Origin of the sequence: Streptosporangium sp. NPDC048047, assembly GCF_040653115.1 — a bacterium.
Lineage (GTDB): Bacteria > Actinomycetota > Actinomycetes > Streptosporangiales > Streptosporangiaceae > Streptosporangium.
In genome coordinates this window covers 1-57,671 of the sequence record NZ_JBEZNH010000048.1, presented here as the reverse complement: position 1 = coordinate 57,671, position 57,671 = coordinate 1, and the positions used below count along the sequence as shown (strand labels likewise).

Annotated in this window: 28 protein-coding genes, 1 tRNA gene and 1 pseudogene (1 of these 30 running past the window's edge); 19 read left to right on the top strand and 11 right to left on the bottom strand. The window is 73.3% G+C overall.

Features of this window, described 5'->3' with window-relative positions:
- Nucleotides 1-2,350: the 3' portion of a glutamate synthase large subunit gene (gltB, locus tag AB0D67_RS30270; RefSeq protein WP_362943512.1), read on the top strand. 2,156 nt of this gene lie to the left of the window's left edge; the window shows 2,350 of its 4,506 coding nt (coding positions 2,157-4,506); its start codon lies beyond the left edge, outside the window; its stop codon occupies nt 2,348-2,350.
- A 12-nt stretch (nt 2,351-2,362) separates the two neighbouring features.
- Nucleotides 2,363-3,841: a glutamate synthase subunit beta gene (locus tag AB0D67_RS30265; protein WP_362943509.1), complete on the top strand. Its 1,479-nt coding sequence runs from the start codon at nt 2,363-2,365 to the stop codon at nt 3,839-3,841.
- A 156-nt stretch (nt 3,842-3,997) separates the two neighbouring features.
- Here the strand turns inward: AB0D67_RS30265 and AB0D67_RS30260 are convergent, their stop codons facing one another.
- Complete coding sequence (locus tag AB0D67_RS30260) at nt 3,998-4,645, bottom strand: class I SAM-dependent methyltransferase (RefSeq protein WP_362943506.1); 648 nt, start codon at nt 4,643-4,645, stop codon at nt 3,998-4,000.
- A 300-nt stretch (nt 4,646-4,945) separates the two neighbouring features.
- Between AB0D67_RS30260 and tnpA the strand changes: the two genes are divergently transcribed.
- From tnpA to AB0D67_RS30205, 11 genes are all read left to right on the top strand, one after another.
- Nucleotides 4,946-5,368 (top strand): IS200/IS605 family transposase, encoded by a 423-nt coding sequence (tnpA, locus tag AB0D67_RS30255; RefSeq protein WP_362943503.1) that lies wholly within the window; start codon nt 4,946-4,948, stop codon nt 5,366-5,368.
- The gene (locus tag AB0D67_RS30250; protein WP_362943500.1) at nt 5,361-6,554 is read left to right on the top strand and encodes a transposase; all 1,194 of its coding nucleotides are present in this window, start codon (nt 5,361-5,363) and stop codon (nt 6,552-6,554) included. Before tnpA ends, AB0D67_RS30250 begins: the two co-directional genes overlap by 8 nt.
- A gap of 132 nt (nt 6,555-6,686) precedes the next feature.
- Nucleotides 6,687-8,462, top strand: a complete 1,776-nt coding sequence (locus AB0D67_RS30245) for a S8 family serine peptidase (RefSeq protein WP_362943497.1) — start codon at nt 6,687-6,689, stop codon at nt 8,460-8,462.
- A 253-nt stretch (nt 8,463-8,715) separates the two neighbouring features.
- Nucleotides 8,716-10,146, top strand: coding sequence for a pyruvate kinase (gene pyk, locus AB0D67_RS30240; protein WP_362943494.1), 1,431 nt, complete (start codon nt 8,716-8,718; stop codon nt 10,144-10,146).
- 94 nt (nt 10,147-10,240) lie between these two features.
- Nucleotides 10,241-10,702: a hemerythrin domain-containing protein gene (locus tag AB0D67_RS30235; RefSeq protein WP_362943491.1), complete on the top strand. Its 462-nt coding sequence runs from the start codon at nt 10,241-10,243 to the stop codon at nt 10,700-10,702.
- A gap of 166 nt (nt 10,703-10,868) precedes the next feature.
- Nucleotides 10,869-11,423 carry a phosphopantetheine-binding protein gene (locus AB0D67_RS30230; RefSeq protein WP_362943488.1) on the top strand — a complete coding sequence of 185 codons (555 nt, stop codon included), beginning with the start codon at nt 10,869-10,871 and terminating at the stop codon, nt 11,421-11,423.
- The gene (locus AB0D67_RS30225) at nt 11,420-16,162 is read left to right on the top strand and encodes an amino acid adenylation domain-containing protein (RefSeq protein WP_362943485.1); all 4,743 of its coding nucleotides are present in this window, start codon (nt 11,420-11,422) and stop codon (nt 16,160-16,162) included. Before AB0D67_RS30230 ends, AB0D67_RS30225 begins: the two co-directional genes overlap by 4 nt.
- Nucleotides 16,159-17,046, top strand: a complete 888-nt coding sequence (locus tag AB0D67_RS30220; RefSeq protein ID WP_362943482.1) for an alpha/beta fold hydrolase — start codon at nt 16,159-16,161, stop codon at nt 17,044-17,046. The genes AB0D67_RS30225 and AB0D67_RS30220 overlap by 4 nt, the downstream gene beginning before the upstream one ends.
- On the top strand, nt 17,025-18,062 hold the full coding sequence (locus tag AB0D67_RS30215) for an LLM class F420-dependent oxidoreductase (RefSeq protein ID WP_362943479.1): 1,038 nt from the start codon (nt 17,025-17,027) through the stop codon (nt 18,060-18,062). Before AB0D67_RS30220 ends, AB0D67_RS30215 begins: the two co-directional genes overlap by 22 nt.
- 118 nt (nt 18,063-18,180) lie before the next feature.
- Complete coding sequence (locus AB0D67_RS30210; RefSeq protein ID WP_362943476.1) at nt 18,181-19,602, top strand: FAD-dependent oxidoreductase; 1,422 nt, start codon at nt 18,181-18,183, stop codon at nt 19,600-19,602.
- Between the two features lie 172 nt (nt 19,603-19,774).
- Entirely contained in the window at nt 19,775-20,356 is a 582-nt protein-coding gene (locus AB0D67_RS30205; protein WP_362943473.1) for a hypothetical protein, read from the top strand.
- A gap of 150 nt (nt 20,357-20,506) precedes the next feature.
- Here AB0D67_RS30205 and AB0D67_RS30200 read toward each other — a convergent pair whose 3' ends face one another.
- The 10 genes and pseudogenes from AB0D67_RS30200 to AB0D67_RS30155 all read right to left on the bottom strand — a co-directional run bounded on the left by AB0D67_RS30200 (nt 20,507) and on the right by AB0D67_RS30155 (nt 51,250).
- Entirely contained in the window at nt 20,507-21,934 is a 1,428-nt protein-coding gene (locus tag AB0D67_RS30200) for an MFS transporter (RefSeq protein ID WP_362943470.1), read from the bottom strand.
- Nucleotides 21,915-25,940, bottom strand: coding sequence for an AMP-binding protein (locus AB0D67_RS30195; RefSeq protein WP_362943467.1), 4,026 nt, complete (start codon nt 25,938-25,940; stop codon nt 21,915-21,917). The genes AB0D67_RS30200 and AB0D67_RS30195 overlap by 20 nt, the downstream gene beginning before the upstream one ends.
- A complete protein-coding gene (locus AB0D67_RS30190) occupies nt 25,937-32,971 on the bottom strand; it encodes an amino acid adenylation domain-containing protein (protein WP_362943464.1) in 7,035 nt (2,344 codons plus the stop codon). The genes AB0D67_RS30195 and AB0D67_RS30190 overlap by 4 nt, the downstream gene beginning before the upstream one ends.
- A complete protein-coding gene (locus AB0D67_RS30185; protein ID WP_362943460.1) occupies nt 32,964-36,251 on the bottom strand; it encodes an amino acid adenylation domain-containing protein in 3,288 nt (1,095 codons plus the stop codon). The genes AB0D67_RS30190 and AB0D67_RS30185 overlap by 8 nt, the downstream gene beginning before the upstream one ends.
- 179 nt (nt 36,252-36,430) lie before the next feature.
- A pseudogene (locus AB0D67_RS30180) lies at nt 36,431-36,628 on the bottom strand (MbtH family NRPS accessory protein); the annotation flags it as partial.
- Between the two features lie 11 nt (nt 36,629-36,639).
- A complete protein-coding gene (locus AB0D67_RS30175; protein ID WP_362943544.1) occupies nt 36,640-42,312 on the bottom strand; it encodes an SDR family NAD(P)-dependent oxidoreductase in 5,673 nt (1,890 codons plus the stop codon).
- A gap of 232 nt (nt 42,313-42,544) precedes the next feature.
- Nucleotides 42,545-48,004: an amino acid adenylation domain-containing protein gene (locus tag AB0D67_RS30170; protein ID WP_362943457.1), complete on the bottom strand. Its 5,460-nt coding sequence runs from the start codon at nt 48,002-48,004 to the stop codon at nt 42,545-42,547.
- Between the two features lie 519 nt (nt 48,005-48,523).
- Nucleotides 48,524-49,663 (bottom strand): hypothetical protein, encoded by a 1,140-nt coding sequence (locus AB0D67_RS30165; RefSeq protein WP_362943454.1) that lies wholly within the window; start codon nt 49,661-49,663, stop codon nt 48,524-48,526.
- Between the two features lie 680 nt (nt 49,664-50,343).
- On the bottom strand, nt 50,344-51,114 hold the full coding sequence (locus tag AB0D67_RS30160) for a helix-turn-helix domain-containing protein (RefSeq protein WP_362943451.1): 771 nt from the start codon (nt 51,112-51,114) through the stop codon (nt 50,344-50,346).
- A 63-nt stretch (nt 51,115-51,177) separates the two neighbouring features.
- A tRNA-Leu gene (locus AB0D67_RS30155) sits at nt 51,178-51,250 on the bottom strand.
- A 127-nt stretch (nt 51,251-51,377) separates the two neighbouring features.
- On the opposite strand from AB0D67_RS30155, the gene AB0D67_RS30150 reads away from it, so the two are divergent.
- The 6 genes from AB0D67_RS30150 (at nt 51,378) to AB0D67_RS30125 (ending at nt 57,554) form a co-directional block, all read left to right on the top strand.
- Nucleotides 51,378-51,971 carry a response regulator gene (locus tag AB0D67_RS30150; protein WP_362943541.1) on the top strand — a complete coding sequence of 198 codons (594 nt, stop codon included), beginning with the start codon at nt 51,378-51,380 and terminating at the stop codon, nt 51,969-51,971.
- Between the two features lie 497 nt (nt 51,972-52,468).
- Nucleotides 52,469-53,638 carry a branched-chain amino acid ABC transporter substrate-binding protein gene (locus tag AB0D67_RS30145; RefSeq protein WP_362943448.1) on the top strand — a complete coding sequence of 390 codons (1,170 nt, stop codon included), beginning with the start codon at nt 52,469-52,471 and terminating at the stop codon, nt 53,636-53,638.
- 161 nt (nt 53,639-53,799) lie between these two features.
- Nucleotides 53,800-54,768: a branched-chain amino acid ABC transporter permease gene (locus tag AB0D67_RS30140; RefSeq protein ID WP_362943445.1), complete on the top strand. Its 969-nt coding sequence runs from the start codon at nt 53,800-53,802 to the stop codon at nt 54,766-54,768.
- Complete coding sequence (locus tag AB0D67_RS30135; protein ID WP_362943442.1) at nt 54,765-55,913, top strand: branched-chain amino acid ABC transporter permease; 1,149 nt, start codon at nt 54,765-54,767, stop codon at nt 55,911-55,913. Before AB0D67_RS30140 ends, AB0D67_RS30135 begins: the two co-directional genes overlap by 4 nt.
- 80 nt (nt 55,914-55,993) lie before the next feature.
- Nucleotides 55,994-56,734, top strand: coding sequence for an ABC transporter ATP-binding protein (locus tag AB0D67_RS30130; protein ID WP_362943538.1), 741 nt, complete (start codon nt 55,994-55,996; stop codon nt 56,732-56,734).
- Complete coding sequence (locus AB0D67_RS30125; RefSeq protein ID WP_362943439.1) at nt 56,724-57,554, top strand: ABC transporter ATP-binding protein; 831 nt, start codon at nt 56,724-56,726, stop codon at nt 57,552-57,554. Before AB0D67_RS30130 ends, AB0D67_RS30125 begins: the two co-directional genes overlap by 11 nt.
- Nucleotides 57,555-57,671 lie beyond the last annotated feature (117 nt).

Here is a 57,671-nt window from a genome sequence, read left to right as displayed (position 1 = left end):
CCTGAAGGTCATGTCCAAGATGGGCGTGTCCACCGTCGCCTCCTACACCGGCGCGCAGATCTTCGAGGCCCTCGGCCTCGGCGCCGAGGTCATCGACGCCTGCTTCGCCGGGACCACCTCCCGCCTGGGCGGCGTCGGCTTCGACGTCCTCGCCGAGGAGGTCGCGCGCCGCCACCGCCGCGCCCACCCGCGCGTGGACAACGCCCACCGCCGCCTCGAGGTCGGCGGGGAGTACCAGTGGCGCCGCGAGGGCGAGCCGCACCTGTTCAACCCCGAGACCGTCTTCAAGCTGCAGCACGCCACCCGCTCGCGCCGCTACGAGATCTTCAAGGAGTACACCTCCCTGGTGGACTCCCAGGCCGAGAGGCTCATGACGCTGCGCGGCCTGTTCCGGCTCCGCGAGGGCGTCCGCGAGCCGATCCCGATCGACGAGGTCGAGCCGGCCTCCGAGATCGTCAAGAGGTTCTCCACCGGCGCCATGTCCTACGGCTCCATCTCGATGGAGGCCCACGAGACCCTCGCCATCGCGATGAACCGCCTGGGCGGCAAGTCCAACACCGGCGAGGGCGGCGAGGACCCCGAGCGGCTGCGCGACCCCGAGCGCCGCTCGGCGATCAAGCAGGTCGCCTCCGGCCGGTTCGGCGTGACGTCGGAGTACCTCGTCAACGCCGACGACATCCAGATCAAGATGGCCCAGGGCGCCAAGCCCGGCGAGGGCGGCCAGCTCCCCGGCCACAAGGTCTACCCGTGGATCGCCAAGACCCGGCACTCCACCCCCGGCGTCGGCCTCATCTCGCCGCCGCCGCACCACGACATCTACTCCATCGAGGACCTCGCCCAGCTCATCCACGACCTGAAGAACGCCAACCCCGCGGCGCGCGTGCACGTCAAGCTCGTCGCAGAGGTCGGCGTCGGCACGGTCGCGGCGGGCGTGTCCAAGGCCCACGCCGACGTCGTGCTGATCTCCGGACACGACGGCGGCACCGGCGCCTCCCCGCTGACCTCGCTCAAGCACGCCGGCGCCCCCTGGGAGCTCGGCCTGGCCGAGACCCAGCAGACACTGCTGCTCAACGGCCTGCGCGACCGCATCGTCGTCCAGGTCGACGGCCAGCTCAAGACCGGCCGCGACGTGGTCATCGCCGCGCTGCTCGGCGCCGAGGAGTACGGCTTCGCCACCGCCCCGCTGGTCGTCTCCGGCTGCGTGATGATGCGCGTCTGCCACCTCGACACCTGCCCGGTCGGCGTCGCCACCCAGAACCCCGAGCTGCGCAAGCGCTTCTCGGGCCGGCCCGAGTTCGTGGTCAACTTCTTCGAGTTCATCGCCGAGGAGATCCGCGAGTACCTCGCCGCCCTGGGCTTCCGCAGCCTGGAGGAGGCCATCGGCCACGCCGAGCTGCTGGACACCGCCTCCGCCGAGAACCACTGGAAGGCCGCGGGCCTGGACCTGTCGCCGATCCTGCACCTGCCCGAGCTGCCCGCCGGAACCGCGGTGCGCCGCGTCCGCGAGCAGGACCACGGGCTCGCCGCGGCCCTGGACAACACCCTGATCCAGCTCGCCGAGGGCGCTCTGAACGACGGCCGCCCCGTCACGCTGGAACTGCCCATCCGCAACGTCAACCGTACGGTCGGCACCATGCTCGGCCACGAGGTGACGAAGCGGTACGGCGGCGGCGGCCTGCCCGACGACACCATCGACATCCGCTTCACCGGCTCGGCGGGCAACTCCTTCGGGGCCTTCCTGCCCCGCGGCGTCACGCTGCGCCTCACCGGCGACACCAACGACTACGCCGGCAAGGGCCTGTCCGGCGGCCGCGTCACGCTGCGGCCGCACGAGGAGGCCCCGCTGGAGGGCCACATCATCGCCGGCAACGTCGCCCTGTACGGCGCGACCTCCGGCGAGATGTTCGTCCGCGGCGTGGCCGGCGAACGGTTCTGCGTCCGCAACTCCGGCGCCACCGCGGTCGTCGAGGGCGTCGGCGACCACGGCTGCGAGTACATGACCGGCGGCCGGGTCGTCGTCCTCGGGCCCACCGGCCGCAACTTCGCGGCCGGCATGTCCGGCGGCGTCGCCTACCTGCTCGACCTCGACGCCGCCCGCGTCAACCGGGAGATGGTGGAGATCGAGACCCTCGGCGACGCCGACGCCGGGGAGCTGCGCGGGCTCCTGGAGCGGCACCTGGCCGAGACCGGCTCCACGGTCGCCAGGGCCCTGCTCGCCGACTGGGACCCCGGCCGGTTCAGCAAGATCATGCCGACGGACTACAAGCGGGTCCTGACGGCCGCGGAGAACGCGCGGCTCGAAGGACGAGACATCGACGAGGCCGTCATGGCGGCCGCCGTACAGGGATAGGGGGCGTAACCGATGGCCGACCCGAAGGGTTTCCTCACGCACGGGCGCGAGCTGCCGGCCCGCCGCCCGGTGGACGTGCGCATCCGCGACTGGAAGGAGGTCTACCAGGACTTCCCGCGGCCCGCGCTGACCAGGCAGGCCTCACGCTGCATGGACTGCGGCATCCCGTTCTGCCACAACGGCTGCCCGCTGGGCAACCTCATCCCCGAGTGGAACGACCTGGTCTACCGCGACGACTGGCGGGAGGCCGCCGAACGGCTGCACGCGACCAACAACTTCCCCGAGTTCACCGGCCGCCTGTGCCCCGCCCCGTGCGAGGCCGCTTGCGTGCTCGGCATCAACTCCGACCCCGTCGCCATCAAGCGGGTCGAGGTCGAGATCATCGACCGCGCCTTCGCCGAGGGCTGGGTCGCCCCCGCGCCGCCGGCCGTCCGGACCGGCAGGAAGGTCGCGGTCGTCGGCTCCGGCCCCGCCGGCCTGGCCGCCGCCCAGCAGCTCACCCGGGCAGGGCACGACGTCGTGGTCTTCGAGCGCGCCGACCGGATCGGCGGCCTGCTGCGCTACGGCATCCCCGAGTTCAAGATGGAGAAGCGCCACATCGAACGCCGCCTGGAGCAGATGCGGGCCGAGGGCACCGAGTTCCGCACCGGCGTGAACGTCGGTGTGGACGTCACCGCGGCGCAGCTGCGCGAGGAGTTCGACGCCGTCGTCCTGGCCGGCGGCGCCACCCAGTGGCGCGACCTGCCGGTCGCCGGCCGCGAACTGGGCGGCGTCCACCAGGCGATGGAGTATCTCCCCGGGGCCAACCGGGTCCAGGAGGGCGACCAGGCGGCCCCCGCGATCGACGCGGCCGGCAAGCACGTCGTCGTGATCGGCGGCGGCGACACCGGCGCCGACTGCATCGGCACCGCGATCCGCCAGGGCGCCGCGTCGGTCACCCAGCTGGAGATCATGCCCAGGCCCCCGGCGGACCGCCCCGGCAGCCAGCCGTGGCCCACCTTCCCCATCCTGTTCAAGATGGAGAGCGCCCACGAGGAACTCGCCGAGGGCGGCGGCGACCGCGTCTACGCCGCCTCCACCACCGAGTTCGTCGGCGACGCGGACGGCAACATCAGGGCGCTGCGCCTGGTCGACGTCGAGGGCCCGGCGAACGGCTTCGCGCCGATCCCCGGCACCGAGCGGGAGATCCCGGCCCAGCTCGTCACGCTGGCCATGGGCTTCCTCGGCCCGGAGAAGGGGTCCCTGCTGTCCGACCTGGCCGAGGACGGCGGCGAGGGCTTCTTCGACGCCCGCGGCAACGTCGCCCGCGACGCCTCCTACATGTCCGGGGTGGACGGCGTGTTCGTCGCCGGCGACATGGGCCGCGGCCAGTCGCTGATCGTGTGGGCGATCGCGGAGGGCCGCTCGGCCGCCTCCGCCGTCGACCGCTACCTCGTCGGCGACACGGCCCTGCCCAGGGCGATCCCGCCGACCGCCCGCCCGCTGGTCTGACGTCCCGCGCGGCGCCGGGGACCCCGGCGCCGCGCGGAGCCGTGCCCGGCCCGGGTCGCCCTCGGCCCGGGCCGCGCTCAGCGTCGCCGGGGTCGGTCCGAGCCGTGCCGGGCCCGAGCCGGGTTCAGCGCGAGCCGTGTCCGGCCCGGGTCGCGCTCAGCGTCGCCGGGCGAGCGTCACACCGTCGCGCATCGGCAGCATCACCGACTCGACGCGGTCGTCGGCCACCACGATGTCGTTCATCCGGCGCATCACGACGTCCGCCTCCTCCTGGAAGGAGTCGTCCAGCACCCGGCCGGAGCGCAGCACGTTGTCCAGCACGATCAGGCCGCCCGGACGCAGCCGGGTCACCAGCTCCTCGTAGTAGGAGGGGTAGCTCACCTTGTCGGCGTCGATGAACGCGAAGTCGATCTCCGGGTCGGCCGGCAGCGCCCTGAGCGTCTCCAGAGCCGGGGCGATCCGCAGGTCGATCCGGTCCGCCACGCCCGCCCGCTCCCAGTAGCGCCGGGCCACCGAGGTCCACTCCTCGCTGACGTCGCAGGCCAGCAGCCGCCCGTCCGCGGGCAGCCCGCGGGCGATGCAGATCGACGAGTACCCGGTGAACACCCCGACCTCCACGGCCCGCCGCGCCCCGGTCAGCCGGACCAGCATGGTCAGGAACGCGCCCTCGTCCTGCGTGATCTGCATGCTCGTGAAGTCGGAGAACGCCTTCCGCGTCTCGTCCGCCAGATCCCGCAGCACGTCGTCGGCCGGGCTGGAGTGGGCCAGCACGTAGTCGTTGACGGCGGGGTTCACGATGTCCATGTCGCCTCCTGGGTCAGGTCCTTCCGGGACCCTACCTCCGCCCCTCGGGACGGACCCGCCCGGATCCGGGTCCCCCGGCCCGCCGCGCCGTACGGCGCCGCCCCGCGTCCCGGAGCCCCGCCGTACCGGCGAAGACCCGTCGCCATCAGATCCTCCCGAGGGGACCGTCGCCTTTAGGCGACGGGGGAATCGGGAGCGGGAGGGCCGCCAAGGCCCGAGCGTGCAATGACCCGTCAGATTCAGGCATGAGAGGTCTCCGTCCCTCGCACATTAGATGCGTGACGCTGCTATAAGGATCGTGTGACTCGTCAAGCGCGCACCTCCCCGGGTGCGGCCCACGACCTCGGATACCACGTGGTGTGGTGCCCGAAGTACCGCCGTCCCGTTCTGGGCGGCCGGGTGAAGGCCCGCCTGGAGGAGTTGATCCGCGCCAAGGCCGATGAGCACGGCTGGGAGGTCGTGGTGCTTGAGGTGATGCCCGACCACGTGCACCTGTTCGTCAAGCCCCACCCGAAGAACTCGCCGTCGTACGTGGCCAACCAGTTCAAGGGCTACACCTCCCACCACCTGCGCGCCGAATTCGCGCACCTGCGTTCCCAGCTCCCCACGCTGTGGTCACGGTCCTACTTCGTGGCCACGGCCGGCATGGTGTCCGCCGACACGGTGCAGCGGTACATCGAGACGCAGTACGAGCGGCCCGCCAAGGGTGGTGGCGGTGCGTAGGTCCTACAAGTTCCTCATGCGCCCGACGCGCCACCAGGTGATCGCCCTGACCGCATGCCTGGACGACCACCGGAACCTGTACAACGCGGCGCTTGAGGAGCGGCGCGAAGCGTACAGGCGGGCGAAGACCGGCATCCGCTACGGCGACCAGTCCGCCCAGCTCAAAGAGATCCGCGCCGACGACCCCGATCAGGCGCGCTGGTCGTTTTCCTCCCAGCAGGCCACGCTCCGGCGTCTGGACAAGGCGTTCCGCGCGTTCTTCGACCGGGTCAAGAAAGGCGCGGCCCCTGGGTACCCGCGTTTCAAGGGCCGGGGCTGGTTCGACACCGTGGAGTGGCCCAAAGACGGCGACGGCTGCCGGTGGGACTCCCGACCCGAACACCCCGCTGCCGCATTCGTCCGCTTGCAGGGTGTCGGGCATGTCCGCGTGCACCAGCACCGCCTGGTGCGGGGCCGGGTGAAGACGATCAGCGTCAAGCGGGAAGGCCACCGCTGGTACGTGGTCCTGTCCTGCGACGATGTCTCGGCTGAGACCTTGCCCGCCACCGCAGCGGTCGCCGGAATCGACATGGGCGTAGCGTCGTTCCTGACCACCTCGGACGGCGCGCAGGTCGGTAACCCGCGCCACCTGGCCGCTTCCGCTGACCGGCTCGCCGTCGCCCAACGCAACCTCGCACGTAAGAAGCGCGGCTCGAAACGGAGGCGCAAGGCCGTCGCCCGCGTGGCCGTGCTGCACGCCAAGGTCCGCCGTCAACGGCTGGACGGCGCGCACAAGGCCGCGCTTGCGCTGGTGCGCGACTACGACGTGATCGTGCACGAAGCGCTCAGCGTCACCGCCATGACCAAACGGGCAGCGCCCAAGCCGGACGGCGAAGGCGGCTACCTGCCCAACCGCGCGGCGGCCAAAGCCGGACTGAACAAGAGCATCCTGGACGCGGGTTGGGGGGTGTTCCTGACGATCCTGTCGCACAAGGCTGAAAGCGCCGGTCGAGAGCTGATCGCGGTGAACCCCGCCAACACCTCCCGCACCTGTGCCCGTTGCGGGCACTGCGCTGCGGAGAACCGTGTCACCCAAGCCGAGTTCCGATGTACGGCGTGCCGTCACGAGGCGCACGCCGACGTCAACGCGGCGATCAACATCTTGAGGGCAGGGCTTGCCCTTCGCGACGCCGCACAAGCGGCCTAGCGAGAAGCCGTCTCCTTCAGGGGGCGGAGGAGTCACACCGAAAAGAGCCGCCGGAACGACGCCCGCGTTGCCTGAGTGGTCGAATACCGGGAAGGATGGCCCCTTGGTCCGGACAGCCGTGGAGGGGATCGGATGAGTCGCTGGAGCAAACACCTGGTGGTCGTGACGGCGGTGGCCGCCCTGACGGGCACCCTCACGGTGGGGGCACAGGCCGGCGGCGCGTCGGCCGGGACCGGCCCGCTCCGCGACTACCTCGTCTTCTACCCCGGCGGCGGGCACGACCGGGCGGTCGCCGCGATCGGCGCGGCCGGCGGCACCGCGACCGCCACCGAGCCCAGGCTCGGCTACGTCGTCGCCCGGGGCCCCGGCGACCGCTTCGTCGAGCGCCTGGCCGCCGGCGGCGCCGTCACGGGCGTCTCCTCCGACCGCGCCATCGGCTTCGCGTCGTCCGCCCCGGCCCTCCCGGCCGGCCGCTCCGCCCCCGCGGCCGCCGGCCCCCGCGCCCCCCGGCTCCCGGGCGCCGGTCACGCCGCGGCCCCGCCGCCCTCCCTCGCCGCCCCGGCCGCCCCCCGCGCGGGCCGGGCCGCCTCCCGTACGGGGCAGGCCGCCTCACGCGCCGGCCGGGCCGCCCCGGCCGCCGAGCCGCTGGCCTCCCGGCAGTGGGACATGAAGATGATCGGCGCCACCGCCACCGGCTCGTACGCCACCGCCCCGGGCGACAGGAAGGTGCTCGTCGGCGTCATCGACACCGGCATCGACGGCAGGCACCCCGACATCGCCCCCAACTTCGACCGCGCGCTCAGCCGCAACTTCGTCACCGACCGGCCCAAGGACTCCAAGGGCGAGACCCTCGACGGCCCCTGCGAGTTCAGCGGCTGCAAGGACCCCGTCGACTGGGACGACGACGGCCACGGCACCCACGTCGCCAGCACGATCGCCTCGCCCGTCAACGGCCTCGGCGTCGCCGGCGTCGCCCCGGGGGTCACCGTCGTCAACCTGCGCGCCGGCCAGGACTCCGGCCTGTTCTTCCTCAAGCCCAGCCTCGACGCCCTCACCTACGCCGCCGACGCCGGGATCGACGTGGTCAACATGAGCTACTACATCGACCCCTGGCTGTTCAACTGCCGGGCCAACCCCGCCGACTCCAGGGCCGAGCAGCTCGAACAGCGCGGCGTCATCACCGGCATGCAGCGCGCCCTCGACTACGCCCGCAAGCGCGGCGTCACCCTCATCAGCGCCCTCGGCAACGAGTCCACCGACCTCGGCAGGCCCAGGACCGACACCGAGAGCCCCGACTATCCGGCCGAGGCCGAGCGCACCCGCCGGATCGACAACTCCTGCCTGAACGTCCCGGCCGAGTCCAAGGGCGTCATCTCCGTCGCGGCACTCGGCCCCAGCAAGCGCAAGGCCTACTACTCCGACTACGGCGTCGAGCAGACCGACCTCTCCGCGCCCGGCGGCGACGAGCTCGACGGCCGCGGCATCGACCAGACCAGGACCATCCTGGCCGCCGCCCCCGAACACGCCCTCCGAGCCCAGGGCCTGATCTCCCGCGACGGCAAGCCCGCCTCGTCCTCCGTCGTCCGCGACTGCCACGGCGGCACCTGCGCCTACTACCAGTACCTCGCCGGCACCTCCATGGCCGCCCCGCACGCCACGGGCGTCGCCGCCATCCTGATCAGCCGTTTCGGCAAGCCGGGGAAGGGCGGCCTCACCATGCCGCCCGCCGACGTCCAGCGCCTGCTGTACGCCACCGCCTCCAAGCGGCCCTGCCCCTCGCCGCGCCGCTTCGTCTACCGGACCGGGGGCTCCGGCGACGCCCAGACGTGCGAGGGCGGCAAGGACCGCAATGGCTTCTACGGCAGGGGAATCGTCGACGCCGCCAGGGCCGCCACCGTCAGGCCCTGACGCCGTCCGCGCGGCGCGGCCCGCCGTACGGCCGGCCGCCCCGCCGTACGGCGGGGCGCGGAGTTTCGCCGCCGCGGCGCGACGGCGGTTCACCCGCGGGTGACCCCTGGGTGACCCGCGGGTGACCTGCGGGGACGGGGAGGCCGGTTCGCCATCGCCGCCCCCGGCCGGTAGCGTTGAGGTCACCGAGTTTTTCATGCCTGCTCCGGGCAATGTAACGACCAGGTGGTCTGTACCAATTAGGCTGGGAACCGTGACTCGTCGCGCGAAAATCGTCTGCACCCTCGGCCCCGCCACATCCTCACCCGAACGCCTGCGCGAGCTCATCGCCGCCGGCATGGACGTGGCCCGTTTCAACCTCAGCCACGGCAGCCACGAGCTGCACAAAGAGGTCTACGACAGGGTGAGGGAGGCCGCCGCCGAGCTCGGCCGCGGCGTAGGCGTGCTGGCCGACCTCCAGGGCCCCAAGATCCGGGTCGGCAAGTTCGAGGAGGGCCCGATCCGCCTCGGCTTCGGAGACGTCTTCACCATCACCACCGAAGAGGTCCCCGGCGATCGGGACCAGGTCTCCACCACCTACCTCGGCCTGCCCAACGACGTCCGTCCCGGCGACAGCATCCTCGTCGACGACGGCCGGGTCCACCTCGAGGTCACCCGCGTCGACGGCCCCCGCGTCACCACCCGCGTGGTCACCGGCGGCATGATCTCCGACAACAAGGGCCTCAACCTCCCCGGCGTCAACGTCAGCGCCCCCGCGCTCACCGACAAGGACGAGACCGACCTGCGCTGGGCGCTGCGCACCGGCTTCGACATGATCGCGCTGTCCTTCGTCCGGCGTCCCTCCGACGCCGACGTGGTGCGCAACATCATGGAGCAGGAGGCCGTCCGCCTGCCGCTGCTCGCCAAGATCGAGAAGCCGCAGGCCGTCCAGCGGCTCCCCGAGATCGTCGAGGCGTTCGACGGCATCATGGTCGCCCGCGGCGACCTCGGCGTCGAGCTGCCCCTCGAAGAGGTGCCGATCGTCCAGCAGCGTGCCATCGAGCTGTGCCGCGAGAAGGCCCGCCCGGTCATCGTCGCCACCCAGATGCTCGACTCCATGATCAGCTCTCCGCGGCCAACCCGCGCCGAGGCGTCCGACGTCGCCTACGCCGTCATGGACGGCACCGACGCGGTCATGCTCTCCGGTGAGACCTCGGTCGGCCAGTTCCCGGTCCAGGCCGTCGAGACCATGAGCCGCATCGCCTGCGCGGCCGAGAAGCGCGCCCTCAAGGCCACCCACAGCCTCGAACGCCTTCCCGAGACCACCGGTGGCGCCATCGCCCGCGCCGCCGCCGAGGTCGGCGCCATCGTCGGCGCCAAGGCCCTGGTCGCCTTCACCATGTCCGGCGAGACCGCCCGCCGCCTGGCCCGCTACCGCTCGCCGATCCCGCTGCTGGCCTTCACCTCCTCCCCGCACGTCCGCAACCAGCTCGCGCTGACCTGGGGCGTCGAGACGTTCGAGGTGCCGTTCGTCCACCACACCGACGACATGGTCCGCCAGGTCGAGGCCGCCTTGCTGGCCCACGCCCGGCTGGAGAAGGGCGACAAGGTCGTCATCGTCGCCGGATCGCCTCCCGGCTCGCCCGGCTCCACCAACGCCCTGCGCGTCCACACCATCGGATCCGCGGTCTCGAACCTCCCCTGACCGGCCCGAAGACCCGCCGCGCGAAGAAATCCTCCGCGCGGCGGGTGTAGACCCCCTTCTCCCGGGTAGTCAGCCCCCTCCGAAGGAGGGGATCATGGCACGAGACGTCATCAGCATGATCATCGCGGATCACCGCGACATCAGAGCGGTCCTCGGCCGGCTCCGCCGGGAACCGGCGGCCCGCCCCGCCCTGCTCGTCGAGCTCGCCGCCAGGCTCGTCGCCCACGACCGGGGCGAGGAGGAGATCGTCTACCCCGAGATCACCAGGGTGGATCCCCGGGAGGCCGAACACGCCCTCCACGCCACCGCCGAGCACCAGCGTGCCGAGCAGATGATCCTCTCCCTGCTGGACATCGCCCCCGGCGCCGCGGAGTTCGAGTCGCGGCTGGACGACCTCACCGGCGTGGTCACGCGTCACTTCGCCGCCGAGGAGGAGGGGATCCTCCCCGCCCTGGCCGCGGCGCTTCCCCGGAACCGCCTGGAGGAGCTCGGCCACGCCTTCGCCAGGCTCACCGCCGAGGAGATCCGTATCGGCCTCTCCGCGGGAAACCGCTGATCCGGGAACCGGACATGGCCCCGGATGACGTCGGTCCGGTGTCCCGGTCGCGTCCCCGGATGACAAATGCCGAAAAATACGGTCTTGTAGTGTCCTGAATCCTTCAAGAGGATCGGCACAGAGCGCCCGCGCGGCGGTGCGCCCGACGCCGAACGAAGGGTTGCGGATGATCCAGGGCAGTCGGCCGGTGGACCCGGAAGACCAGCATGACGGCGGCGCGAGGAGCGTCGCGGACGTCCGGGGACGCCCGGGACGTCCCGTTCCGATCGCCGACCGGGTCACCGAGATGATCGAGAGCCGGCTCGGCAGGCCGCTCGACCCCGACGAGAACTTCTTCGAGGCCGGGCTCAACTCGATGGCCCTGGTCGAGCTGCACGCGGACATCACCGGCACATTCGACATCGACATTCCGGTCACCGCGATGTTCACCCGGCCCAACGCGAAGGCGCTCGGCCGCCTCGTCGAAAGCGCCCGCGCCGGCGCCCCGGCTCCGGGCAGCCCGGCTCCGGGCACCTCGGCCGGTGGCGTCCCCGCGTCCGGCTCCCCGGCTCCCGGCTCTTCCGCTCCTGGTTCTCCGACGTCCGGCTCCCCGGCGGGCGGGGCTCCGGTGGGCGGGGCTCCGGCACAGGCCGGGGACGACTCCTCGCTGCCCCGCCCGTCCGGCGGCGGCCGAAGGGACGTCCGGGCCCGCATCCGCCGGGGGCCGGGAGCGTCCCGGTGACGGGAAGCCGATCGGTCGCGGTGATCGGCACGGGGCCGCGCGGCCCGCTCTCCGCGGCGTCCGCCGAGGCCGCGCTGGGCGACGCCGGGCACGACCCGTCACGGCCCCCCGGCGTCCTCGCCCTGCACGAGAGCGTGGAGGACGCGTGCCGGGCCCTGCTGTCCGGCGTGTGCGACATCGCGGTCACCCGGGCGGGCGCCGTCCTGGCCGGGCAGGGTCCGGCGGACCGCGCGGTCGCGCTGCGGAGGCTGGGAGAGGCGCTTCTCGACGGCGACCCCGTGCACGCCGTACTCGACACGGACCCCGCGACCGGCCGGCCGGCCGTGGGGGAGGGCCTTCCGCCGGTTCACCCTCCGTCCGGCGCCGGACCCCGCGTGGTCGTCTGGTCCGGGCGCACCGTGGAAGAGGCCGACGCCGTACGGCGAAGCCTGGCCGAATTCTTCGCGGCGCTCCCCGGGGAGCGGTTCGCCGACGCCGTCGCCACGCTCCAGCGGGGCCGCACGCCGCATCCGTTCCGGGGCGCGGTCGTCTGCTCGACCGCGGCCGAGGCCGCGCACGCCCTCGCCACCGCCGCCACGGCCTCCGATCCCGCCCGGGACGGCGCCGGAGTGCGGTTCGTCTTCCCGCCGGGCGGGACCGGGCGGCTGGGCGCGGCCCTGTACGGGGTGGAACGGCTGTTCACCGAGTCCATGGACGTCTGCCTGGAGGAGTTCGAACGGCACGGGATCGACCTCTGCGACGAATGGCTCGCCGGGAAGCGGGACGACGCCCCCGTCACCTTCGCGGTGACCTGCTCGCTGGCGGCCACCCTGACCGGCTGGGGCGTCACGCCCGCCGCCTGCTCGGGAGACGGCGCCGGGGAGGGTGCAGGGGAGGGCGCGGGGGAGATCGCGGCGGCCGCCGTCGCCGGGAGACTGGGATTCGGCGAGGCGGTCGCCCTGGTGGCCTCCGGGGGTACCGTCGCCCCCGAACCCGCGAGGGCGGCCGGAACGCCGGAGACCGGCGAGGCGGGCGGCGGTGGGGTCGCCGTCGCCGGCTCCGTGAGGACGGCCGGAACGTCCGGAACCGGCGGGACCGGCGCGCCCGAGCCCGCCGGGGCGGGGGAGACGTTCACCCTGGTCCTCGGCCCGGCCGCGTCCTCACCGGGCGGGCCGGCGATCGACTGCGGGGACGACCGGCACGGCCTGATGACGGCGCTCGCCCGGCTGTGGACGCTCGGCTGCCGGGTCGACTGGGAGGCGCTCGACCCCGACCATCCCCTTCAGCGGATGTCCGTCCCGGGCGGGTTCGATCCCGCTCCGGCGGAGCCGGCCGCCGGAGAACCGCTCCGGCGGACCGGCCTGCCCGAAGGTCCGGCGGGACGGGCGGGCGGACCCGGAGAACGGGCGGGGCGGACCGGTGAGGGCGAAGGCCCGGCGGGACGGGCGGGCGGACCCGGAGAACCGGCGAAGAAGCCGGGCGGGCTCGCGGGGCTGCCGGAGCCCGCCGAGCCGCCGCGCCCGCCGGGGCCTGTGCCGTACTCGTTCTGGGTGCTGGAGCAGCTGGCGGGCGGGAGCGGCGTCTCCAACCTGGCGGTGGCGTTCCGGACCCGCGAGCCGCTGCGCCGCTTCCCGCTGCAGAACGCCGTCAACCGTCTCCTCCGACGGCACCCCGCCCTGCGCCTGCGGTTCCCCGAGGTGGACGGGGCCCCGGTCCGGCACCTCACCGCGCCGCAGGACGCGCGGATCACGCTGGCGAGCGCGGCGACGACGGAGGAGACGATGGTCGCCGACCTGCAGGCGTTCCTGGACGAACCCTTCGACCTCGCCGGGGACCTGCTGTTCCGGGCGGGCCACTTCACGCTGCCGGAGGGCGGCGGAAGCGTGGTCTGCCTGGTCGCCCACCACATCGTGGTCGACGCGACGTCGATGCAGTTCCTCGTCGAGGAGCTGGGCGCCTTCTACGACGCCCAGACGGGCCAGGCGCCGCTGCCCGCCAGGCTCGCCGGCCCCGCCCCGATGCTGGAGCCGGGCCGGGCGTCGCGGGAGTCGATCGGCTACTGGCTCGACCGGCTGGAGGGCGCAGACCCGGCCGCCATGCCGCTGCCCGGCAGCCGTCCCTCTCCCGAGCGGCCCACGTTCGCCGGGCACACCTGCTCCTGGGAGGTGGACGCGGCGACCCGGCGGGCGCTGGACACGCTGCGGACCCGGCTGCGCACCACCGACAACATGGTGCTGACGAGCGCCTTCCTGCTCGCCCTGCGCTGCCACGGGGCCGGCCCCGACATGGTGGTCGGCGTGCCGGTCAGCACCAGGACCGCCGCGACCCGCGACCACGTCGGCTACGGCGTCAGCACGATGCCCCTGCGGGTGCGCACCGACCCGCAGGAGGGCTTCGCGACCCTGGTCAGGAGGGTGGAGGACGCCTTCTTCGAGGGGGTGGAGCACGCGGACGCCTCCGTCGAGGCCGTCCTCGTCGAGCGCGGGCACGGCACCGGCGACTGGCGGGTGCCGCTCTTCCGGCACATGTTCAACTACCGGCCGTGGACCGACGAGCGGGTGAGCATCCAGGGCTCCGTGCCCGAGTACGTCGAGGACCTCTTCGACCGCAGCCGCCTGGACCTGCAGTGCATCGCCGTACACGAGCCGGACCGGCTCACCGTCCGGGTGTGGCACAGCACGGAGGTCCACGACGAGACCGAGATCACCGCCTTCGTCGCGCGGATGACCTCGCTGCTGCGGCAGGCCGCCGAGGACCCCGAGCTGCCGCAGCGCGCCCTGGAGGCGTTCTCCCCCGGGGACCGGACGCTGCTGGATCGCCTCAACGACACCGGCCGCCGGTGGAGCGGCCCGCCCACGCTGCCGGAGCGGATCGCCGCCCACCGGGGGGACGCCGTCGCCGTCGTCGACGGCGACCGGGAGGTCCGCTACGGGGAGCTGCTGGACGCGGCCGGAGCCGTCAGGGACGCGCTCCTCTCACGCGGGATCGGGCCCGGTGACATCGTGGCGCTCGGCCTCGGACGCTCGGTGGAGCTGGTGGCGGCCGTGCTCGGCGTGTGGGCGGCCGGGGCCGCCTACCTGCCCCTGGATCCGGGCCATCCGGAGCTGCGCCTGGCCTACCAGGTCCGGGACGCGGGGGCCCGCCTGGTCGTCGCCCCCGCCGCGGTCCCCTGGGCGGGGGAGGTCCCCGTCCTGACCGTCCCGTACGGCCCCGTGTCCGGTCCGGAGGCCGTGTCCGGTCCGATGCCCCCGCCCGCCTCCGAACCCGGTCCCGGCTCGGCGCCGGGTTCCGGGACGGGCCCCGGCGCCGAAGCCGCCGATCGCGTGTCCGCGCCGGACGCCGCGCCCGTGTCCGCGCCGACGGCCGGGGACGCGCTCGCGTACGTGATCTACACCTCCGGGTCCACCGGGCGTCCCAAGGGCGTGGCCGTGACCCACGGCAACCTGGCCAACCTCGTCCTGGACTTCGCCGGACGGCTGGGACCGGACGCCGCGGCCCGGGTGCTGTGGTCCACCACCCCCTCCTTCGACATCTCGGCCCTGGAACTGCTGCTGCCGCTGGTCGGCGGCGGCACCCTGGTCATCGCCTCCGACGCCGACCGGCTCCGGCCGCGCGGGTTCCTGGACCTCGTCGCGGCGCGGGACGTGCGCGTCGTGCAGGCCACGCCGACGGCGTGGCGGCTCGCCGTACCGGAGGCGGGCGGCGAGCTGGCCGGGCGGACCGTGCTGTGCGGCGGGGAGCCCCTGCCGGCGGCGCTCGCCAGGGACCTGCTGGCGCTGGGCTGCCGCCTGTTCAACGTCTACGGACCCACCGAGACGACCATCTGGTCCACCGCGGCGGAGATCGCCGAGGCTCCGCGCGATCCGGTGCCGATCGGCGCGCCGCTCGCCAACACCCGGGTCTTCGTCCGGGACGCCGACGGGCGCGAGGCCCCTCCCGGGGTCCCCGGGGAGCTGTGCGTGGCGGGCGACGGGGTCGCCGCGGGATACGTCGACCGGCCCGAGCTGACCGCGGAGCGGTTCGGCGCGCATCCCCGGCACGGCCGCTTCTACCGCACCGGCGACCTGGCCAGGCTCCGGCACGACGGAACCCTCGAACTGCTCGGCCGCGACGACCGGCAGGTCAAGCTGCGCGGGCACCGGATCGAGCTGGGTGAGGTCGAGGCGGTCCTGCACGACCACGAGACGGTCGGGGCCGCAGCCGTGGTCGTCCGCGGCGACACGATGACGGCGTTCGTGCGGCCCGCGCGCGAGCCGGCCGACCGGGCGGTCTGGCGCGAGGAGCTGTGGCGCCACGTCAGGACCCGCCTGCCGGACTACGCGGTCCCCTCGGGGTTCGTGCTCGTCGACCGTTTCCCGGAGACCGGCAACGGCAAGATCGACTACCGGAGCCTCACCGTGCCAGAGGAGGAGCACCCGGCGGCGCCCGCCGCCGTTGCGGGCTCGCCGCTGGTGGAGGGGGTCCTGCGGCTCTGGAGGGAGGCGCTCGGGCGGCCCGGACTCGGTGAGCACGACAACTTCTTCCTCAGCGGGGGACACTCGGTGCTCGCCGTACGGCTGATCGCCCCGCTGGAGGAGCTCGTGGGGCACCCGATCGGGGTGCGCGCGATCTTCGACCATCCCACCCCGGCCGGGCTGGCCGCGTTCGCCGGGACGCTCACCGGGCGGGCCGGGACGCATACCGAACAGGCCGGGACGCTCACCGGGCGGGCCGGGACGCCCGTCCGGGGGACCGAGGAAGAGGAAGGAGCGGGCCGTTGACCGCGCCATGGTTCGTACCGGCCGGGGAACGGCCCGAGGGCCGCGTCCGGCTGTACGCCTTCCCCAACGCCGGGGGAGGCCCGGCGTCGCTCACCGGGCTCGCCGCCGCCTTCCCGCCCGAGGTCGAGGTGTGGGCGGTGAACCTGCCGGGCAGGCAGGCCAGGCTGGCCGAGCCGCCCCGCGACGACCTCGACGGTCTCGTCGACGACCTGGCCCGCGACCTGCTGGCGACCGCGCGCCCGCCGTACGCGCTGTTCGGCTACTGCAGCGGCGCGCTGCTGGCGTACCTGGTCTGCCGTCGCCTGACCGAGCTGTCCGCGTCGGCCGGACCGCCGCCGGATCCCGGACCGCCGCCGGATCCCGGACGGGCGGCCCCCGGATCGCCGCCGGACCCCGGATGGCCGGGCTCCGGCTCGCGGGCGGCGCTCGTCCCGGTACAGGCCGCGGAGCGCCCGCCCCTGCCCGAACGGCTCCTGGTGGGCTCCTTCGCGGCGCCGGACGTCGCGCTCCTGCTGCGCAGGCTGCCGTCCCTGCCGTCGTGGCTGTTCTGGGAGCAGCTGATCGAACTCGGCGGGGTCCCGGCCGAGGTCGCCGAACGCGAGGTGCTCAGGCCCATCCTCGAACCCGCGCTCCGCGCCGACTTCGGCATGCTCGCCGGCTACCGGCACGTCCCCGCGCCGCCGCTGCCCGTCCCCGTGACCGTCCTGTACGGCGCGCGCGACCGCTCGGTCTCCCGGGGCGGGCTGCTCGGCTGGCGCAGGCAGAGCGTCCATCGGCCGTCGCTGCGCGAGCTCGACGCCTCCCACTGGCTGGCCGAGGAGGCCCCCGACCGGCTGGCCGCCGCCATCATCGAGGAGATCGGATGCGTCTGGGCTACAGCATGAGCTACTGGGGCGGGGCCGGACTCGGTCCCGCCGACCACCTCGCCCTCGTCCGCGAGGCCGAGCGGCTGGGATACGACTCGGTGTGGGCCGCCGAGACCTACGGCACCGACCCGGCGAGTCTGATGGCCTGGATCGCGGGCCGTACCGAGCGGATCGGTCTGGGCACCGGCGTGTTGCAGATGTCGGGACGCAAGCCGGTGGTCGCGGCGATGACGGCCGCCACGATCGACCAGGTGTCCGGCGGCCGGGCCCGGCTGGGCGTGGGCGTCTCCGGCCCCCAGGTCGTGGAGGGCTGGCACGGCGAGCCCTTCGACCGGCCGGTGGAGCGGGCACGCGACTACCTGTCGGTGCTGCGGCTCGCCCTGTCCGGGCGGCCGGTGAGCCACTCGGGGCCGACGATGACGCTGCCGCTGCCCGGCGGCCAGGGCAAAGAGCTCTCGCTCGCGGTGTCGCCCGTGCAGGAGCGGCTGCCCGTCTACCTCGCCGCCATGGGCCCCAAGGTGACGGCCCTCGCCGGTGAGCTGGCCGACGGCTGGCTGGCCATCCACTTCCCTCCCGGCCACCTCGCCGAGCGCATGGCCGAGCTGCGCCGGGGCGCCGAGCGGGCGGGCCGGAGCCTGGACGGCTTCGACGTGGTCCCGATGGTCCTGGCCATGGTCGACGAGGACGAGGAGCTGGCCTACGACATGATGCGTCCCATGCTCGCCCTCTACCTGGGGGGCATGGGCTCGCGCCGCACCAACTTCTACAGCCGCCTGGCCCGCACCCTGGGGTTCGGCAAGGAGGCCGAGGCGGTGCAGGAGGCGTTCCTGTCCGGGCGGCAGGGCGAGGCGATGTCGTTGCTGCCCGACGCGCTGGTCGACGCGATGACGATGTGCGGGCCGCCCGGCAAGCTGCGCGAGCGGGTGGCCGCCTATCGCGAGGCGGGGGCGACCGGCCTGGTCGTCGGCCTGGTCACCCCCACCCTGCGGCTCCGCCTGGAGCAGCTGGAGCTGGTGGCGGGGCTGGTCGGCTGACCGGCCGGCCGACCGGCTGACGGCGCGCGGCGCGGCCGGTTCGCCGCGCGGGAATCCGGGGGACCTCTTCCGACGAAGAAGGAGTGAGAGAAGAGGCCGCGATCCCCGGAGGACCGTCATGAGCGAACCCGCCCGCCCGTCCGACACCGGCCCGGCCTCCGACACCGGTCCGGCCCCCGGCACCGGCCCGGCCCCCGACCCCGTCTCCGGAACCGGCCCCGTCTCCGGAACCGGCGCTGCTTCCGGGACCGGCTACGCCTCCGGGGCCGGTATCGGCGACGCCCCGGACGCCGAGGCCGACTGCGTGGTGGCCGGGGGCGGTCCCGGGGGGATGATGCTGGCCTACCTGCTGGCGCGGGGCGGTGCGCGGGTCACCCTGCTGGAGTCCCACGGCGACTTCAACCGCCGCTTCCGGGGCGACACCCTGGCGCCCGGGGTGCTCGACTACCTCCACACGCTGGGGCTGGCGGAGGAGATGCTGGCGGAGCTGCCGCACGCCACCGCCGACACCTTCCGCTGGCACGTCGGCGACCGCGTCTACACCCTCGTCGACTACCGGCGTGCCAGCGACCGCCACCCCTACTACGCGCTCATCCCCCAGGCGAGGTTCCTGCCGTACCTCGCCGGCCGGGCCGCCGCCTATCCGGGGTTCCGGCTGCTCATGCGAGCCCGTGTCTCCGAACTGCTGCGTGACGAGGCGGGCCGGGTCACCGGCGTACGGCACACCGGGCCCGGCGGCCCCCGCGAGGTGCGGGCCCGCCTGGTCGTCGCCGCGGACGGCCGCAACTCCAAGCTCCGGACGCTCGGCGGATTCACCGCCCGCGAGCTGGGCGCGAGCCTCGACATCCTCTGGTTCGCCGTGCCGCGGCTTCCTGGCGACCCGGCCCTGTCGGGTCTCCAGCTGTTCAGCGTTCCGGGTGCGACGCTGGCCGTGCTCGACCAGGACACCCAGTGGCAGCTCGGCTACAACATCCCGGCGGGAAGCTTCGGCGCGATGCGGGAACGGGGCACCGCACCGATCGTCGAGGCCTTCACCGGACAGCTTCCCTGGCTGCGTGAGCGCCTCGCCGCGTTGACCGACGTCAACCAGCTGTCCCTCCTCCCGGTCCGCATCACCGACGTCGACAGCTGGTACCGGCCGGGGATCCTGCTCATCGGCGACGCCGCGCACGTGATCTCCCCGGTCGGCGGCAACGGCATCAACTTCGCGATCGCCGACGCCGCGGAGGCCGCCAACCGTCTCCTGCCCGTCCTCCTCGACCCCTCCTCGTCCCCCGAACTCCTGGACGCCGCCTGCCGCCGGGTCGAGGAGGTGCGCCGGCCGCCGGTCGACCGGGAGCAGCGCATGCAGGTCAGGATCGAACGCGGCGCCCGGGCACGCCTGGAGTCGCGATCGGCGGGCCTGCCGCTGTTCTTCCGCCTGATCGACAGGTTCCCCGCCCTGGCCGTCCGCAGCGGGCGCCGGAGCGTCGCCGCCATCGGCATGCCGTCCCCCGGCCCGGAGATCCTCAGGGAACCGGTCACCGGCAGGACCCCGTGACGCGCCGGAACGCCTCACCGGCAAGCTCACCTCCCGTGCCGATCTGGCCGACGTGGCTCTGAGGGGTGCCGACGGTTCCACGGCCCTTCACCCGGGCTCGTGCCGTGACCGCGGTGGAAAGGAGGGACGAACTTCTGTCCCGTCCGCCGCATCCAATCCATACGTGAACACGATGACCAAGACACTCACCGCCGCCGCCCTGGCCGTGGCCTCCGCCACGACGTTGTCCGCCGCGTCCTCCGCCCACGCGGCCACCGGAAGCGGGGCCGCCTGCCCCGCCCCGAGCAGGGCGGAGATCAGGCGCTCCAACGACACCAGGATCGACGAGCCCCCGAGGGGCGCCACCGCCATCAAAGGCGTACGCGTCGGCCACATCCCCAAGGGCTTCACCTACGGCGGGGTGGTGACCGGCAGGCACGACGGCGTCACCGAGTACGGCTACCAGTGGGGGGACGACCGGGCGAACGCCGACCCCGCACAGCGGAGCCTGTGGGTGCGCGTGCTGTGCTGGCCGGACGCCGAGAGGCTCACGAACCTGAGGCGCCTCCCCGTGACCTACGGAACCTTCACCGGAGACGTGAGGACCGCGACGATCGGCGGCCGCCGGGTGCTGACGAAGGAGGGCGACGGCGCGCTCGGCGCCGGACGGTACGTCGGCTGGGTCGAGCGGAAGGGGGTCGTCGTCACCGTGATGGCCAGCACGCCGCTCGTCGCCGAACTCGGCAGGATCGTCGCCGGTGTCCGCCTGCCCTGACCGCCGGACACCGTTTCCAGACGATCAAGGTCTGGCCGCCCGTCACGGCGGGAGCCCGGAGGGCCACGAGGCCGGACTCCATCTCCGAGGCCCGGTCATGCGGCCGAGGCTTCCTCACCTCGACCGCATGATCCGAACCCCTGGCGGCTCCTACCGCTGCGGCCCGGCGGGGATCTCCTTCGTCCGGGGGATGGGGGAGAAGACCAGCAGCAGGATCGGCAGGATGGCGCCGGCGACGACCGCGACGAGGATGGCGAAGCGCAGGCCGACGGCGTCACCCAGCAGGCCGGCGCCCAGCGCCCCGAGCGGCGCGGGGATCAGGCCGAGGGAGTAGATCGTGCCGATCACCCTGGCCTGCAGGCGCGGCGGAGTGATCGACTGCACCAACGTCATGTTGCTGACGAAGAAGACCTGGTTGCAGGCCCAGACGACGAACTGGGACGCGCCGAGCATCACCGCGGCCGTCCAGACGGAGCCGGAGGCGAACGGCACCAGCAGCAGCGAGCAGTTGCCGATCACCGTGCTCCACAGCAGGGTCGGGCCGATGCCCAGGCGGCGCATCGTCCGCACCGACAACGTCGCGCCGAGGATCGCGCCCACCCCGCCGGTCGCCATGACGGCTCCCACCCACTCCGGCGGCAGGTCGGGGCCGCCCCTGAGCAGGAACAGGATGTAGATCGACTGCATCGCGCCCATGACGAAGAACGAGTACAGGCCGCTGGCGATCGCCAGCGGGCGGATCATCGGCTGCGTCATCACCCAGCGGAACCCCGCCCAGATGGCCCGGTGCACACTGCCGGCCGTCTCGTCGTCCGGCTCGGGCCGCGCCTCGGGACGGCGGATCAGCAGCACCGCCACCGCGGAGAACAGGTAGGAGAACACGTCGATCAGGATCAGCATCGGCGCGGCCATGACCTTCAGCAGCGCCGACGCCGCGCCCGGACCGGCGGTCTGCGCCAGCGACTCGCTGAGCTGAAGCTTGCCGTTGCCCTCCGCCAGGTGCGACAGCGGCACCAGCGAGGGGAAGTAGGAGCGGTAGGCGACCTGGAAGAGCACCGACAGCAGGCTGAGCGCGAACACCACCGCGTACAGCGCGCCCAGCGTCAGGGAGTCCATCACGTACAGCAGCGGCACCAGCGCCAGCACCACGGCCCGGCCGAGGTCGGTCCAGATCAGCACCGGGCGCTTGCGCATCCGGTCGACGTAGACGCCGAACAGCAGGAACCCCAGCATCGGCAGCCGTACCAGCGCGCCGAGCACTCCCATCTCGGTCGCGCTCGCGCCCAGGGTGACGACGGCGATGAGCGGGATCGCCACGTAGGAGATCTGCGATCCGGCCTGGGACAGGGCCTGCCCGGCCCAGAGCCGCAGGAAGTCGTGGTTGCCCCAGAGCGTGCCCCCGCCCCCGGGTCCGGATCCGGCGTGGGCGGGCCCGTCCCCGGCCCGCTCGTCTCCGCCGTGCCCGTCCCCGGCCGCCCCGGAGGTCTCGGGGGTCTCGGGGGTGTCGGCCTCCCGCACGTTCCCGGCCTCCTGGGGGGACGAGTCCTCCCGCGTGCGCTCAGCCTCCGGTGACACCATCGTCGATCCAGCTCCTCACTTTGGCGGCCGCCTCGGCGACCAGGGGTTCGAAAAGGACGACCACGCGCTCGCCGGGGATGGGCTCGATCGCGAGCGTCCCCTTGACCACGGACCTCCAGCCCAGGTCGGGCCGATCGCCGACGGGCGCGAACAGCGCCACGTCCCCGTCGTAGGGCTCGTGGCGGTAGCGGCCGACGGCGTGCGCGTTGGCCCGGAACACCCGCAGGTAGCGCCGCGCCTGCTCGACGTCGGCGGTGTCCGGGGCCAGCCGCCGCTCCCGGCCGGCGGCCTCGATGACCGCCAGCAGCATCTCCTCCGGGCCGAGGCCCGCGAACTCGGCGGCATTCGTCTCCAGCGGCCCGCCGGCCAGCGCGTGCGTCATGAGCGAGGCGTCGTCCTCCAGCGAGCTGGTGATCACCGGCTCGTCGGCGTCGGAGTAGAACAGCACCACCAGCGGCACCTCCTCCCCGAGGGCGCGCAGCCGCCTGGCGATCTCCAGCGCGATGTTGCCGCCGATGCAGAAGCCGCCCAGCACGTACGGCCCGGCCGGCCGCAGCTCACGCAGCCGCGCCACGTAGTCGTCGACCATCTCGGCCATGGTCGGGTGAGGGTCCTCGCCGGAGGCCAGGCCGCTCGCGGCGATCGCGTACACCGGCTGGTCGGGGCCGAGCCTGCGGGCCAGCGGCAGGTAACGGAAGACCTGCCCGCCGAGCGCGTGCACCAGGAAGATCGGCGGCCGGTCGCCGCCGGCGTTGAGCGTGACGATCCGCTGCCCGGCCGACAGGTCCTCCGGGCCGCGCAGCAGATCGGCGAGGCCCGCGACGGTCGGCGAGGCCAGCACGGCGGCCACCGGCAGCTCCCTGCCGAACTCCCGCCGGATCCGCGTGGCCAGCCGCAACGCCAGCAGCGAGTGCCCGCCCAGGTCGAAGAAGTCGTCGAACACGCCGACCGCGGTGACGCCGAGCACGTCCTCCCAGACGGCGGCCAGCCGGCCCTCCACCGGATCCCTGGGCGGCACCCGGTACCGGTCCGGCTCCGGCCGTTCAGGCTCGGGCAGCGCGGCCCGGTCGAGCTTGCCGTTGGCGGTGAGCGGCAGGGCGTCCAGCGTGACCCACGCCGACGGGATCATGTGCTCGGGCAGCCGGTTCCGCAGCCGTGACCGCCACTCCACCTCGGCGCCGCCGGTCACGACGTAGCCGACCAGGCGGTCACCGGCGGCGACGACCACGGCGGCGCGCACCTCGGGCTGGTCGAGCAGGGCGGCTTCGATCTCGCCGGGTTCGACGCGCATGCCGCGGATCTTGAGTTGGTCGTCGAGGCGGCCGAGGTAGTCGAGTTCGCCGTCGGGTCGCCATCGGGCGCGGTCTCCGGTGGCGTAGAGGCGGGATCCGGGGGGTCCGTCGGGGTCGGGGACGAAGCGTTCGGCGGTGAGGGCGGGTCTGGCGAGGTAGCCGCGGGCGAGCTGGACGCCGCCGATGAACAGCTGCCCCGGCGTGCCCACCGGCACCCGCGCCATCCGCTCGTCGAGCACCTCCAGCCGGGTGTTGTCCACCGGCCGGCCGATCGGGACCACCTGCTCGGCCGGGTCGCACCGGTGCCAGGAGACGTCCACCGCGGCCTCGGTGGGGCCGTACAGGTTGTGCAGCTCCACCCCGGGCAGCCGGCCGGCGAAACGGCGCATCAGGTCGGCCGGGAGCGCCTCACCCGAGCACACGACCCTGCGCAGCCCGCCCGCGGACGGTTCCGGCAGGTCCCCGAGCAGGTCCTCCGGCGGGTTCCCCGGCGAAGCCTCCGGGAGGTCGCCCACCGGGTCCGCCGGCAGGTCACTGTCCGCCGGAAGGCCGTGGTCCGCCGGCAGGTCACGGTCGGGCGGCAGGTCACGGTCTGCTGGAAGCCCCCTCAGCAGGTCCTCCGGCAGGTCGAGGAACGCCTCCAGCATCGACGGCACGAAATGCGCCGTGGTGACCCCCTCGCCGGCGATCAGCCCGGCGATGCGGCCGGGGTCGTAGTGGACGCCCGGCTCGGCGACCACCAGCCCCGCGCCGGTGACCAGCGGCCAGAACAGCTCCCACACCGACACGTCGAACGACATCGGCGTCTTGTGCAGGACCCGGTCGGCCGGGGTGAGGCGGTAGGTGTCCTGCATCCAGCGGAGCCGGTTGACGATGGCGCGGTGGGAGACGCCGACGCCCTTGGGCCGGCCGGTCGATCCGGACGTGAAGATCACATACGCGAGGGAGTCCTCCGGGAGCGGCTCGCCGTACCGGTGGCCCTCCGGGAGCGGCTCGCCGTCCCAGCCGTCCGGCAGCGTCACCGTACGGGCGGCCGGCGGGGCCTGCCCGGCCAGGGCGGCGGAGGTGAGCACCACCGAGGCGCCGGCGTCGGCCAGCATGTCCCGCAGCCGCCCGGCCGGGTGCCCCGGCTCCAGCGGCAGGTAGGCGCCGCCGGCCGCCAGCACGCCCAGCAGGGCGGCCGGCAGGTCCAGGCTCCGCTCCAGGTGGACGCCGACCGGCTCGTCGGCCCGCACCCCGGCGTCGCGCAGCGCCGCCGCCACCCGCGCCGCCCGCCGCGACAGCTCGCCGTAGGTGATCCACTCTCCCGCGAAGCCCACCGCCGGGGCGTCCGGGGTCACGGCCGCGCGGGCGAGCACCAGGCCGTGCAGGGTGCCTCCGGCGTGGTCGCGGCCGGTCGCGTTCCAGCGGGTGATCGCCGCGACGTCGGCCTCGCCGATCTCCGGCGCACCGGTGACCGCCTCCAGCACGTGCGCGGCCAGGGAATCCATCTGCCCGCGCGGGAACTGCGCGCCGTCGTAGGAGACGGTGAGCGTCAGCCCGCCGCCCGGGACCCGGACGAAGGCCACCGTGCACGGCACGTCGGTCTGCTCGAAGAACTCCTGCCCGGTGACGGCCGGGCCGTCCTCGGGCAGCCCGCCGTACACGTGGAAGTCCCTGAAATCGAACAACGTGTCCAACAGGGGGGAGCGGCCGGCGAGCCGCTGGATCTCGAACAGCGGATAGTGCCGGTACGGCACGGCCGCCACCTCGGCGTCGAACACCCGCCGCACCAGCTCGGCCCGGTCGGCGGCGTCCAGCCGCACCCGCAGCGGCAGCGTGTTGAGGAACAGGCCGAGAACCTCGCCGCCGCCCTCGCTCTCCGGCCTGCCGTGCCCCAGCACGCCGGTCATCACCTCCCGCTCGCCGGTCACCAGGCCGAGCGCCAGCAGGTAGGCCGTCAGCAGGATCGTGCGCGGCGGGACCCGCAGCTCACGGGCGTCGCGTTCCAGCGCGGCCACCGCGGACGCCGGCACCGGTACGGCCAGCACCTCGGCGGTGCGCGGCCCGTCCGAGGGGAACCCGGGCAGCCGCGGCAGGCGGCTGTCCGGGGCGTCCGTCACCCGTTCCCGCCAGAACTCCCGCGCCTCCTCCGAGGCCACGGCGGCCCGTTCGGCCGCGACCAGGTCCCGGAACGCCGCCCGCGGCGGCGCGAGGCCAGCGGACCGCCCCTCCTGGTCGCCGGGCCGTTCCCGGGAACCGGCGGTGTAGCGGCGCAGGATCTCGGTGACCAGGGCGGCGACGCTCCAGCCGTCGAGGATCGCGTGGTGGAAGCTGAGGCTGAACGCGAACTCGCCGTCGTCCAGCACGTGCGCGCAGGCGCGCATCAGCGGGGGAGACGCCCAGTCGAACCCGGTGCGCTTCTCCGCCTCCCGCCACTCGGCCAGCCGCTCCCGCGCCCCGTCGCCGCGCAGGTCGGCGACCTCCAGCGGGATGACGGCCGTGTCGTGGACGAGCTGCAGCGGCTCGCTGAACCCGGTCAGGTCGAAGGAGGTGCGCAGCACCGGGTGCCGGGCGGCGACCTCGGCCAGCGCCCGCTCCAGCGCGGCCGCGTCGAGGCCGCCGCGCACGGTGATCGTCATCAGGTCGTGGTAGGTGGAGCCGCCGGTGTCGAGCTCGCTGTGGTACAGCATGCCGGCCTGCAGCGCGGCCAGCGGATACGCGTCCTCGATCATCGGTCGCCTTTCCCGAGTTTGGCCAGGTCCTCCGGGCTGAGCAGGCCGAACGCCTCCGTCGCGGGCGTGCCGGCCGGTGCGGGGCCGTCCGCGCGGGTGAGGGCGGAGGCCAGTTCCGCGACGGTCTGGTGGGTGAACAGCCGCTGCAGGTCGAGTTCGTAGCCCCTGCGCCGTAGCCCGGCCACCACCGACAGGCTGCGGATGGAGTCGCCGCCCATGGCGAAGAACCCGTCGTCGCGGCCGATCCCCTCCACGCCCAGCACCTCCCGCCACACCTCGGCCACGTCGCGTTCCGCGCCGGTGCGGGGCGGCTCCGCGGGAAGCCCGCCGCGGCCGTCCGGCGGGGGCAGCGCGGCCCGGTCGAGCTTGCCGTTGGCGGTGAGCGGCAGGGCGTCCAGCGTCACCCACGCCGACGGGACCATGTGCTCGGGCAGCTCCCGGCGGAGCCACTCGCGGGGATCGGGGGAGCCGCCGGTTCCGTCGCGCCAGACCGTGTAGCCGACCAGGCGCGGCCCGGCGGCGTCACGCCACACGCCGACCGCGGACGCCTCCAGGCCGGGATGCCGGGCGAGTACGGCTTCGATCTCGCCGGGTTCGACGCGCATGCCGCGGATCTTGAGTTGGTCGTCGAGGCGGCCGAGGTAGTCGAGTTCGCCGTCGGGTCGCCATCGGGCGCGGTCTCCGGTGGCGTAGAGGCGGGATCCGGGGGGTCCGTAGGGGTCGGGGACGAAGCGTTCGGCGGTGAGGGCGGGTCTGGCGAGGTAGCCGCGGGCGAGCTGGACGCCGCCGATGAACAGCTGCCCCGGCGTGCCCACCGGCACCGGCCGCAGCGCCTCGTCCAGCACGTACAGCCGGGTGTTGTCCACCGGGCGGCCGATCGGCACGGTCTCCTCACCCGGCGCGTAACGGTGCCAGGAGACGTCCACCGCGGCCTCGGTGGGACCGTACAGGTTGTGCAGCTCCACCCCGGGCAGCCGGTCGGTCAGCCGCCGCGCGGCGGCGGCCGTCAGCTCCTCACCGCTGCAGATCACCCGCCGCAGCGACCGGCAGCCCTCGATCCCCTCCTCGGCGGTGAAGGCGGCCAGCATGGACGGCACGAAGTGCGCCGTGGTGACGCCCCGGCTCCGCACGAGGTCGCGCAGGTAGGCAGGGTCGCGATGACCATCCGGCCGGGCGACCACCAGCGCCGCGCCGGTGATCAGCGGCCAGAACAGCTCCCACACCGACACGTCGAACCCGGCCGGGGTCTTGTGCAGGACCCGGTCGTCGGGGGTGAGGCGGTAGGTGTCCTGCATCCAGCGGAGCCGGTTGACGATGGCGCGGTGGGAGACGCCGACGCCCTTGGGCCGGCCGGTCGATCCGGACGTGAAGATCACATACGCGAGGGAGTCCTCCGGGACGTCCCTACCGGGGAACGCCGCGAAGCCGGAACCGGATCCCGGCGCCGCCGTGCCCTCCGCGGTACCCGTCCCGGTGTCCTCGGCGGCGTCCTCCGGGCCGTCCTTCGAGGTGCCGGCCAAGGTGCCGTTCGAGGTGCCCTCCGGGGCGTGCCCGGCGGACGGCATCGGTCCGGGGGCCCGCTCCAGGACCGCGTTGAGCTCCGTCGCGCCGGCCTCGTCCAGCATGAGCCGGACGCGCCGCTCCGGCAGGCCCGGGTCCAGGGGCAGGTAGCCCCCGCCCGCCTTGAGTACGGCGAGCAGCCGCACGGGCAGGTCGAGCGAGCGTTCGGCGTGGACGGCGACCACGGAGTCCGGCCCCGTCCCGCCGGCGGCCAGGCGGGCGGCCAGCAGCGCCGACCGGGCGTCCAGTTCGGCGTAGGTCAGCGTCCCGTCCTCGGACACCACCGCCGGGGCGTCGGGGGTGCGCGCCGCCTGCTCCTCGAACAGGCCGTGCAGCGTGCCGCCCGGATGGTCGCGGCGGGTGGCGTTCCACCGGTTCAGCACCAGGTCCCGCTCCTCGGGCAGGAGCACCTCCAGCTCCGACAGCGGGGTGTCCGGGGCGTCGGCGACGGCGCGGAGCAGCGCCAGGAAACCGCCGGCGAGACGCTCGACGGTGTCCGGCCGGAACAGGTCGCGGTCGTAGACGAACCTGGCCGCCACGCCGTCACCGGTCTCCGCGGCGTACAGCTCCAGGTCGAACCGGGCCGTGGTGGTGCGCAACGCGAACGGCTCCGCCCGCCGCCCGCCGCGCGCCCCCGCCGAGCCCGCCGGGTTCACGGCACCCGCGGCTCCCGGAGACTCCACGGGGGCCGGAGAACCCGGAGAACCCGGGGAACCCGGGGAGCCCGTCCCGGGCACCGCGTCCAGGTAGCTCTGCAGGGCGAACAGCGCCTGCGCCAGCGGCGGGCGGCTGGTGTCCCTGGCCACGTCCAGTTCGGCGACGAGCTTCTCGAACGGCAGCTCCTGGTGGGCGTAGACCTCCAGCACGGCGTCCCGGGTGCGGTCGAGCAGCTCCCCGAAGCCGGGGTCGCCGGACAGGCGGGCCCGCATCGGCAGCAGGTTGACGAACAACCCGACCATGTCCTCCAGCTCGGCCAGGTCCCGCCCGGACAGCGGTGAGGCCACCGCGAAGTCGCGCTGCCCTGACCAGCGGGCGAGCGTCGCCTGGAACGCCGCCAGCAGCGCCATGTAGAGGGTCGCGCCGCGGGCGCGGGCCCGCTCCGCCAGCCCGGCGACGAGGCCGGCGTCCAGCCGCAGGTCGTGCCACGCGCCCCGGTGCGCCGGCCGTACGGCCCTGGGCGCGTCCGCCGGCAGGTCCAGCGCGGGCAGCCCGGCCAGCTCCTCGCGCCAGAAGTCCAGGTGCCGCTCCAGGTACGGCCCGGCCAGCCGCTCGCGCTGCCGGAGCGCGTAGTCGCCGTACCCGGCGCGCGGCTCGTCCCGCCTGTCCGGCCTGTCCGGCCTGTCCGGCCTGTCCGGCTCACCCGGCCGCCGCGCCTCGCCGAGCAGTTCGCCGAGCAGGATCTCCGCCGACCAGCCGTCGGCGACGATGTGGTGCACGGCGACCACCAGGACGTGGTCGGCGGGCCCGAGCCGCAGCAGCGTCACCCGCAGCAGCGGACCCGCGGTCAGGTCGAAGGGGCGCTCCGCCTCGGCGTCGGCGATCCCGCGCGCCTCCTCGGCGGAGGCGGCCTCGGCGACCCGCAGTAGGACCCGCGCGTCCGGATGCCCGGCGGGGACGATCCGAACCTCCGGCCGCCCGTCCGGGGCGGCGGGGAAACGCATGCGAAGGCTCTCGTGCCGGGTCACGGCGTCGTCCAGCCGGTCCTGCACGGCCGCGGCGTCCACCGGCCCGCGCAGCCGTACCGCGGCGGGCAGCACGTACGTCGGGGTGCCGGGGGTGAGCTCCTCCATGAACCAGATGCGTTCCTGCGCGAACGACAGCGGCGGCGCCGTGCCCTCCGGCCGTCTGGGCAGGGCGGGGGCCGCCCGGCGGTCCCCGGCGGGCGGGTCCGGCTCGCCGTCCTGACCGTTCCCGGCGAGCAGGTCCAGCTCGCGGGCGAGCCGCCGGGCCGACGGATGGGTGAAGACGAGCTTGAGCGGCACGTCCAGTCCCGTCGCGGCCGAGAGCCGGGCGACCGCCCGGGTGGCCAGCAGCGAGTGGCCGCCGAGCCGGAAGAAGTCGTCGAGCGCGCCGACCTTCCCGGCCCCGAGCACCTCGGCCCACACCGAGCACACCAGTTCCTCGGTGGCGGTGGCCGGGGGCAGGTGGTCGTGCCCCGCGCGTGGCCCGGGAGCGGGCAGCGCCGCCTGGTCGACCTTGCCCGACGGGGTCAGCGGGATCCGGTCCACGGTCACGACCGCGCCGGGCACCATGTACGGCGGCAGCTCCGCCGCCAGACGCGCGAGCAGCCCGTCCTCCGCCTCCGCGAGACGCGAAGCCTGGGGCACGGACGCCTCCGCGAGACGCGACGCCTCCCGGGGCACGGATGCCTCCCGGGGCACGACGTAGGCGACCAGGCGGCGGTCGCCGGGGGTGTCCTCCCGGACCGTCACCACCGCCTGGGCGACCCCGGGGAGGGCCAGGAGGCGCTCCTCGATCTCACCGGGCTCGATCCGGTAGCCGCGGACCTTGACCTGCCGGTCGACGCGGCCGAGGATCTCCACCCGCCCGTCCGGGCGCAGCCGCGCCCGGTCACCGGTGCGGTAGAGACGCGACCCCGCAGGGCCGTACGGGTCCGGGACGAACCGGGAGGCGGTCAGCGCCGGCGCCCCCCGGTAGCCGCGTCCCACCCCGGCTCCGCCGACGCACAGCTCGCCGGCCACCCCGACCGGTACCGGCGAGCCGTGCTCGTCCAGCACGTGGACGCGGCCGCCGGTGAGCGCGTGGCCCACGGTGGGCCGCCGGGACGCCTCGGAGGGATCCAGCTCCGCGGCGGTGGCGATGATCGTCGTCTCGGTGGGGCCGTAGCTGTTGACCAGGGTGACCCGCTCGCCGTGCTCGGCGTACCAGGCGGCGAGCGCCGGGGCGGGCAGCGGATCGGCGCCCAGGATGAGCAGCCGCAGCGTCTCGGGCCACGCGACGCGGGCGGCGGTCAGCTCCTGCCAGTAGGAGGTGGGCAGGTCGATGACGGTCAGCGACCGCCCCCGCGGGGTCCGCAGGAAGTCGGGCAGCGGCTCGTCGGGGGCCAGCACCAGCTCCGCCCCCGAGGTGAGCGCGGGGTAGACCTCCTCGGCGTGGGTGTCGAACCCGGCGGAGGCGAACTGCAGCACCCGGTCACCGGGCCGGATGCCGTACTCGCGGCGCATCCACGCGACGCGCGCGTCCAGCGCGCGCCGTTCGACCTCCACGCCCTTGGGCCGGCCGGTCGACCCGGAGGTGTAGATCACGTACGCCAGGGCCGCCGAGCCGGCCGCCGATCCGGTCACCGGCGGGACGGCGGACATCGGGGCGGGGGAGGGGGCCGCGGGCGGCGGGCCGTCCGCTGCGCCGCCCGGGGCCCTCCCCGGAAGGTCGTCCGCTGCGCCGCCCGGAGTCCTCCCCGGAAGGTCGTCCGCTGCGCCGTTCAGGATGGCCCCCGGCGGGCCGTCCGCGACGCCGTCCAGAGTGATCACCGGCAGGTCGTCGCACTCGAGCAGGCCGTCCTGGGCGAGCAGCAGCGACGCCCGCGCGTCGCGCAGCATCCAGCGCAGCCGCCCGGCGGGATGGGCCGGGTCCAGGGGGAGGTAGGCGCCGCCCGCCTTCAGTACGGCCAGCAGGGCGACGATCAGCTCGGGGCTCCGACGGGCGCACACCCCGACCACCGTCTCGGCCGTCACCCCGGCGGAGACCAGCCGCGCCGCCAGCCGCTCCGCGCGGTCGCGCAGCTCGCCGTAACCGAGCCGCCGGTCGCCGTGGCTGACCGCGACCGCGTCCGGGGCGAGTCGCGCCCGCTCGTCGAACAGGTCCAGCACCGCCGCCGCGCCGTCCGCATGATCCGCGTCCCCCGTACGGCCCGCGCCGGGCCCGCCGCGCGTGCCCTCCGCGCCCCCTGGGTCCACCGCGCCGTCCGCGCCGCCCGCGCTGTCCGTGTCGTGCGCGGCGGACGCGCCGGTCCACCGGGAGGACGGCAGGGACGCGGTGACGGCCGGGACGCGGTCCTCGGGCAGCAGCATCGCGGCGCGCAGCCGCGACAGCGGGATGTCGCGGTCGTCGACCACGGCCTCCAGCATCCGCTCGTACCGGCGCAGCATCCTGGAGACCGTGCCGTCCTCGAACAGGTCGGCGTTGTAGGACAGCATCGCGTACAGCGAGCCGGAGCGCGGCGTCACGTCCAGCATCAGGTCGAACTTCGCCTGGCGCGCCCCCGGGTCGAACACCTCCGTCTCGACCCCGGCGATCTCCAGTTCCGACGCCTCCCGGTCCTGCATCACGAACATGGCCTGGAACAGCGGCGTGGTGCTCAGGTCACGCTCGACCCGAAGCTCGTTCAGCAGCCGCTCGAACGGGATGTCCTGGTGGGCGAACGCCTCCAGCACGACCGTCCGGACGCGGCCGAGCAACTCCCGGAAGCCGGGGTCGCCGGACAGGTCGCCGCGCAGCGCGAGCGTGTTCGGGAAGAACCCGACGACCCGCTCCAGCTCGGGACGGTCCCGCCCGGCGATCACCGAGCCGACGCACACGTCGTCCTGCCCGGAGTGCGCCCCGAGCAGCGCCTGGAACGCCGCCAGCAGCACCATGAACGGCGTGCACCGCTCCTCGGCGGCCAGCCGTTCCAGCCGGGCGGTCAGCCCGCCGCCGAGCCGCCGCACCGCGTAGCCGCCGCTCGACGAGCGCACCGCCGGCCGGGGCCGGTCGGCGGGGACGTCGAGGACCGGCACCCCGGCGAGCCGCCCGCTCCAGTAATCGAGCTGCCTCCGCACGGCGGCCTCGTCCACCCGCTCCCGCTGCCAGGCCGCGTAGTCGGAGTAGCGCAGCGGGACGGGCGGCAGCCCGGCCTCGCGCCCCTCCAGCCGGGCGGCGTAGCAGTCGGCGAACTCGCGCAGCAGGATCTTCAGCGACCAGCCGTCGGCCACGATGTGGTGCAGCACCACGCACAGCACGTGGTCGGACGGGGACATCGTGATCAGGTGGACCCGCAGCAGCGGCCCGGCCGCGAGGTCGAACGGCCGGTTCGTGAGGTCGGCGACCAGCCTCGTCGCGAGGCCCTCCCGCTCGGCCGCCGGGGCGTCGCCGAGGTCGAAGACCTCCGGCTCGACCGGCTCCGGCGGACCCGCCTCCTGCACGGGGCGCCCCTCGCGGACGGTGAAGCGGGCGCGCAGCGTCTCGTGCCGCTCCACCAGCCGGCCGAAGGCGTGGCGCAGCGCGTCCACCGAGACCGGCCCGCGCAGCCGCTGCACCATGAACATGTTGTAGGAGGCGTCGGCCGGGTCGAGCCGCTGCAGGAACCACAGCCGCTCCTGCCCGAAGGACAGCGGCGCCGGACCGCCGGCGTCCGGCCGCGACGGGATCTCCTCCCGCCGCGGCGCCGCCTTCCCCCGCAGCTTCTCCTCCAGCGCCGCCCGCTGCTCGGGACTCAGCCGCGCGAGCCTCGCCCTCAGATCACCGTCACCCATCCGCCGGGTCCTCCAACGCGGCCAGCAGTTCCTCCAGCTCGTCGTCTCCACTCATCCGCAGCTCCAGCAGGGCCAGCGCGTGCTCGGCCACCGTGGTGGCCTCGAAGCAGCGCCGCAGCGGCATCTCCACGCCGTAGCCCTCCCGGTAGCGGGTGACCAGCGACACCGCCAGCAGCGAGTGCCCGCCGAGCTGGAAGAAGTCGTCGTCGACGCCGATCCGGTCCCGGCCCAGCAACTCACCCCAGAGCACGCACAGCTCCTCCTCCAGCGGGGTGCGCGCCGCCGTGTACGGCGTGCCGAGGTCCGCCCGTCCCGCACCGCCCGGCGACGGCAGCGCGGCACGGTCGAGCTTGCCGCCGGGCGTCAGCGGGACGTCGTCGATCCCCACGAACGCCTGGGGGACGAGCGCGGCGGGCAGCTTCCCGGTCAGGTGCCTGCGCAGGTCGGCGGTGAGCGCGCCGGGATCGCCGGCCCAGTCGACGTAGGCGACCAGGCCGCGCCCGCCCGGGGCGTCGTCGCGCAGCGCCACCACCGCCCGCCGCACCTTCGGGTGCTCGGCGAGCAGCGCCTCGATCTCACCCGGCTCGACCCGCCAGCCGTGCACCTTCACCTGGTCGTCCAGGCGTCCCAGGAACTCCAGGTCGCCGTCGCCGTTCCATCGGGCCGCGTCGCCGGTGGCGTACATCCGCGACCCCGGCGGGCCGTACGGGTCGGGGACGAACCGGTCGGCCGTCAGGCCGGGCCGTCCCGCGTAACCCAGCGCGACCTGCGTCCCGCCGATGTGCAGGTGCCCCGGCACGCCCGCCGGGACCGGCTGGAGGCGGTCGTCCAGGACGTACAGCCGGTTGCCGGGCATGGGCTGGCCGATCGGCAGCGTGTGCCGGGACCCGCCCGGCTCCACCCGCCAGGCCGACACGTCCACCGCCGCCTCCGTCGGCCCGTAGAGGTTGTGCAGCTCCACACCGGGCAGCCGCTCGGCGAACCTGTCCGCCAGGCGCGGCGTCAGCTCCTCGCCGCTGCAGATCACCCGCCGCAGCGACCGGCACGACTCGATGCCGGTCTCCTCCAGGAACAGCGCCAGCATCGACGGCACGAAGTGCATCGTCGTCACCGCGTGCTCCTTGACGAGGTCACGCTGGTGACCCGGGTCGCGGTGCCCGCCGGGACGGGCCGCGACGAGGACGCCCCCGGTGACCAGGGGCCAGAAGAACTCCCAGACCGACACGTCGAAGCTCGCCGGGGTCTTCTGCATGACCGCCTCGCCCGGGGCGAGACCGAACCTGCGCTGCATCCAGGCGAGCCGGTTCACCACGCCCCGGTGGGTGTTGACCACCCCCTTGGGGCGGCCCGTCGACCCCGAGGTGTAGATCACGTAGGCGGGGTGATCGGGCCCGGTCACCGGCGCGGGGGCGTGCGACGGCCCGTCCCCCCAGTCGCCGGGCTCGTCCAGCAGCACCGGCTTGACCGCCCCCCGGGGAAGCAGGTCACGCAGGTGACGCTGGGTCAGCAGCACCCGGGCTCCGCTGTCGGTCAGCATGAACGCCAGCCGCGCCCGGGGATACTCCGGGTCCAGCGGCACGTAGGCCCCGCCGGCCTTCACCACGGCCAGCAGGGCGACGACCAGATCCGCCGACCGTTCGGCGCAGACCGCCACCGGGGCGGCCGGGCCCACGCCGATCCGGCGCAGCCAGTGGGCCAGCCGGTTGGCGCGCTCGTCCAGCTCGGCGTAGGTCAGCGTGACGCCGCCCGCCACCACGGCCGGGGCGCCGGGCGTCCTGGCCACCTGGGCCTCGACGAGCGCGCCCAGCGTCGCGCCGCCGTCCGCCAGGCCCGCGTCCACGGGGTCCGTGACCGCGATGTCCGCCTCCGGGCCGGCCGTGCTCCCGGCGTCCGCCGTGTCCGCCGCGTGTCGCGGGGAGCCGGCGTCCGTTCCCGTGCCGAGCGCCAGGATCCGCTCCCGCTCCTCCGCGGTGAGCAGTGGCAGCCGGGAGATCGGCGTGCGCGGATCGGCGACGGCCCCCTCCAGCAGCGTCTCCAGGTTCGCCGCGAACCGGTCCATCGTCGCCCGGTCGAACAGGTCCGTGCTGTACTCCAGCCGGGAGTGCAGCAGCCCCCCGCGCATGTTCAGGTCGAGCTGCAGGTCCACCTTGGCGGTGCCGTTGGCGATCTGGCCCTCGTTGGTGTCCACCGCCAGGTTGAACATCACCTGGTAGATCGGCGGCACGCTCAGGTCACGCGCCGGCTGCAACGCCTCGACCAGCCGCTCGAACGGCAGCTCCTGGTGGTCCAGGGCGTCGGCCACCGTGTCGCGCACCCTCGCCACCGCCTCGGCGAACGTCGGGTCGCCGCCCAGGTCGGTACGGAGCGCCACGGCGTTGACGAACATCCCGATGACCGGCTCGGTCTCCGGCAGCAGCCGCCCCGCGATGGGCGTGCCCACCACGATGTCCCGCTGCCCGGACCACCGCGACAGCACGGTCGCGAACGCGGCGAGCAGCACGACGAACAACGTCGCGTTCAGCTCCTTGGCCAGCCGCTCCACCCCCGCCGACAGCTCCGCGGAGAACACGCCGAGCCGCATGTCCCCGTGGTAGGTACGGCGGCGCGGACGCGGCCGGTCCGCGGGCAGCGCCAGGTCGGCCGGTATCCCGGCGAGCCGCTCCCGCCAGTGGGCCAGCTCTCCCTCGACGAACTCCCCGGTCAGCCGGCCGCGCTGCCACGCCGCGAAGTCGGCGAACTGGATGGGCAGCTCGGGAAGCCTCGGCTCCCGGCCCTCGCCCAGCGCGTCGTAGCACTCCTCCATCTCGTTGACGAAGATCAGGCTCGACACGCCGTCGAAGACCGTGTGGTCGAACACGCAGACCAGCCGCAGGTCGTCGCCGGCCATCCGCACCTGCCGCAGCCGCCACAGCGGCGCCCGGTCCAGCGCGAACGGCTCGGCCGCGTCGGCCTTGGCGAGCCTCGCCAGCTCGGCCTCCCGCTCCTCGGCCGGCAGGTGGGTCAGGTCGGTCTCGGTCAGCCGCACCTCGGGGGACTCGCCCGTGACGACCTGCACCACCTGGCCGTCGCGGAACTCGAAGACGGTCCGCAGCACCTCGTGGCGGCGCACCACCCGGGCGATGGCCCTCTCCAGCCGGCGCGGATCGACCGGCTGCCGGGCGCTCATCGGGATGAGCATGCCGATGTTGTAGACGGCCAGGTCGGGTTCGAAGCGGGCGAGGAACCACATCCGCTCCTGGCCGGAGGACGCCGGGAAGACGTCCACCGCCTGCCCGCTCACCTCGCCCCCTCCACACCCGCGTCCACGCCCACGCCCGCGTCCACACCCACGCCCGCGTCCACACCCACGCCCGCGTTCGTCCTCGCGTCCGCGCCGGTACCCGTGCCCGCACCTGTTCTCGCGTCCGCGCCCGCGTCCGCACCTGTTCCCGCGTCCGCGTCCGCGCGGGCGGCCATGGCCTCGCGCAGGCTCCGCGGCCGCATGTCGGTCCACACCCGCTCGATGTGGGCCAGGCACTCCTCCCTCGACCCGGTGAAACCCTCGTCGTGCCAGCCGTCGGGGTTGCCCCGGCCGGCCGGCCAGACGGAGTACTGCTCCTCGTCGTTGACGACGACCTTCGTGTCGGCGGTCTCGGCGCCGGCGGCGTTCGTGTCCATGACTGACTCGCTCACTGCTGCTCGCTCCTGCGGGGAAGCCGGGGGATGACGGTCTGGCCGGCGGGCGCGGACGGGGCGTCCGCCGCCGTGGCGGCGCGGGTCTGCTCGATCAGCGCGGTGACCCCCGCGACCGTGGGCTCCTCGAACAGGCTGCGCATCGGCAGCCGCACGCCGAGCTCCTTGCGGATCAACGCGATGAGCTGCACCGCGATCAGCGAGTTGCCGCCGAGTTCGAAGAAGTCGTCGTCGACGCCGATGCGTTCACCGCCGAGCACCTCGCCCCACAGCCTGGCGACGGCGGACTCGACCTCACCGCGCGGCGCGACGTAGTCCTCGTCCGCCGCCCGCGCGGGCCGCTCCGCCACCGCCGCCGGGTCCAGCTCCGTCTCGACCGTCTCCTGCGTGACCGAGCCGACGTTCGCCAGATAACCGGCCAGCGGCGTCGCCGCGACCACCACCTGCGGCCCCAGCGGTACGGCCAGCAGGCGGCGGAACGCCTCGGCGCCGTCCGCGGGACGGATGCCCATCCCGCCCGCCGCGTCCGCCTCGGCCGCCGCGTCCTGCCCGCCCCGCCCGACCGGCGCTTCCGGCGTCGGCGGCCCGTCCGGGACGCCCTCACCGGCCGCCGCGCGCTGCGCGCCCGCGTGGGCGGTCACCCCGGCCACCACGGCGTCGGTGTCGATCCGCCGCAGCACGTAGTCGGACATCTCCGCCAGGACCGTGCCGTCCATCCCGATGAACGTCACGTCCACCGCGAGCACCTCGTCGGTGTCGCTGTCCCGGAACCGCATGTGGCTCCAGAACGACCTCGGCAGCCGGTCCCGGACGGTGATCCGCCCGTACCCGAGCGGCAGGTAGTGCCCCTGGATGTCCACCCAGGTGAAGGACGTCGCGCTGTCCATCATCGCCGGGTGCAGCCCCCACCGGTCCAGATCCAGCGCCACCAGGTCGTCGGCCTCGAACAACCCCAGCGCCTCGTTCCGCCCGACGCGGCACTCCCGCATGTTGCGCCCCCAGTGCGGGCCGAGGTCCAGCAGCCCCGACAGCGGCACCCCGCCCTGGTCCGCCCCCGCCGGAGCGCACCGCGCGGAGATCGCCGCCACGTCCACGTACGGCGCCGGCCCCGGATCGACCCGGGCCGCCGTGCCCCGCGCGTGGACCCGCTCCCGGCCGCCGATGACGCTGCGCACCTGGAACTCCGCGCCCTCCGCCTCCGGGGCGAACACCACCCGGATCTCCGCCGACGCGCCGTCGGCCACCGACAGCGGCTCGACGAACACCACGTCACGCAGCTCCACCACGCCGTCGGACGGCGGCAGCACCGCGTCGCTCGCGCACCGGGCCATCTCCACGTGCCCCGTGCCCGGCAGCACCGGCACACCGGAGATGCGGTGCTCCTCCAGCACCCAGTGCGTCTCGGGGGCGAGGTGCCCGCCGACCCAGCCCAGACCGTCACCGTCCGGCTCGTGGCGCGCCGTCAGGATCGGATGGTCGACCGCTCTGATCCGGTCACCGCGCTGCAACGCCACGAACCCGGCCGGAGCGGCGACCTCGGCCGCCATGCCGACCTCCAGCCACCTGCCCCAGTTGACCGACACGACCGACGCCGCGCGCCAGCCGTGCTCACCCCTGGCGTGCGCGTCCAGGAAGTTGTTGGCCGCGCAGTAGTCGACCTGCCCGAACCCGCCCGCCACCGCGGTGATCGACGAGCACAGCACGACGGCCTCCAGATCGAGGTCGCCGAACGCGTCGCGCAGCGCGAGCGTCCCCGCCACCTTGGGCGCCAGCACCTCCTCGGCCGCCGCCCGCTCCTTGACCTCGGCCATGCCGCCGCCGGGCAGTCCCGCCGCGTGCACGACCACGTCCACCCGGCCGAACCGGGCCAGCACCTCGTCCCTGACGCGCCGCATGTCGTCCGCGCGGGTCACGTCGGCCGCGAGCACCGTCACCTCCGCCCCGGCGGCCTCCATCCGGCGGATCGCCGCGATCGCCCGGCCCTCCCGGCCCGCCGGGTGCGCGTCCCACTCCGACCGGTCCGGCAGCCCGGACCGCGACAGCAGCGCCAGCCGCACCCGCGCCCGGGACGCCAGGTCGGCGGCCAGCGAGATCCCGATACCGCCCAGACCGCCGGTGATCACGTAGACCTGCCCGTCCCGCGGCCCCGCCCCGGCGCCCGCCGCCCCGGCCACGACCTCCGCCGCACTCGGGGCGTCCGCGGCCACAGCGCCCGCCGATCCGGCTCCGGAGCCCGCGGTCCCGGACGCGTCCGGCACGGCGGGCACCTCGACCTGCTCGTAGTGCCGCAGCCAGCGCCGCCCGCCCCGCAGCGCCACCGACGGCAGCAACCCCGCCTCGTCCGTCTCCGGCCGCCTGCCCAGCTCCGCCGCGGCGTGCCGCGCCCAGTCGCCCCGCCCGCCGGCGTCCACGTCGACGTGCCGCACCCGCAGCCACGGCGTCTCCAGCGGCACCACCCGGGGGAAACCGGCCAGCGTCGCGTGCTCCGGCCGCAGCAGGTCACCGCCGACGACGTCCTCGGTCCCCGAGGTCACCAGATCCAGCTCCACCTCACCGGCGGGCTGCGCCGCCGTCAGCGCCTGCACCAGCGCCAGCACGCTGAAGAAACCCCGGTCCTGCGCCCGCCACACCTCGCCCGCGCCGTCCGCCGGGCCGCCGCCGGCCGCCCAGGCGTGCACCACCCTGCCCGGCACCGCGCCCAGCTCCGCCAGCAACGCGTCGTAGTCGGCCCGCTCCGCCGGCCGTACGGTGAAACCCGCCTCCGACGCCGAGAACGCCGCACCCGGCCGCACCTCGGTCACCTCGGCCCCCGCCGCGCGCAGCGCCGTAACCAGCGCCGCCGAACCCTCGTCGGCGAACACCAGCGCCCGGCCCACCGGCGCGGACGGCACCGGCACCGGCGCCGCCTGCCGCCACACCGGCACGCTGAACCACTCCGGCAGCGGCAGCTCCCCACCGGCCGGCGCCGCGTGGTTGGCCACCCCGCCGACGAACGCCCCCTGCGGATCCGGGTCGATCCACGCCCTGCGCCGCTCCCACGGATAACCCGGCAGCGACACCCGCCGGCCCGGATCGCCGAACTCGCCCGTATCCACGCCGTTCACCCACAGCGCCCCGACGGCGGCCGACAGCACCCGCACGTCGTCGCCCACGTCCTTCGGACCCGGCAGCGACGCCAGCGGCGCCACCCCGCCCTCCGGGACCTGCGCCTCCGCCAGCCCGGCGAGCTGCCCGCCGGGACCGCACTCGATCATGATCCACTCGCCGTCGGCGAGCAGGTTCGCCACACAGTCGCCGAACCGCACCGGCTCCCGCAGGTGCCGCGCCCAGTACGACGGGTCGGTCGCCTCCTCCGCCGTGATCCACGTGCCGGTCACGTTCGACAGGAACGGCAGGCCAGGCGCCGACCGCTCCACCGAGGCCACCAGCTCACGGAACTCCCCCAGAACCGGCTCCATCATCGCCGAGTGGAAGGCGTGGGAGGTGCGCAGCACCACCCCGCCCACCCCCTCTTCCTTCAGCTCGGCCGCCAGCTCCTCGATCGACGCCGACGGCCCCGCCACCACGCACGTCCCCGGCCCGTTGACCCCCGCGACCGACACGTCGTCCGGCAGCAGCGGACCGATCTCCTCCGGCATCAGCCGGACCGCCAGCATCGACCCGCCCGGCAGCCCCTGCACCAGACGCCCCCTGGCCGCCACCAGCCGCAACGCGTCCGGCAGGCTGAACACCCCCGCCAGCGTCGCCGCGACGTACTCCCCGACGCTGTGGCCGATCATCGCCGCCGGCTCCACGCCCAGCGACCGCCACAGCACCGCCAGCGCGTACTCCACCGTGAACAACGCGGGCTGGGTCAGCTCGGTCCGCCGCAGCCGCTCCCCGGCCTCCTCACTCCCGTCGAAGACCAGATCCCGCAGATCCTCGCCCAGCACCGGCAGCAGGATCTCCGCGCACTCGTCCACCGCCTCGGCGAACACCCGCTCCGTGCGGTACAGCTCCGCGCCCATCCCCGCGTACTGCGAGCCCTGCCCGGAGAACAGGAACGCGACCCCCGGGGTGCGCCGCGACGCCGTACCGGAGATCACCCGCCGCGGATCGGCCAGCGCCGCCACCGCGTCCGCCACGTCGGACGCCACCACCGCCAGCCTGCGCGGCAGCTCCCTGCGCCCCACCCGCAACGTGTGCGCCACATCGCCCATCCGCAGGTCCGGATGCTCCGCCAGATGCCCGGCCAGCCGCTCGGCCGCCGCCGCCAGCGCCGTGTCGGTCCGCGCCGACAGACGCAGCAGATGCGCCGCCCGCGCCCCCTCCGGCCCGCCGGAGTCCTCACGCCCGGCGACGACCGGGGCCTCCTCCAGCACGATGTGCGCATTCGTGCCGCCGATCCCGAACGAGCTCACCCCCGCCCGCCGCGGGAAACCGTTGCGCTCCCACTTCGTCGGCGCCGCCGCCACGTAGAACGGGCTCGCCGCGAAATCGATCTTCGGGTTCGGGCTCTCGTAGTGCAACGTCGGCGGGATCAACCCGTTCTCCAGCGCCAGCACCGCCTTGATCAGGCTCGCGATGCCCGCCGACTGCCCCAGATGCCCGATGTTGCTCTTCACCGAGCCGATGCCGCACCACTGCCGGTCGGCCGTGTCCTGCTGGAACACGCTGCTCAGCGCCGCCACCTCGATCGGGTCGCCCAGCGCCGTACCCGTGCCGTGCGCCTCCACGTACGTCACCGTGCGCGGGTCCACCCCGCCCACCCCCAGCGCCTGCGCGACCACGGCCGCCTGACCGTCCATGCTGGGCGCCGAGAACCCGACCTTGCCCGCTCCGTCGTTGTTGATCGCGTTGCCCAGCACCACGGCCCGGACGTTGTCACCGTCGGCCAGCGCCTCCGACAGCCGCTTCAGCACCACCACCCCGCCGCCGCTGCCCCAGATCGTGCCCGCCGCCTTCGCGTCGAACGCCCGGCAGTGACCGTCGGGGGAGACGATGCCGTCCTCGTCGTAGACGTACCCCTGCCCCTGCGGCAGATCCAGCATCGCGCTGCCCGCCAGCGCCATGTCGCACTCGCCGTTGCGCAGCGCCTCCGCCGCGACGTGCACCGCCACCAGCGACGTCGAACACGCCGTGTGCAACGTGTAACTCGGCCCCCGCAGGTCCAGCTTGTACGACGCCAGCGTCGCGCAGTAGTCCACGTGGTTGCCCACCATCACCGCCAGCCAGCCCGCGTTCGCGTGCGCCTGGGCGTTGCTGCGGATGTTGATCCACTGGTAGAAGTCCGAACCCGACCCCGCGTAGACACCGATCTCACCCGGATACCGGAACGGGTCGTAACCCGCGTCCTCCAGCGCCGTGTGCGCCAGCTCCAGGAACAGCCGATGCTGCGGATCCCGGATCTCCGCCTCCCGGATCGACATGCCGAAGAACGCCGCGTCGAAATCCTGGTGGTCGTCCAGCATCATCGCGGCCGGAACGAAGTTCGGATCCTCCAGCACCCGCTCCGACACGCCCAGCGCCCGCTGCTCCTCCAGGGTGAACCGCGTCAGCGACTCCACCCCGTCCGAGAGGTTGCGCCAGAACTGCCCGGCGTCCCCTGCTCCCGGCACCCGGCACGAAAGACCGATGATCGCGATCGGCTCCACCGTGGGTTCCTCGGCCATGCGTTGGGTCCCTTCCATCTCACTCACGAGCTCTCCTGCGGCCCGGCGGGCCTCACGTTCTCCGTGGCCCGCCGGCCCGGCGGTCCTCTCGGGGCCCCTTCGGGATCTCTTCCGGGGCCCTGTTCGGGGATGCGGTCTCTACTCCGGCCTGCTGCTGCGGCTTTCCTCTCCCGCCCCCGCGGCCGGACACGGGGAGCCGGAGGCGGGCGGCCCCGCCGTACGGCATCGGCGTACGGCGGGGCCGCCCGCCTCAGTCAGGTCTGCGGGCCCGCCCCCTCATCCGGTCCCGCCGTACGGCCAGCCGCCGCGCGGCCCGGTCCAGGCCCGGACTGTCGCCCCCGCCGTCCAGATGCGCCGCCAGCGCCCGCACGGTCGGATGACGGAACAGGTCCACCACCGGAACCTCCCGGCCGAGCACCCCCGCCAGCCGCACCTGCACCGCCGCGATCGCCAGCGAATGGCCGCCGATCTCGAAGAAGTTGTCCGTCGCCCGCACCCGGGGGACACCGAGCACGGCCCGCCACACCTCGGCCACCGCCCGCTCCGTCGGACCCGAAGGCTCGGCGCCCGGACCGCCACCCGCACCGCGCCCCGGCCCACCGGCCGCACCGCGCCCCACGACACCGGCCGGACCACCGCCGGAGCCACCGACGGGCCCCTGGGAGCCACCGGAGCCGCCGGGGCCGCCGAGACCACCGGCACCAGCGGCCGGGCCGCCACCGGGACCACCGGCAGGACCGCCGGGCCCGCCTGCCGCGCCGTGACCCCGCTGGTGGCCCCGCCCCGCGGACACCGCCGCCGGACCGGGAACCCGCAGCCGCAACGCGGCACGGTCCACCTTGCCGTTCGGCGTCAACGGCAACGCCGCCAGCACCTCCACCCCGGCCGGCACCGCGTGCTCCGGCAGCACTCCCCACAGATGCTCCAGCAGCCGGGCGGACGACACCCCCGGCCTGACCGGAACGGCGTAGCCGTACAGCACCGCCTCCCGCCCGCCACCGGAACCGGAGCCGCCACCGCCGCCGCCCACCGCCACGACCGCCGCCGACCGCACCGCCGGATGAGCCGCCAGAGCCGCCTCCACCTCGCCCGGTTCCACCCGGAAACCACGCACCTTCACCTGGTCGTCCCGCCGCCCCGCGAGCGTCACCGTCCCGTCCGGGTTCAACCGCCCCAGGTCACCGGTCCGGAAACCCTCCGCCGTGAACCGCGCCCGGGTCAGCTCGGGATCGAGGTAACCGTCCGCGAGGTTGGCACTGCGCACCACCACCTCGCCCAGCTCACCCACCCCCGCCCGGCCACCGTGCCCGGCCAGCACCAGCAGCTCGCTGCCCTCGACCCCCCGCCCGGCCGGCACCGGCTCCGCGCTCTCCACCGCACCGGGCGGAACCTCGTACCACGCGTGCGCCTGCGGCGTCTCCGTCGTGCCGTAGAACGCCACCACCCGCGCGGAGGGCGCCAGACGGCGCAACCGCACCGCGTCGGCGAAGGTGAGACGATCACCTCCCGTCGCGACCAGCCGCACGTCCGGCAGCACCGCGCCCGTCCCGCACAGCATCCGCGCCAGCTGCGGCGTCAGATGCAGCACGGTCACCCGGCGCTCACGCAGCCACCCCGCCAGCCGCAACGGATCACGCACCGTCGCCGCCTCGGGAACGCACAACCGCGCACCCGCCACCAGCGGCACGAACAGGTCCCGCAACGCCGGATCGTGCGCGAGCCCCGACAGCAACGCGAAACGGTCGGCCGGCGACACCGCGAACGTCCCCACGTACCAGTGCGCGAAGTGCGCCAGCGGCCGCTCACCCGTCACCACCGGCTTGGGCTCACCCGTCGTGCCCGACGTCAACGACAGATACCCCCGCACCGGACCCGGCTCCGCCTCCGGCACGTCCGTCTCCGGTACGTCCCCCTCAGGCGACACCGCCGCCCACCCGGCAGGCGGCACGATCTCCCGCAGACCCGCGGGCATCGGCAGATCCGCGTCGTCCGGCACCCCCGGGCAGCGCAGCACCGCCACCGCACCCGCGGCCTCCACCTGACGCGCCAGCACCGCCACCGGATACGCCGGATCGAGGACGACCCACCTCGCCCCGCTCACCAGCACGCCCAGCAGCACACCCGGCAACTCCGGAACCCGCGACGCCAGCACCGCCACCGCCCGCCTCGGCTTCACACCCGCCTCGCGCACCGCCCCGGCCACCCGGTCCCGCAACGACACCAGCGCCGCGCCGTCCAGCACCCGCCCCGAACCCTCCACCACCGCGTCCGCGCGCAACGACTCCGGCAGACCGGGCCCGTCCCACACAGGCGGCGACCCGGACCCCACCGGCTCTCCGTCCGCCGGGTCCGCCGAGTCCTCCGTCGTCCGCGCCATCCGCACCGGCCGATCCGGACGCGCCAGCAGGTCCCTCAGCAGGAAGGCGTAACCCTCCAGAAGGGCCTCCATCCGCGCCGCCGAGAACAGATCCGGGTTGTAGACCAACTGCAGGGCGTAACCCCCGGCGGACTTCGGCCCCGGCCCCGCTTCAGACCCCGGCCCCGGCTCCTCCGCGACGTACAACGTCAGGTCGAACAGCGAACCCGGCAGGCCCGCCGCCAGCGGCTCCGCCGTACATCCCGGCAGGTCCAGCTTCGCCTCCGCGAAGTCGTACATGTTGAACAACACCTGCGTCACCGGGTTCCGCCCCAGATCCCGGGGCACCCGCAACGCCTCCACCACGCGCTCCAGCGGCACGTCCCCCCGCGCCACCACCTCCGCCAGCTCGTCCCGGCACCGCAGCACGGACTCGGCGAAGGAGGCGTCGCCGTCCTGACGCAGCCGCAGCGGCAGCATCCGCACGCACATCCCCACCAGCTCCGCGAACGCCGCGTGCCCCCGATCGGCGTACGGCGTACCGACCAGCAGATCCCGCTCACCGGTCAACCGGGCCACCAGCTCACCGAACGCCGCCAGCAGCACCGGGTACGGCGTCACCCCCAGCTCCGCCGCCAGCCGCCTGACCCGCCCGCCCAGCCCGCCGTCCAGCCCCGCCCGCCGTACGGCGCCGCGGAACGTCTGCACCGGCGGACGCGGCGCGTCCCTCGGCAGATCCAGCACCGTCGGCGCGCCCTCCAGGTGGGCACGCCACCACTCCAGCCCGCCCCCGGCGGCTCCACCCGCGGAAGCCCCGCTCCCGGAGGCGTCGCTCCCGGAAGCCCCACTCCCGGAGGCGTCGCGCTCGGAGTCGCCGCTCCCGGAAGCGCCACCCGCGAGGAGCCCGGCGCCGGAGGCTCCGCCGTCCCGCGCCCGCGCCCACCGCACGTAGTCGCCGAACGAGACCCCCACCGGCTCCAGCGCCCCGCCCCGGTAGGCCACACCCAGATCCCGGAAGAACACATCCTGCGACCAGCCGTCGAACACGATGTGATGCACCGTCACCGCCACCACGTGCTCGTCCGCCGCCAGCCGCACCAGCCTGGCCCGCAACAGCGGCCCCGCCGCCAGGTCGAACCGCTCCCGCGCCTCACGGTCCAGCACCCGCGCCAGCGCCGCCTCCCGCGCGTCCGCCGCGAGACCGGACAGATCCTCCACGGGCAGCGGCACCGGCCCCGCCGGAGCCACCGACACCCGCGGCACACCGTCCTCCGCCGGGACCCGCCACCGCAACGCCTCGTGCCGGGCCGTCACCGCGCCCAGCGCCCGCTCCAGGGCACCCGCGTCCAGCGGCCCCCGCACCCGCTCCGCCATCGCGATGTTGTGCGCGGGAGTGTCCGGCGCCAGCCGCTCCACGAACCACATGCGCCGCTGCGCCGCCGACAGCATCGGCCCCACGGCCGCACCGGCGGCCGGCACGCGCGGCGCACCCGCCACCCTCGCCGCCAGCGCGCCGTACACCCGGGCCGAATGGACGTCCTCGACCGAGATCTCCCGTCCCAGCTCCGCCCTGACCGCCGCCACCAGCCGCATCGCACGCAGCGAATGCCCGCCGGCGGCGAGGAAGTCGTCGTCGGCCTCCGGCGGCGGAGCCTGCAGCACCCGCGACCAGATCGCCGCCAGCCCGCCGTCCCTCCCGGACCCGGCGGACACCGGGCCGTGCGCGGCCCGCAGCGCCCCCAGATCCACCTTCCCCGACGCGTTCAGCGGCAACGCCGCCACCCGCACCACCCTCGTCGGCACCATGTACGGCGGCAGCCGCAACGCGCAATGCTCCCGCAACGCCACCAGATCCGGCGCGTCCAGCGGCGCCACGTACGCCACCAGCTCCCCGGGCGCGTCCACCACCGCCTGAAGCACCCCCGGGTGAGCCCGCACCACCGACTCGACCTCGCCGATCTCCACCCGCTGCCCCTGGACCTTCACCTGCCGGTCCAGCCGCCCCATGAACGCGATCCGGCCGTCCTCCTGCCAGGCCACCCGGTCACCCGTCCGGTACAGCCGCGCCCCCGGCTCCGCCGAGAACGGATCCGGTACGAACCGCTCGGCCGTCAGCCCCGGCCGGCCGAGGTACCCCCGGCTCACCTGCGGGCCGCCGATGTGCAGCTCACCCGGCACCCCCACCGGGCACTCCCGCATCTCCTCGTCCAGCACGTGCGCCCGGCAACCGGCCAGCGGACGGCCGATCGGCAGCGGCCTGTCCCACACCCCCGACAGCTCCGCCCCCACCACGCACACCGTCGTCTCCGTCGGCCCGTACCAGTTGTGGAACCGCGCGTACGCCGACCACCGCGCCACCTGCTCCGGCCCCGGAGGCTCCCCGGCCGTCACCAGATCCCGGAGACACGGCAGCCGCGCCGGATCCACCAGCGGAAGCAGAGCGGGCGGCACGAACCCCCACGTGACCTCGTGCTCCTCCAGGAACCGCTGCAACCGGCCCGGATCCACCCTGTCCTCGTCCGGCACGAGCTGCACGCACCCGCCCGCCGTCAGCGGCGCGAACATGTCGAGCACCGACACGTCGAACCCCAGCGCCGAGAACGCGATCGACCGGCACGAGGCGTCCAGCCCGAAACGCGCCACCGCCGCCGTCACGAACGCCACCGCCGAGGCATGGTCCACCACCACGCCCTTGGGACGGCCCGTCGAACCCGAGGTGTACAGCACGTACGCCGCGTCGCCGGGCCGGGCGTCCCCGGAGACCGGATCCCGATCGACGACCGGAAGCCCGGCGGGGGACGGCTCGGCGGGGGAGGCCACGATGTCGGGAGCGACCAGCGTCCGCCCGCACCCCCGCAACAGGGCACGGCCGTCGTCATCGGCCACGACCACGCCGATCGCCGCGTCCTCGATCACCTCCTGGAGCCTGCGACGCGGATGCCCCGGATCCAGCGGGACATAGGCGCCGCCCGCCAGCATCACGCCGAGCGCAGCCACCGGCATGAGCGGGGTGCGCCGCAGGCACAACCCCACCCGGACCTCAGGGCCGACCCCGAGGGTCCGCAGCCGGGCCGCCAGCGCGGCGGCCGAGGAAAGCAGATCACGGTAGGTGAGAAGGGCGTCCCACTGGCGGACGGCCGGGGCGCCGGGGGAGCGGGCGGCCTGCGCGGCGACGAGATCGCACAGGGTGGTCCGAGGGGAGACATGGGGTGGTCCCGACGTCCACTCGACCGGAACCGGGGTCGCCGGCGGTGCCCCCGCGGACGTTCCCGCGGGCGTCTCCGCCGGAGACGAGACGTGTCGCGTACCTGGCAACGAGGCGGACGAGGGGTCCTCCCGCATCGCTTCGAGCATCCACCCCCCATAGTCCTAAACAGGGGTTTTGCCCCGTAAAGTATTAGCAGCGGTAAGGCACGTTATTCCTATGTTTCCGGGGTAATCCGCGTCAAGAGATGAATCTTCAAGCACGCTCGAATGCCGGTTTCGGCCCCGTGCGAAGACTCCGGCGCTCGCGAACGGCTTGACATAATCGCAGGTCACAGCGGAGTAACGCGGAGAGTCGGGCCGGTCGGCCCCGTGACACCGCCCCACGTCTCACCTGTCGGACACCGAGCGCAGTAGTGGGCTACGAAGAGCAAGTGACCGAAACCCATATTTCGGACATAACCATATTTCGCCATATTTCGGTCTTATGCCCCTGAGGTCCCTCCCGGCCCGCCGACCTCGCCGAACCCCGAACCGCCGGCCGGCAGAGCGAAGGCGGGAAAGACCCATCACGTGCTCGCCGCATATGACACCGCCCGCCGGGGCGAGTCCCCGCCCCCCTGACGGGACTCGCCCCGGCGGACGCCTGGACCGGCGTCCGGCGGACGCTCAGACCGGCGGGCAGTTCTGCGGGCCACCCGAGGCCAGGTCGGCGAGCGAGCAGACCGAGACCTTCGGGTGGTACGGGCCCATCACGGCGGCGGCGGAGGCCGAGTCACCGTCCTCGGGAACGTTCTGGACGGCCTCGGCGAAGTCCTCGTCCACCACCATGTTGCGGAGCAGGACGGTGTGCGCGGCCCTCGGCTGCGTCGTGGAGAACGGCAGGAAGGTCACCCCCGGAATCCTCTCGATCGCCGCGCGCTGCGACTCCCTGCCGATCACGTACGTGTAGTGGCCGCTGGAGTCCAGCACGGTCTCGTCATCGCTGCGGCACCCGTAGCTGACCGCCCCGTTCGGCAGCTTGTTCACCACCACCGGGAGCAGCGGGAAGGTCAGGTTCGTACACATGGACCAGTAGCGCACGTCCTTGTCCGTCCCCGGCCACGGCGAGGGGTGGGAACCGGCGGAGGCACGCGGCGCCCTGCCCCGGACGACGACGACCTCGCGGTCGGCCGGCGGGGGGACGGTCGCGCTGAGGTAGGCGGAGTCCGCGTTCGGGAAGCCGCCGACGCGCCGCGTGTCGAGCTTCACGCGAGCGAACCTCATCGGCTCCGGCTCGGTGAGCGGCGGATCCATGCGGAGCCCTTCGAGCAACGCCGTCTGCTCGTGCGTGGCGGTGTCGGTGCTCTCACACCGGGGCACCGGCTTGGAGACACCGTCGCGCTCGAAGGTGACCGAAGGCAACGGCACCCGCGAGAAGTCACCGTCAGCCGGCAGGTAGGCCCTCAGGAGGACGTAGCCGTCCGCGCCCTCCGCGGTGCCCTCGGGAGCGAGGGGAAGCGTGTTGACCTGACCCGGAGCCGCGTCGGAGCTCACGGTCACCGTGTAACGCCCGCCGGGCTCCGCCTGCTGCCGCCACGGGTTGACACTGCCGGGGTCCGGGTCGATGAGGTGGTCGGGCAGCGACGAGCCGACACCGTTGAACGTGAACGACCCTCCGCCGTCCTTGTAAACGTTGAACGAGGTGTACCGGCTGTCCGCGTACTCACCCGAGAGCCTGATCCGCAGGCGGTCCTGAACCGTGAACGGCAGGACCCAGTACGACGCCGCGGTGTCGGGAAAGAAGACGTTGACGGTGTCCGCGCTCACCCGGAGCTTCCAGGAACAGTCCGGCGTCACCGGCGGTGCGGCGGTCGCGGCGGCGGCCTGCGGGAGCGGAGAAGCGATGAGCGCGCCGACCCCCAGCGCTGCGAACAGCCCTCGAAAACGAAGAGAGCCCCGAGGGCCGGATTTCGTGCTGGTCATGTGAGATGTCCCCCTGTTTGCGATAGGTGTGTTCGACGGCACGGGAAAGCCGGAGGCCTGATGCCGGAACCCCGGTGCCGGATCTTCGGTCCGGAGCGGGGTGAGCCGCTCGCGTACGGCGGGGAGCATGACGCACTTTCTTGGCAGATCTCTGGCACGGCTCACGGCGGGCCTTCGGCATGCCACACGGCGGGCCTTCGGCACGCCCCACGGCGGTCTCCGGCACGGTCTACGGCAGGGACCGCCGTGAGGCTCGGCGAGCCCGGAGCCGACATCGGAAGGACGCTCGCCGGGTCGCGTCGGTAAGCGGGCGGAGAGGGGAGCAGAGGCGGGCGGTCGCACCTCGACGCGCGTTCCGCGGCCATCGACCACGAAGGGTGGGCCGCCCGCTCCCGGGGCGGAGGGCCGGCCGCGCGGCACCGGCCACGTGCGCTCCGGAGCTTCGGTCTTCCAGGGCTTCGGGGCTCCGGCATCTCGAACCACCGGAATCCCGGCCGCCCGGACACCGCCTCAGTGCTTCAGCCTCAGTACTTCGGCCCCACGAACTCGTCCAGTCGCGCGACGGCCTCCCGCCTGGCGACGGAGATGGTGTTTGGCTTCGAATAGCGCCACTTCACATCGAGGAGATCGAGCGCCTCCTCGCACAGCCGGAGGATGTCCCGCGACTCGTTGACGAAGAGGTAGCGGGGGTATTCGTAGTAACGCGTCTCGTTGCCAGACTTCCCCTTCACCCTGTTGACCAGACGGCAGCCATCGGAATGCATGAGGCCCCGGACGAGGCTGCCGGGATTCGCGTCGACGATCTGCTGCTGCCACTCTTCCAGCTTGATCAGCCGATCCTGCTTCTTCCCCGGGCCATGCTGTGGGAAGAGGTGAGGCCAGTGCTTGGAGAAAGAGTTGATCTCCGTGCAGCCCTGACGGGAGAGCCTGCGTACCTTGTTGTCGGGCCTGACGGCGAGAAGCGCCTCGGCGCATTCCTCTTGGAGCCCGGGCCAGGAATCTGCGCATATGATGCGTAACGACCAGACGCCTTTAGTCTTATCGCCGATTGGGCTGATATAGCCGTCCCCAAGGTAAAGGCCCAGAAGATAGGCGTACGCTTCGCGTGGTTCAGGAAGCGTAGGGACCGCCTCGCATCGGGGGCAGGAGGCCACTTTCATAGTGGGGCGGTCTGGATCGTCTCGCCAGCCTTTGACGGTGGAACGTGAGATGCCGGTCTGGCGACTGATCGCGCTGATCGTCTCTCCTGTCTCCAGGAGTTGGCGCACTCTTTCACGTACCGTGATGCTGTACATACCCACAGTGTTCCATCTGGGTACGACAAAACCCTCCGACTGCCTGAGTCGGAGGGTTTTCTGTGCCCCGAGTGGGATTCGAACCCACACTACACGCTGTTTGAGAGCGCTCTCTCTGCCGTTGGAGTACCGGGGCGTCCCGCTATGTCCGGATTGTTTGTGCGGCTCGTCAGCTTACTCGGAAACGAACAAACCGTGAGTACCGGCGTGGTCCCAATCTAGCGGACGTCGGTACCCTCTTGCTCGTGAGTACGCAGCGGCGAGTGGTGATCGCGGAAGACGAGGCCCTGATCCGCCTCGATCTCAAGGAGATGCTGGAAGAGGACGGTTACGCCGTGGTCGCCGAGGCGGCGGACGGTGAGGCCGCGGTGCAGCTGGCGGCTGAGCATCGGCCGGATCTGGTGATCTTGGATGTGAAGATGCCGGTGCTGGACGGTATCTCGGCGGCGGAGCAGATCGTGGCGCGGCGGATCGCGCCGTGTTTGATTCTGACGGCGTTCTCGCAGCGGGATCTGGTGGAGCGTGCGCGGGACGCGGGGGCGATGGCGTATCTGGTGAAGCCGTTCACGAAGTCGGATCTGGTGCCGGCGATCGAGATGGCGGTGAGCCGGCATGAGGAGATCGCGGCGCTGGAGCGTGAGGTCGGGACGCTGTCGGATCGGCTGGAGACGCGGAAGTTGGTGGAGCGGGCGAAGGGGTTGCTGATGGCGCAGCATGGCTGGTCCGAGCCGCAGGCGTTCCGGTGGATTCAGAAGGCGTCGATGGATCGGCGGTTGAGCATGCGTCAGGTGGCGCAGGTCGTGGTCGATGGTGTGTCTCAGGGGGTGGGGGAGGAGTCGGGGGCGTCGGAGGGTTGATCCGCCTGTGGTGGGTTCGCGGGTGGGGTGGTCGTCGTCGCGGGTGCCGGATGCGGGTCCGGGTCTGAGCTCGGGTCCGGGTCCGGGTCCGGGTCCGGGTCCGGCTCCAGGCCCGAGTCCGGGTGCCGGGTCTGTGTTCTGCTGTCGGGTCCGGGCGCCAGGTGTCGGTTTCGGGGTGTGTTCGTAGGTCGTGGGGCCTGTGTGTCTTCCGGTTTCGGGGGGTGGGCGGGCCTTTCGCGTGCTCGGGGTGATCTTCTGGTGGGGTGGCGAGCCGGGGTGACCTTTGCTTTTGCCTGGTAGCCGTAAAGGATCGGTGTAATAACGAAACGGTTACGGAGGCGCTTCCTGTATCGACCCGTGACATGGGCTGGCTGTACTAACCGTCAACAACCCCCTGGCCACTCCGTCAGGGAGGGCATCTGTGAACCCGGTCCCGACACGGGGGTCCGGGCGAAAGGAAGGCAACTTTGCGGCCTAGGACTGCTCGCCTCGGTGGAGTGCTCGCTGCCGGTCTGGCGCTCTCTCTCGGTCTCGCTGCCTGTGGTGACGGTGGCTCGAGCGCGGAGCCTTCGGAGGGCGGCTCCGGCGCGGCCTCCGGCTCGGTCAAGATCGGTTTCATGGGCGACCTGACCGGACCGAACTCCGGCATCGTCATTCCGCCGAAGAACGGCGCGAAGCTCGTGTTCGATGAGTACAACAAGACGAACCCGGCGACGAAGATCGAGCTGGTGGAGTACGACAGCCAGGGTGACGGCTCCAAGGCCGTCGGTCTGGCTCAGCAGGCGATCAAGAACGACAAGGTCGTGGGCATGATCGGCCCGGCCTTCTCGGGTGAGTCGGCGCAGGTGGGCCCGGTGCTGGAGGAGGCGCAGCTGCCCAGCGTCACGGCGTCGGCGACGAACACGAAGCTGGCTGCGAACGGCTGGAAGTACTGGCACCGCATCCTTCCGAACGACAGCGTTCAGGGTCCGGGTATCGCGGACTTCATGGCTGGTGCGGCGGCGTCGAAGAACGCGTTCGTGATCGACGACAAGTCGGACTACGGCAAGCCGCTGGCCGACGCGGTGAAGGCGCAGCTGGAGACCAAGGGTGTGAAGGTCACCACCGACTCGCTGGACCCGCAGGAGAGTGACTTCTCCTCGGTGGTGAACAAGGTCGCGGCGACCAAGCCGGATGCGATCTTCTTCGGTGGTTACTACGCGGCGGGCGGCAACCTGCTGAAGCAGCTGCGTGACAAGGGTGTGAAGGACGCGAAGTTCTTCTCCGGTGACGGTTCGCTGGACAAGGGCCTGATCGACGGCGCCGGTGCGCCGAACGCCGAGGGCGCGCTGGTGGGCTGCCCGTGCTACATCGCCACGGCGGATGTGACGGACGAGAAGGTGAAGAAGTTCGCGGACGCCTACAAGGCGGCTTACAGCGCTGACCCGGCGATCTACGCGGCGGAGGGTTACGACGCGGCGTCGGTCTTCGTGGAGGCGGTGAAGGCGGGCAACACCACCCCGGACAAGATCAACGAGTTCCTCAAGACCGTTGATCTGGCGGGTGTCTCCAAGCAGGTGAAGTTCGGGGACAACGGTGAGGTCGTGGCCAAGGACATCTACATGTATCAGGTGAAGGACGGCGCGATCACGCTGCTGGGCAAGGCGACCGAGGCGAAGCTGGGCTAGCGCCGGCGGACGAGAAGAGTAGGTAGTCGACGTGCGGGGAGCGGGAGCGCCGAAGTGCGGTCCCGCTCCTCTTGTGCGTCCGGCCGGGTTCACGAGGCCCGGGCCGGTGACGTGGGCTACCGGCAGTGCAGGCGACCCCCGCTGGAAGTGGTAACCCCCAAGTGTTCAGTGACTTCATCAATCAGTTCTGGCCGGCGTCGATCGACGGTCTGGCCTTCGGTTCGATTTATGCTTTGATCGCGCTGGGCTACACGATGGTGTACGGCGTGCTGCGGTTGATCAATTTCGCGCACTCCGAAGTGTTCATGATCGGTACGTTCGGCGCGATGTTCGTCCCGTTCACGTTGGGCATCGACTCGGCGCTCACGGGCGTCGCGCTGGTGGGTGTGATCCTGGCGATGGTCGTGGCGGGCATGCTGGCGTCGGCGGGTACGGCGATCGCGCTGGAGCAGGTGGCCTACAAGCCGCTGCGTAAGCGTGGTGCGTCGCGGCTGGCGGCGCTGATCTCGGCGATCGGTGCTTCGATCTTTCTCCAGGAGTTGTTCGCCCTGGTGGTGATTCCGGGGGTGTTCAACCGTCCGGAGCGGGGCCGTATCCAGATGGGTCTGCCCCGGTTGATGGAGCGGTCGGAGCTTTTCTCGATCGCGGGTCACACGGTGCGGGTGGACCAGGTGGTGGTGATCGTCGCGGCGGTCGCCATGATGGTCGCGCTGGATTCGCTGGTGAACCGGACGAAGATCGGCCGTGGTATCCGTGCGACCGCGCAGAATCCGGAGGCGGCCACCCTGATGGGGGTGGACATCAACAACGTCGTCCGGATGACGTTCCTGATCGGCGGCGCGATGGCGGGTGTGGCCGGCGCGCTTTATTTGATCTCGTATGAGAACACGAATTACTACATCGGGTTCCTTTTCGGTATCAAGGCGTTCACCGCGGCGGTGCTGGGAGGTATCGGCAACCTGCGTGGTGCGCTGGTCGGCGGGATCGTGCTGGGTCTGGTGGAGAACTACGGTGCGATCCTCGTCGGTTCCGACTGGAAGCACGTGATCTCCTTCACGATCCTGATCCTGGTCCTGATGTTCCGTCCCACCGGAATCCTCGGTGAATCACTCCAGCAGGCGCGCGCATGAACAAGCAGACTTCCTCGGCGGGTTTCCGCCATCAGTTGAGCCACTTCGGTGACGTCGTGCACGACCGCTGGCTGCGGGCGCCGGGCTGGCAGCGGTGGATCGTGTATCTGCTGCTGATCGTCGCCGCGGTGTTGCTGCCGTCGGAGAGCATCGGCGCGTTCATGTCGCCCGGCACGGACTGGGCGACGATCCTGTTCTTCCCGATCGGCACGTACGTGGTGCTGGCGATCGGCCTGAACGTGGTGGTGGGCCAGGCGGGCCTGCTGGACCTGGGCTTCGTCGCGTTCTACGCGGTGGGCGGCTACGCGATGGCGTTGCTGGGCACCAGGATGGGCTGGGACTTCTGGGTGATCCTGGTGGTGGGCATCGGGATCTGTGCCCTGTCGGGCGTCACGCTGGGCGCTCCGACGCTGCGGCTGCGCGGTGACTATCTGGCGATCGTCACGCTGGGCTTCGGTGAGATCATCCGGATCACGGCTCGTAACACCGATTCGATCGGTGGCCCGACGGGCATCAGCGGCATCCCGCATCCGCCGAACCTCAGTGACACCTTCGAGTTGTTCGGCGTCAAGGTCTTCAAGTACGGCGTGCTGGATCCGAGGCCGTACTACTACCTGCTGGTGGCGCTGGCGGTCGTCGTGATCATTCTGGTGAAGCGGTGGGAGAAGAGCCGGGTCGGGCGTGCGTGGGCGGCGATCCGTGAGGACGAGGACGCGGCCGAGGTGATGGGCGTGCCGACGTTCCGGTTCAAGATGCTGGCGTTCGCGATCGGCGCGTCGATCGGCGGTGCGATGGGTGTGCTGTGGGCGGCGAAGTCGGTGTCGCTGAACCCGAACGACTTCCTGTTCCTGCTGTCGGCGACGATTCTGGCGGCGGTGGTCATGGGCGGCGCGGGCAACCTGCCGGGCGTGATGCTGGGGGCGTTCGTGGTGGCGTGGCTGCCGGAGCGTTTCCGGGAGCTGAAGGACTACCGCATGCTGATCTTCGGTGCGGTGCTCGTGGCGTTGATGATCTTCCGTCCGGAGGGGCTGCTGCCGTCTCGGCAGCGTAAGGCGGAGCTGAAGGAGGGCTCCGGCGGGATGGGGACGCTCGGCGCCGAGGTGCCCGGGCCGGAGTCGCATGGTGAGGAGGTGGCCTCCAGGTGAGCACCGAGGTGAGCACTGGGGCGAACGCGGAGGCGGGCCGGGAGGGCCGTCGCGCGCTGCTGGAGCTGCGGGGCCTGACGATGCGGTTCGGCGGCGTCACGGCGCTGAAGGACGTGAACCTGACGGTCGGTGAGGGGGAGATCTTCGCCCTGATCGGCCCGAACGGCGCGGGCAAGACGACGGTCTTCAACGTGGTGACCGGGGTGTACCGGCCCACGGAGGGTCAGGTGCTGTTCGGGGGTGAGAGGATCAGCGGCCTCAAGCGCTTCAAGATCACGAAGCGTGGGGTCGCCCGGACGTTCCAGAACATCCGCCTGTTCCACAACATGACGGCGCTGGAGAACGTGATGGTGGGCTCCGACGTCCACCACCGCGCGGGCATGGTCAGTGTGGCGCTGGGCCTGCCGTGGCACCGGCAGGCCGAGCGGGAGGGCCGGGCGCTGGCGATGGAGCTGCTCGACTTCGTCGGGGTCTCCCATCGGGCGCACGACTACGCCAAGAACCTGCCCTACGGTGACCAGCGGCGGCTGGAGATCGCCCGCGCGCTGGCGACGGACCCGAAGCTGCTGCTGCTGGACGAGCCGGCCGCGGGCATGAACCCGGCGGAGAAGATAGCGCTGCAGCAGCTGATCCGGGACATCCGGGACGCCGGCCGGACGATTCTGATCATCGAGCACGACATGAGCCTCATCATGGGCATCAGCGACCGCATCGCGGTGCTGGACTTCGGCCAGAAGATCGCCGACGGGCTGCCGGATGAGGTGCGGAACGACCCCCGGGTCGTCGAGGCGTATTTGGGGGCTCCCGCAGATGCTTCTTGAGGTCAAGGACATCCACGTCCACTACGGCAAGATCGAGGCTCTCAAGGGCATCTCGGTCGAGGTGAACGAGGGCGAGATCGTCACGCTCATCGGGGCGAACGGGGCGGGCAAGACCACGACCCTGAAGACGATCTCGGGCCTGCGGGGCCTGACGTCGGGCAGCGTCGTCTTCGACGGCAAGGACATCTCCAGGATGCCGGGCCACAAGCGGGTCGCGGCGGGCCTGGGGCAGGCCCCCGAGGGCCGCGGCGTCTTCCCCGGCATGACGGTGCACGACAACCTGCTGATGGGCGCCTACACCCGCTCGGGTGACTTCTCCGCGGACCTGAAGGAGGTCTACGAGCTGTTCACCCGGTTGGCGGAGCGCCGCAACCAGATGGCGGGCACGATGTCCGGCGGTGAGCAGCAGATGCTCGCGATCGGCCGCGCGCTGATGGCCAAGCCGAAGGTGCTGCTGCTGGACGAGCCGTCGATGGGCCTGGCGCCGCTGATGGTCCAGCAGATCTTCTCCATCATCGAGGAGATCAACCGCCGGGGCACCACGGTGCTGCTGGTGGAGCAGAACGCCCAGCAGGCGCTGAAGCTGGCGCACCGGGCGTATGTGCTGGAGACCGGGAAGGTGGTCAAGAGCGCGCCCGCGGCCGATCTGCTGAACGACCCGGCGGTGCAGGCCGCCTACCTCGGTGGCGGCCTGGGGCACGACGCGGCGGAGGAGCCGGCCGTGTCCGGGGGGCCGGCGGCGGAGGAGCGGGCCGTGCCCGAGCGGACGTCCGGGGAGCCGGTCGTGCCCGGGGAGCGGCGCGACGCGCCGGAGGCGTGACGTCCCGCCGGGCCCGCGGTGCGGGCCCGGCCGTGGCTCGCTGACCCCCGGAGGTCTTCCGGGGGTCAGACATCCCTGGATGTGGAATGTCAAGCCGCAAGGTCCTGTTGCCGATGT

Bases quoted from the DNA above. Each gene is read 5' to 3' on its own strand.
- AB0D67_RS30235 (WP_362943491.1), top strand. From the start codon at position 10,241: ATGGCACGAGACGTCATCAGCATGATCATCGCGGATCACCGCGACATC.
- AB0D67_RS30135 (WP_362943442.1), top strand. From the start codon at position 54,765: ATGAACAAGCAGACTTCCTCGGCGGGTTTCCGCCATCAGTTGAGCCAC.
- AB0D67_RS30200 (WP_362943470.1), bottom strand. From the start codon at position 21,934: ATGGTGTCACCGGAGGCTGAGCGCACGCGGGAGGACTCGTCCCCCCAG.
- AB0D67_RS30260 (WP_362943506.1), bottom strand. From the start codon at position 4,645: ATGGACATCGTGAACCCCGCCGTCAACGACTACGTGCTGGCCCACTCC.
- AB0D67_RS30230 (WP_362943488.1), top strand. From the start codon at position 10,869: ATGATCCAGGGCAGTCGGCCGGTGGACCCGGAAGACCAGCATGACGGC.
- AB0D67_RS30245 (WP_362943497.1), top strand. From the start codon at position 6,687: ATGAGTCGCTGGAGCAAACACCTGGTGGTCGTGACGGCGGTGGCCGCC.
- AB0D67_RS30130 (WP_362943538.1), top strand. From the start codon at position 55,994: ATGCGGTTCGGCGGCGTCACGGCGCTGAAGGACGTGAACCTGACGGTC.
- AB0D67_RS30170 (WP_362943457.1), bottom strand. From the start codon at position 48,004: ATGCTCGAAGCGATGCGGGAGGACCCCTCGTCCGCCTCGTTGCCAGGT.
- AB0D67_RS30190 (WP_362943464.1), bottom strand. From the start codon at position 32,971: ATGGGTGACGGTGATCTGAGGGCGAGGCTCGCGCGGCTGAGTCCCGAG.
- AB0D67_RS30160 (WP_362943451.1), bottom strand. From the start codon at position 51,114: ATGTACAGCATCACGGTACGTGAAAGAGTGCGCCAACTCCTGGAGACA.
- AB0D67_RS30265 (WP_362943509.1), top strand. From the start codon at position 2,363: ATGGCCGACCCGAAGGGTTTCCTCACGCACGGGCGCGAGCTGCCGGCC.
- AB0D67_RS30175 (WP_362943544.1), bottom strand. From the start codon at position 42,312: ATGGAAGGGACCCAACGCATGGCCGAGGAACCCACGGTGGAGCCGATC.
- AB0D67_RS30210 (WP_362943476.1), top strand. From the start codon at position 18,181: ATGAGCGAACCCGCCCGCCCGTCCGACACCGGCCCGGCCTCCGACACC.
- AB0D67_RS30215 (WP_362943479.1), top strand. From the start codon at position 17,025: ATGCGTCTGGGCTACAGCATGAGCTACTGGGGCGGGGCCGGACTCGGT.
- AB0D67_RS30125 (WP_362943439.1), top strand. From the start codon at position 56,724: ATGCTTCTTGAGGTCAAGGACATCCACGTCCACTACGGCAAGATCGAG.
- AB0D67_RS30195 (WP_362943467.1), bottom strand. From the start codon at position 25,940: ATGATCGAGGACGCGTATCCGCTGGCCGCGCTGCAGGCCGGCATGCTG.
- AB0D67_RS30205 (WP_362943473.1), top strand. From the start codon at position 19,775: ATGACCAAGACACTCACCGCCGCCGCCCTGGCCGTGGCCTCCGCCACG.